39 protein-coding genes and 5 pseudogenes (1 of these 44 cut by a window edge) are annotated in these 42,487 nt (G+C 71.4%); 23 read left to right on the top strand and 21 right to left on the bottom strand.

Annotated features, from left to right (window positions below; all coding sequences use genetic code 11):
* On the top strand, positions 1–152 hold the final stretch of the coding sequence (locus tag MXD57_RS19640) for an oxidoreductase (RefSeq protein ID WP_250402838.1). The gene continues 628 nt to the left of window position 1, outside the view; the window shows 152 of its 780 coding nt (coding positions 629–780); the start codon falls outside the window, past its left edge; its stop codon occupies positions 150–152.
* 47 nt (positions 153–199) lie between these two features.
* On the opposite strand, the gene MXD57_RS19645 is transcribed toward MXD57_RS19640, so the two are convergent.
* Both MXD57_RS19645 and MXD57_RS19650 read right to left on the bottom strand, forming a co-directional pair.
* Positions 200–691: a hemerythrin domain-containing protein gene (locus MXD57_RS19645; RefSeq protein WP_250402839.1), complete on the bottom strand. Its 492-nt coding sequence runs from the start codon at positions 689–691 to the stop codon at positions 200–202.
* A 155-nt stretch (positions 692–846) separates the two neighbouring features.
* Entirely contained in the window at positions 847–1,455 is a 609-nt protein-coding gene (locus tag MXD57_RS19650; protein WP_250402840.1) for a hypothetical protein, read from the bottom strand.
* Between the two features lie 130 nt (positions 1,456–1,585).
* On the opposite strand from MXD57_RS19650, the gene MXD57_RS19655 reads away from it, so the two are divergent.
* A complete protein-coding gene (locus MXD57_RS19655; RefSeq protein ID WP_250402841.1) occupies positions 1,586–3,169 on the top strand; it encodes an FMN-binding glutamate synthase family protein in 1,584 nt (527 codons plus the stop codon).
* 15 nt (positions 3,170–3,184) lie between these two features.
* Positions 3,185–4,948, top strand: a complete 1,764-nt coding sequence (locus tag MXD57_RS19660) for a thiamine pyrophosphate-dependent enzyme (RefSeq protein WP_250402842.1) — start codon at positions 3,185–3,187, stop codon at positions 4,946–4,948.
* 192 nt (positions 4,949–5,140) lie between these two features.
* Here the strand turns inward: MXD57_RS19660 and paaE are convergent, their stop codons facing one another.
* The 5 genes from paaE to paaA are packed head-to-tail and all read right to left on the bottom strand — an operon-like array spanning position 5,141 to position 8,899.
* A complete protein-coding gene (gene paaE, locus MXD57_RS19665; RefSeq protein ID WP_250402843.1) occupies positions 5,141–6,259 on the bottom strand; it encodes a 1,2-phenylacetyl-CoA epoxidase subunit PaaE in 1,119 nt (372 codons plus the stop codon).
* Positions 6,259–6,774 (bottom strand): 1,2-phenylacetyl-CoA epoxidase subunit PaaD, encoded by a 516-nt coding sequence (gene paaD / locus MXD57_RS19670; protein ID WP_250402844.1) that lies wholly within the window; start codon positions 6,772–6,774, stop codon positions 6,259–6,261. The genes paaE and paaD overlap by 1 nt, the downstream gene beginning before the upstream one ends.
* Complete coding sequence (paaC, locus tag MXD57_RS19675; protein ID WP_250402845.1) at positions 6,768–7,601, bottom strand: 1,2-phenylacetyl-CoA epoxidase subunit PaaC; 834 nt, start codon at positions 7,599–7,601, stop codon at positions 6,768–6,770. Before paaC ends, paaD begins: the two co-directional genes overlap by 7 nt.
* A 9-nt stretch (positions 7,602–7,610) precedes the next feature.
* The gene (gene paaB, locus MXD57_RS19680; protein WP_250402846.1) at positions 7,611–7,913 is read right to left on the bottom strand and encodes a 1,2-phenylacetyl-CoA epoxidase subunit PaaB; all 303 of its coding nucleotides are present in this window, start codon (positions 7,911–7,913) and stop codon (positions 7,611–7,613) included.
* Positions 7,910–8,899 carry a 1,2-phenylacetyl-CoA epoxidase subunit PaaA gene (paaA, locus tag MXD57_RS19685; protein WP_250402847.1) on the bottom strand — a complete coding sequence of 330 codons (990 nt, stop codon included), beginning with the start codon at positions 8,897–8,899 and terminating at the stop codon, positions 7,910–7,912. Before paaA ends, paaB begins: the two co-directional genes overlap by 4 nt.
* 268 nt (positions 8,900–9,167) lie before the next feature.
* On the opposite strand from paaA, the gene paaI reads away from it, so the two are divergent.
* Together paaI and paaK are read left to right on the top strand one after the other, a co-directional pair.
* The gene (gene paaI / locus MXD57_RS19690; protein WP_250402848.1) at positions 9,168–9,608 is read left to right on the top strand and encodes a hydroxyphenylacetyl-CoA thioesterase PaaI; all 441 of its coding nucleotides are present in this window, start codon (positions 9,168–9,170) and stop codon (positions 9,606–9,608) included.
* Entirely contained in the window at positions 9,605–10,951 is a 1,347-nt protein-coding gene (gene paaK, locus MXD57_RS19695; RefSeq protein WP_250402849.1) for a phenylacetate--CoA ligase PaaK, read from the top strand. The genes paaI and paaK overlap by 4 nt, the downstream gene beginning before the upstream one ends.
* Before the next feature lie 106 nt (positions 10,952–11,057).
* Here paaK and MXD57_RS19700 read toward each other — a convergent pair whose 3' ends face one another.
* Entirely contained in the window at positions 11,058–14,870 is a 3,813-nt protein-coding gene (locus MXD57_RS19700) for an nSTAND1 domain-containing NTPase (protein ID WP_250402850.1), read from the bottom strand.
* A 362-nt stretch (positions 14,871–15,232) separates the two neighbouring features.
* Between MXD57_RS19700 and MXD57_RS19705 the strand changes: the two genes are divergently transcribed.
* Positions 15,233–15,418, top strand: a complete 186-nt coding sequence (locus MXD57_RS19705) for a hypothetical protein (protein WP_250402851.1) — start codon at positions 15,233–15,235, stop codon at positions 15,416–15,418.
* Positions 15,419–15,517: 99 nt separating this feature from the next.
* Here the strand turns inward: MXD57_RS19705 and MXD57_RS19710 are convergent, their stop codons facing one another.
* The gene (locus MXD57_RS19710) at positions 15,518–16,282 is read right to left on the bottom strand and encodes an alpha/beta hydrolase (protein WP_250402852.1); all 765 of its coding nucleotides are present in this window, start codon (positions 16,280–16,282) and stop codon (positions 15,518–15,520) included.
* A 362-nt stretch (positions 16,283–16,644) separates the two neighbouring features.
* Positions 16,645–17,193, bottom strand: a complete 549-nt coding sequence (locus tag MXD57_RS19715; protein WP_250402853.1) for a putative immunity protein — start codon at positions 17,191–17,193, stop codon at positions 16,645–16,647.
* A 200-nt stretch (positions 17,194–17,393) separates the two neighbouring features.
* Here MXD57_RS19715 and MXD57_RS19720 point away from each other — a divergent pair, with 200 nt between their 5' ends.
* From MXD57_RS19720 to MXD57_RS19730, 3 genes and pseudogenes are all read left to right on the top strand, one after another.
* The gene (locus MXD57_RS19720) at positions 17,394–18,263 is read left to right on the top strand and encodes a class II glutamine amidotransferase (protein ID WP_250402854.1); all 870 of its coding nucleotides are present in this window, start codon (positions 17,394–17,396) and stop codon (positions 18,261–18,263) included.
* A 242-nt stretch (positions 18,264–18,505) separates the two neighbouring features.
* A complete protein-coding gene (locus MXD57_RS19725; protein ID WP_250402855.1) occupies positions 18,506–19,285 on the top strand; it encodes a VOC family protein in 780 nt (259 codons plus the stop codon).
* A 347-nt stretch (positions 19,286–19,632) separates the two neighbouring features.
* A pseudogene (locus MXD57_RS19730) lies at positions 19,633–20,430 on the top strand (IS5 family transposase).
* A 5-nt stretch (positions 20,431–20,435) separates the two neighbouring features.
* Here the strand turns inward: MXD57_RS19730 and MXD57_RS32020 are convergent.
* Entirely contained in the window at positions 20,436–20,993 is a 558-nt protein-coding gene (locus tag MXD57_RS32020) for a DUF6896 domain-containing protein (RefSeq protein ID WP_374114729.1), read from the bottom strand.
* 192 nt (positions 20,994–21,185) lie between these two features.
* On the opposite strand from MXD57_RS32020, the gene MXD57_RS19740 reads away from it, so the two are divergent.
* Positions 21,186–22,271: a tyrosine-type recombinase/integrase gene (locus tag MXD57_RS19740; protein ID WP_284505819.1), complete on the top strand. Its 1,086-nt coding sequence runs from the start codon at positions 21,186–21,188 to the stop codon at positions 22,269–22,271.
* 4 nt (positions 22,272–22,275) lie between these two features.
* Complete coding sequence (locus tag MXD57_RS19745; RefSeq protein WP_250402856.1) at positions 22,276–22,605, top strand: helix-turn-helix domain-containing protein; 330 nt, start codon at positions 22,276–22,278, stop codon at positions 22,603–22,605.
* A gap of 394 nt (positions 22,606–22,999) precedes the next feature.
* On the opposite strand, the gene MXD57_RS19750 is transcribed toward MXD57_RS19745, so the two are convergent.
* Entirely contained in the window at positions 23,000–23,737 is a 738-nt protein-coding gene (locus MXD57_RS19750) for a hypothetical protein (protein ID WP_250402857.1), read from the bottom strand.
* A 476-nt stretch (positions 23,738–24,213) separates the two neighbouring features.
* On the opposite strand from MXD57_RS19750, the gene MXD57_RS19755 reads away from it, so the two are divergent.
* Positions 24,214–25,029, top strand: a complete 816-nt coding sequence (locus MXD57_RS19755) for a site-specific integrase (RefSeq protein WP_250402858.1) — start codon at positions 24,214–24,216, stop codon at positions 25,027–25,029.
* Between the two features lie 114 nt (positions 25,030–25,143).
* Here the strand turns inward: MXD57_RS19755 and MXD57_RS19760 are convergent, their stop codons facing one another.
* The 4 genes from MXD57_RS19760 to MXD57_RS19775 all read right to left on the bottom strand — a co-directional run bounded on the left by MXD57_RS19760 (position 25,144) and on the right by MXD57_RS19775 (position 31,026).
* Complete coding sequence (locus MXD57_RS19760) at positions 25,144–26,112, bottom strand: Vgb family protein (protein ID WP_250402859.1); 969 nt, start codon at positions 26,110–26,112, stop codon at positions 25,144–25,146.
* A 119-nt stretch (positions 26,113–26,231) separates the two neighbouring features.
* A complete protein-coding gene (locus tag MXD57_RS19765; RefSeq protein ID WP_250402860.1) occupies positions 26,232–29,684 on the bottom strand; it encodes a WD40 repeat domain-containing protein in 3,453 nt (1,150 codons plus the stop codon).
* A 146-nt stretch (positions 29,685–29,830) separates the two neighbouring features.
* Positions 29,831–30,463: a hypothetical protein gene (locus MXD57_RS19770; protein WP_250402861.1), complete on the bottom strand. Its 633-nt coding sequence runs from the start codon at positions 30,461–30,463 to the stop codon at positions 29,831–29,833.
* Between the two features lie 98 nt (positions 30,464–30,561).
* Positions 30,562–31,026, bottom strand: coding sequence for a hypothetical protein (locus MXD57_RS19775; protein WP_250402862.1), 465 nt, complete (start codon positions 31,024–31,026; stop codon positions 30,562–30,564).
* Between the two features lie 324 nt (positions 31,027–31,350).
* On the opposite strand from MXD57_RS19775, the pseudogene MXD57_RS19780 reads away from it, so the two are divergent.
* From MXD57_RS19780 to MXD57_RS19805, 6 genes and pseudogenes are all read left to right on the top strand, one after another.
* Positions 31,351–31,602: pseudogene (locus MXD57_RS19780) on the top strand (LexA family protein); the annotation flags it as partial.
* 361 nt (positions 31,603–31,963) lie between these two features.
* Positions 31,964–32,971 (top strand): hypothetical protein, encoded by a 1,008-nt coding sequence (locus MXD57_RS19785; RefSeq protein ID WP_250402863.1) that lies wholly within the window; start codon positions 31,964–31,966, stop codon positions 32,969–32,971.
* A 161-nt stretch (positions 32,972–33,132) separates the two neighbouring features.
* Positions 33,133–33,459, top strand: a complete 327-nt coding sequence (locus MXD57_RS19790; RefSeq protein WP_250402864.1) for a WhiB family transcriptional regulator — start codon at positions 33,133–33,135, stop codon at positions 33,457–33,459.
* Between the two features lie 220 nt (positions 33,460–33,679).
* The gene (locus MXD57_RS19795) at positions 33,680–34,504 is read left to right on the top strand and encodes a hypothetical protein (protein ID WP_250402865.1); all 825 of its coding nucleotides are present in this window, start codon (positions 33,680–33,682) and stop codon (positions 34,502–34,504) included.
* Between the two features lie 38 nt (positions 34,505–34,542).
* The gene (locus MXD57_RS19800) at positions 34,543–35,040 is read left to right on the top strand and encodes a DUF6420 family protein (RefSeq protein ID WP_250402866.1); all 498 of its coding nucleotides are present in this window, start codon (positions 34,543–34,545) and stop codon (positions 35,038–35,040) included.
* Between the two features lie 160 nt (positions 35,041–35,200).
* Positions 35,201–35,545, top strand: coding sequence for a hypothetical protein (locus MXD57_RS19805; protein ID WP_250402867.1), 345 nt, complete (start codon positions 35,201–35,203; stop codon positions 35,543–35,545).
* 30 nt (positions 35,546–35,575) lie between these two features.
* Here MXD57_RS19805 and MXD57_RS19810 read toward each other — a convergent pair whose 3' ends face one another.
* Both MXD57_RS19810 and MXD57_RS19815 read right to left on the bottom strand, forming a co-directional pair.
* A complete protein-coding gene (locus MXD57_RS19810; protein WP_250402868.1) occupies positions 35,576–36,304 on the bottom strand; it encodes a hypothetical protein in 729 nt (242 codons plus the stop codon).
* 9 nt (positions 36,305–36,313) lie between these two features.
* Positions 36,314–36,928, bottom strand: a complete 615-nt coding sequence (locus MXD57_RS19815; RefSeq protein ID WP_250402869.1) for a helix-turn-helix domain-containing protein — start codon at positions 36,926–36,928, stop codon at positions 36,314–36,316.
* A 192-nt stretch (positions 36,929–37,120) separates the two neighbouring features.
* On the opposite strand from MXD57_RS19815, the gene MXD57_RS19820 reads away from it, so the two are divergent.
* The 4 genes from MXD57_RS19820 (at position 37,121) to MXD57_RS19835 (ending at position 40,552) form a co-directional block, all read left to right on the top strand.
* Complete coding sequence (locus tag MXD57_RS19820; RefSeq protein WP_250402870.1) at positions 37,121–37,666, top strand: hypothetical protein; 546 nt, start codon at positions 37,121–37,123, stop codon at positions 37,664–37,666.
* A gap of 84 nt (positions 37,667–37,750) precedes the next feature.
* Positions 37,751–38,590: a hypothetical protein gene (locus MXD57_RS19825; RefSeq protein ID WP_250402871.1), complete on the top strand. Its 840-nt coding sequence runs from the start codon at positions 37,751–37,753 to the stop codon at positions 38,588–38,590.
* Between the two features lie 214 nt (positions 38,591–38,804).
* Positions 38,805–40,058: an IS256 family transposase gene (locus tag MXD57_RS19830; RefSeq protein WP_250402872.1), complete on the top strand. Its 1,254-nt coding sequence runs from the start codon at positions 38,805–38,807 to the stop codon at positions 40,056–40,058.
* On the top strand, positions 40,055–40,552 hold the full coding sequence (locus tag MXD57_RS19835; RefSeq protein WP_250402873.1) for an HAD domain-containing protein: 498 nt from the start codon (positions 40,055–40,057) through the stop codon (positions 40,550–40,552). Before MXD57_RS19830 ends, MXD57_RS19835 begins: the two co-directional genes overlap by 4 nt.
* Before the next feature lie 50 nt (positions 40,553–40,602).
* On the opposite strand, the pseudogene MXD57_RS19840 reads toward MXD57_RS19835, so the two are convergent.
* Positions 40,603–41,051: pseudogene (locus MXD57_RS19840) on the bottom strand (IS5 family transposase); the annotation flags it as partial.
* A 12-nt stretch (positions 41,052–41,063) separates the two neighbouring features.
* On the opposite strand from MXD57_RS19840, the pseudogene MXD57_RS19845 reads away from it, so the two are divergent.
* Positions 41,064–41,348 (top strand): annotated as a pseudogene (locus MXD57_RS19845) (GNAT family N-acetyltransferase); the annotation flags it as partial.
* Here MXD57_RS19845 and MXD57_RS32025 read toward each other — a convergent pair.
* Together MXD57_RS32025 and MXD57_RS19850 are read right to left on the bottom strand one after the other, a co-directional pair.
* The gene (locus tag MXD57_RS32025; protein WP_374114730.1) at positions 41,263–41,733 is read right to left on the bottom strand and encodes a helix-turn-helix domain-containing protein; all 471 of its coding nucleotides are present in this window, start codon (positions 41,731–41,733) and stop codon (positions 41,263–41,265) included. The pseudogene MXD57_RS19845 and the gene MXD57_RS32025 sit on opposite strands and share 86 nt — an antisense overlap.
* 203 nt (positions 41,734–41,936) lie before the next feature.
* Positions 41,937–42,487 (bottom strand): annotated as a pseudogene (locus tag MXD57_RS19850) (hypothetical protein); the annotation flags it as partial.

A 42,487-nucleotide genomic window follows, 5' to 3' on the forward strand; every position in this document is an offset into this window, starting at 1 on the left:
TGGTCGCGCGGGCGGCAGGGTCCACCGCCACCGGCCGCTTCTCCACACCGGAGGAAGTCGCCGACCTCGTTCTGTTTCTGGTCGGCGACCAGGCCGGCAACATCACCGGCAGTGACATGATCATCGACGGAGGCTTCATCCCCACCTGGTGAGAACGGGGGTCCCCGCACCGGTGCGGGGACCCGGTGCCGAGGCGGGGTCAGCCGTTGACGATGCGCCGCACGTTCTCGACCGAGCCGCTGCCTTCCTTCAGCCGGCGCTCGCGCTCCTGCAGGAAGGCCACTCCCAGTTCCTCCCGCCGTTGCGTCGCCACGTTCTCCCGGGCGCCGTTGAGAATGGTGCGCTCCTCCTCGTCGGTGTGGTGGGTGATGGCCTCCACCAGCGCCTCCAGAGCGGAGTCCCACTCCTCGGAGCCGACCTCCGCCACCTCCAGGAGCCTCAGGAGGGCCCGGTTGCCGTCGTCGTGCTCGTGCTCGCCGTGTTCGAGTTCCTCGTCGTCGATGTCCTTGTACCTCTTCAGCGCGGGATAGACCTCGGCCTCCTCGGCCAGCGCGTGGGCGGTCAGCAGGTCAGCGAACTCCCGGAGCGCGGCGGCCCGGTCTGCTTCCACACTGCGCATCAGGCGGAACAGGTCCTCCATGCGCCGGTGGTCCTGAAGGATGAGCTCGACGACGTCCCGTGTCTCGGCCATGGCAGGGCATCACTTTCGTGCGAACGACTGAGGTCACTGACACCTACCCGCACCGTCCGCATTGATGACGCCCCGATCGACGACCTTCCGGGCCGCAGGACCGCGGGCAAGCGGTGAGACCGGTTCCCCCGCCCCACGGCCGGCCCGCGCCGCGGCTACCGAAGGCCGTCCCGCCCGCGCCCGCCGCGCCGCAGGGCGCGACGCCGCTCGCCCGGCAGGGCGCCGGCCAGCTCGCCCACGAGCGAGACGTCGTGGCAGTGGCCGTCCCGGCCGCGGCACCACCACACCGGTGGACCGGCGGCGTCCCCGTCGCCCCGGTGCCAGTCCTCGGCGGTCCCGGCGGGACGAGGATGCAGGCCGAGCCCGTGCTCGAAGCAGATCGGCCAGACCTGCCGGAGCAGCTCCATGACGGTCGACTGCGCCGCCTCCGCGACCACGGCCAGCGCCGTCTCCTCGTCGTCGGGGTCCGCAGGGTCGCCCTCCTCCGGCTCGCAGGTGTTCACCGGCTCGCCGTGCCAGCGGCCGTCGGGCATCGCCACGTAGACCTGCCCCCCGTCGAGCCCGCCCGGGGACGGAGGCCGCCAGGGCGGCTCGACCACCAGGATCAGCCCCTCCTGACCGGGCAGGGTCGCCGTCAGGTCGCGGTTGACCAGAGCGAGGGCCGCCTCCAGCCCGGGCCACCGGCCGTGCTCGGCCCGCCTCGGTTCCGGGGATTGCCGCCGGTCATGACCGGCACCGTCGCTCGCGTGGCAGAAAGGGTTCACGGGGGCATCGTCCCAGCCGGCCCCGCGGCCGCCACCGCCCGGTCCGCCGCGGCACGGACGCTCACCCCGCTTGGCGGGTTCTTGACACTTCCGCAGGACTGGAGAGCGATCACACGGCAAGGAGCAGGTGGTGATACGCATTGCAATCGTCGTACTGACTCTCGTCGCAGGCGTGCCGGCGTCCTTGGCGGCGGTCCTGATCTCCCCCTGGTGGTCGCTCGCCGCCGTGCCCCTGGTTCTGCTGGGCCTGCTGGGCGTGGCGGACCTGGTGCAGCGCCGGCATTCGGTGCTGCGCAACTATCCGGTCCTCGGCCACGCCCGCTTCCTCCTGGAACGCATCCGCCCCGAGCTGCAGCAGTACTTCATCGAGCGGAACTTCGACGGGCGACCGTTCGACCGGGACGTCCGCAGCATCGTCTACGCGCGCGCCAAGGGCGCGGACGCCGAGGAGCCGTTCGGCACCGAGAGGGACGTCTACCGGTCCGGCTACGAGTTCCTGGTGCCGTCGATGGCGCCGCGCCCGGTGCCCAGGACCCCGCCGCGTGTACGGGTCGGCGGTCCGGACTGCGCGCGGCCGTACGACATGGCACTGCTGAACGTGTCGGCGATGAGCTTCGGCTCGCTGTCCGCCAACGCCGTCCTGGCTCTGAACGGCGGCGCCGCGGCGGGGGGATTCGCCCACGACACCGGCGAGGGCGGGCTGTCCGACCACCACCTGCGTCCGGGGGGCGACCTCGTGTGGGAGATCGGCACCGGGTACTTCGGCTGCCGGACCCGGGACGGCGACTTCGACGCGGCCGAGTTCGCCGACAAGGCCGCGCACGACCACGTCAAGTGCGTGTCCCTGAAACTGTCGCAGGGCGCCAAGCCCGGCATCGGCGGTGTGCTCCCCGGGGCCAAGGTGAACGCCGAGATCGCCCGGGTCCGGGACGTGCCCGAGGGGCGAACGGTCGTGTCCCCGCCCGGCCACCGGGTGTTCTCCACCCCTCGTGAACTCGTGCGCTTCATCGCCCGCATGCGCGAGCTGTCCGGCGGCAAACCCGCCGGGTTCAAGCTGTGCGTGGGGTCGCGCCGGCAGTTCCTGGCCGTGTGCAAGGCCATGCTGGAGGAGGGCACGACGCCCGACTTCATCGTGGTGGACGGCGCCGAGGGCGGGACCGGGGCGGCACCGCTGGAGTTCGCCGACCACGTGGGCACCCCGCTCACCGAGGGCCTGCTCACGGTGCACAACGCGCTCGTGGGAGCGGGACTGCGCGACCGGATCAGGATCGGCGCCAGTGGCAAGATCGCCACCGGGACCGACCTCGTCAAACGCATGGTGCAGGGCGCCGACTACGGCAACGCCGCGCGCGCCATGATGTTCGCCGTCGGCTGCATACAGGCGCAGCGGTGCCACACCAACACCTGCCCCACCGGCGTCGCGACCCAGGACCCCCGCCGCGCCCGCGCCCTCGACGTCCGTGACAAGGCGCCGCGCGTCCAGCGCTTCCAGGAGGCGACCGTGGCGAGCGCGCTGCAGATCATGGCGTCCATGGGCGTCACCGACCCCGCGGAGCTGCGCCCGCACATGCTCCGCCGACGCGTCGACCCCCTCACCCAACGCTCCTACGACGAACTGTACGAGTGGCTCGAGCCAGGGCGGTTGCTCGCCGAGCCGCCGGCATCCTGGGCGGCCGACTGGAAGGCCGCCGACCCCGATCGTTTCACCGTGTGACCTGGAGGACTCACCGTGCCCCGTACCGTTGCCCAAGTCATCGTGGACGCGCTGAGCGAACTCGGCGTGCGCCAGGTGTTCGGCGTCGTGGGAGACGCCCTCAACCCCGTGACGGACGCCATCCGCACCACCGACGGCCTGGAGTGGGTGGGCTGCCGGCACGAGGAGGCGGCAGCCTTCGCCGCGAGCGCCCAGTCGCAGCTCACCGACACCCTCGGCGTGTGCATGGGCACCGTCGGACCCGGCTCCGTCCACCTCCTCAACGGGCTCTACGACGCGGCCAAGAGCCACGCGCCGGTGCTGGCCATCGCCGGCCAGGTGCCGCTCGCCGAACTCGGCAGCGACTACTTCCAGGAGGTCGACAACGACGCCCTCTTCAACGACGTGGCCGTCTTCCGCGGGACCGTCACCTCGCCCGACCAGCTACCGCAGATGCTGGAGACCGCGGTGCGCCACGCACGGGGCCGCAAGGGCGTCGCCGTCCTCACCGTGCCCGGTGACCTCGGCGAGCGCGAACTGACCGCCGACCGGCCGGCCCGGTTCTCGCTGAATGCCCCGGTGACCCGGCCGGACGAGGCCGCCGTCCGGCGTGCCGCGGAACTCCTCGACCGCTCCGAGCGCGTCACCCTCCTCGTCGGCGCGGGGGCCCGGGCCGCCCGCCAGGACGTGCTCACCCTCGCCGACCGGCTGGCCGCGCCCATGGTGCTCACCCTGAAGGCCAAGGCCGGCTTCGAGGGCGACGGCAATCCGTTCCAGGTGGGCCAGACGGGCCTGATCGGCAACCCGGCGGCGGCGGCCGCCCTCCAGGACGCGGACACCCTCCTGCTGCTCGGCACGGACTTCCCGTACCGGGACTGGTATCCCGAGGGCCGGACCGTGATCCAGGTGGACACCGAAGCGACCCACATCGGACGCCGCGTACCGGTCGACGTCGGGCTGGTGGGGGACACCGGCGCCACCGTGCGCGACCTCCTGGGGCACCTGACCGTCGCGCCCGCCGGGGCGGACGGGGCACGCGACCGCTCGCACCTGGAGAAGGCGCGTGAACGCTTCGGCCAGTGGCGCACCGGTCAGGCTCGGCTCGCCGACCCCGACCACGACAAGGGGGTCGTGGGCCGCATCCGCTCCGCCCTGGACAACCGTGCGCACGACATCCGCCCGGAGGCCCTGGCGGCGGCCGTCGACCGGGCGGCGGCCGACGACGCCGTCTTCACGTCCGACACGGGCATGGCCACGGTGTGGCTCTCGCGCTTCGTCGAGATGCGCGGCGAGCGACGCCTCATCGGCTCGTACAACCTGGGCTCGATGGCCAACGCCATGCCCCAGGCCCTGGGCGCCCAGTTCCTGGACCGTGACCGGCAGGTCGTCGCCTTCTGCGGTGACGGTGGGCTGAGCATGCTCCTCGGCGACCTCATGACGCTGAAGACGTACCGGCTCCCCGTCAAACTCGTCGTCTTCGACAACCGCCGGCTGGGCATGGTGAAACTGGAGCAGGAGCAGGCCGGTCTGCCCGAGTTCGGCACGGTGCTCGACAACCCCGACTTCGCCGCCGTCGCCGAGGCCATGGGCATCCCCGGAATCCGGGTGACGGATCCCGCCGACGTGGAGAGCGCCGTGCGACGCGCCTTCCGCACTCCGGGCCCGGTACTGCTGGACGTCCTCACCAACCCCGACGAGATCGCCGTTCCGGCCAAGCCGACCGTCGAGCAGGGCTGGGGGTTCGCGCTGGCCAAGGTGAAGGAGGTCGTGCGCAGCCACGGGGAGCCGGGCGGAGACTGACGGCTGAACCCGGACGACCCCGTTCCTCGGCGGGCCGACACGACTCGCCGGGGGCCGGCCGCCGCTGCCACTCGGCCGCCGGCACGCCCCGGGCGACCGCGCGGCAGCGCCGGCCGCACGGCCCCCCGCGACGCACCGTGGGCTCGGACGTCGTTGACGACCCCGGTCCCCAGGACCGGGGCGCGCGGTCCCTCAGCTGTCGTAGTCGACGGTCAGGGTGTCCGAGACCGGGAAGGTCTGGCAGGTCAGCACGTATCCCGCCTCCACCTCGGCCGGCTCCAGCGCGTAGTTGCGGCGCATGTCCGCCTCGCCCTCGGTGATGTGGGCGCGGCACGTGCCGCAGACACCGCCCTTGCAGGCGAAGGGCAGGTCGGGCCGCACCCTGGCCGCGGCGTCGAGAAGGGTGGTCTCGCGGGAGAGCGGCGAGGTGGTGGAGCGGCCGTCCAGGACGACGGTGACCTGGCTGACCGGCCCGTCGGCGCGGGGTTCCTCATGACGGGCCGGCGCCACCGGTTCGTCCCCGGCGAAGAAGAGCTCCTGGTGGATCCGTTCGTCCGGCACGCCGAGCCCGGCCAGCACCCGCTGGGCGTCGAGCACCATCCCGTGCGGGCCGCACAGCCACCAGTGGTCGGCCTCGGAGACGTCGACCAGACCGTCGACGAGAGCGGCCAGCCGGTCGGCGTCCAAGCGGCCGCTCAGCAGTTCCGCCTCGCGAGGCTCGCGGGACAGCACGTGCGCCAACTGGAACCGGGCCGGGTAGAGGTCCTTGAGGTCGGCCAGTTCGTCGGCGAACATCACCGAGTCGGTGCGGCGGTTGCCGTAGAACAGGGTGACCCGGGACGCCTCGTCGGCCGCGAGGACCGATTCCGCGATGGAGACCATGGGCGTGATGCCCGAGCCGGCCGCGATGAGCACGTGGTGCCCGGGTGCCGCCAGGTCGGGGGTGAAGGCGCCCACCGGGCCCATCACCTCGACGGCGTCGCCCGGTTCGACCTCCTTGACCAGCCACGAGGAGAACAGGCCGCCGGGGACCATCCGCACGCCGATCCGGGGCCGGGAACCCACCGGGGAGCAGATCGAGTAGGAGCGCCGCTCGTCGCGCCCGTCCACCTCACGGCGGAGGGTCAGCGACTGGCCGGGCCGGAAGGCGAACTCCTGGGCCAGCTCGTCGGGGATGTCGAAGCTCACGGCGACCGCGTCCTCGCACAGCCGCTCGATCGCCGCGACCCGCACGGTGTGGAACGCCGGGCGGCGACGGGTGCGCCGCACCGGGGCGGGGGCCGCGTCGGCGGGGGCCAACAGGTCCTCCATCAGATCTCCTTGACGTGCTCGAACGGTTCGCGGCAGGCGCGGCAGCGCCACAGCGCCTTGCAGGAGGTGGCGCCGAAACGGGAGGTCTCCTCCGTGTCCGTGCTGCCGCACCGCGGGCAGCACACCGCTTCGCGGCGGGGCGACAGCACCAGCGGTACCGGACCCGGCGCCGGGCGCGGTGCCGGTCCGGGCGGGGCGATCCCGTGTTCGGCGAGCTTGCGGCGCCCCTCGGAGGTGATCCAGTCGGTGGTCCACGGTGGATCGAGGACCGTGCGCACCTCCACGCGCTCGTATCCGGCTCCGGTCAGCCGTGCGAACACCTCGGCTCGCATCTCCGACATGGCGGGGCAGCCGGAGTAGGTGGGCGTGAGGTCGGCGACGACCGTGCCCTCCGGTGTCATCCGCACCTCGCGCAGCACACCGAGGTCGGCGAGGGTGAGCATGGGCAACTCGGGGTCGGGCACCTGCTCGGCGATGCGCCGGGCGCGCCGGACGTCGGCGAGGGCGGTCACCATGTCGCCTCCGGGTGGGCGCGGGCGACGCTCTGCAGGTCCGCCAGCAGTACCGCGAGGTGCTCGGTGTGCTCGCCCTCGCGCCCGGAGCCCGCTGCCGCCTCCGGCACGGCCGGCAGGGACAGGGTGGCGGCCTCGCCGACCTGGCGCAGCACGGCGAGCACCGCCTCCGCGGCGTCGTACGCCGCGAACAACTCGCCCACGTACGGCATCACCCGGTCGAGGCCGGCCTGCATGCGCCGGTGGGACTCCGCGGTCCCGTCACCGAGCCGGACGACCCACTCGGCCGCGTACTGCCGGTGGTAGGTCAGTTCCTTCACGCCCTTGGCGGCGACGGCGGCGAGCACCGGGTCGCGGGAGGCGGCCAGCCGCTCGAAGTGGGCCAGGCGCCAGGCGGAGAGGACCAGCAGCCGTGCCATGGAGAACGCGAAGTCGCCGTTGGGCAGTTCGGCCAGGCGCACACTGCGGAAGTCGTCCGCGTCGCGGAAGTAGGCATAGGCGTCCTCGCCGCGCCCGGTGCCGTCGACCTGGCCGCACCGGGCGTACAGCAGACGGGCCTGGCCGAGGAGGTCGAGACCGATGTTGGCGAGGGCGACCTCCTCCTCCAGTTCCGGGGCGCGCGTGGTCCACTCGGCCAGCCGCTGCGCGGTGACGAGTGCGTCGTCACCGAGGGCGAGGCAGCACGCGGCCAGGTCGGCCGGGTCGACGTCCTCGGGGACGGCCGTGCTCACGCCGTACAGGGGGTCCTCGAAGCCGGTGCCGAAGGCCCAGCGGGCGTCGCCGTCCTCGTGTCCCTCGGCCAGGGACAGGTAGACGTGATCATCGCTCATGACCTGCTCCTAGATGTGCGGGACGTCGTCGGGGATGTCGTAGAAGGTGGGGTGCCGGTAGACCTTGTCGGCGCTCGGGTCGAAGAACGGGTCCTTCTCGTCGCGGGTGGACGCCGCGATGTGCTCCGAGCGCACCACCCAGATGCTCACGCCCTCGTTGCGCCGCGTGTACAGGTCGCGGGCGTGGGTGAGCGCCATGCGGTCGTCGGCGGCGTGCAGGGATCCGACGTGGACATGGTTGAGTCCGCGCTTGCCGCGCACGAAGACCTCGTACAGCGGCCAGCCGCCCTTCTTCGCCTGCGTGTCGCTCATGCCACTGCTCCGTTCTTCTTCCTGTCGGCCTGCTTGGCGGCGTGCGCGGCCGCCGCTTCGCGCACCCAGGCGCCTTCCTCGTGAGCGGTCCGGCGGCGCTCGATCCGCTCGGCGTTGCAGGGCCCGTCGCCCTTGATGACGCGCATCAGCTCGTCCCAGTCGGGCGTGCCGAAGTCATGGCGCCCGAGCTCCTCGTTCCAGCGCAGCTCGGGGTCGGGCAGGGTGACGCCGAGCTTCTCGGCCTGCGGCACGGTCATGTCCACGAATCGCCGGCGCAGCTCGTCGTTGCTGTGCCGCTTGATCTTCCAGGCCATCGACTGCGCCGAGTTGGGCGAGGAGTCGTCGGGCGGGCCGAACATCATCAGTGACGGCCACCACCAGCGGTTCACCGCGTCCTGGACCATCTCGCGCTGCGCGTCCGTGCCGCGCATCATCGTCATCAGCAACTCGTAGCCCTGCCGCTGGTGGAAGGACTCCTCCTTGCAGATGCGGACCATGGCGCGCGCGTACGGCCCGTAGGAGCTGCGACACAGCGGCACCTGGTTGCAGATCGCCGCCCCGTCGACGAACCAGCCGATGACACCGACGTCGGCGAAGCTCACGGTCGGGTAGTTGAAGATCGAGGAGTACTTCTGGCGGCCTTCGATCAGCCGCTCGGTGAGATCGGCGCGGTCGGCACCCAGGGTCTCGGCCGCCGAGTACAGGTACAGCCCGTGGCCGGCCTCGTCCTGCACCTTGGCGAAGAGGATCGCCTTGCGGCGCAGGGACGGCGCACGGGTGATCCACTCGCCCTCCGGCTGCATGCCGATGATCTCCGAGTGCGCGTGCTGGGCCACCTGCCGGATCAGCGTCCTGCGGTAGCCCTCGGGCATCCAGTCCCGCGGCTCGATCCGCTGGTCGCGCGCGATCGTGTCGTCGAAACGCCGAGCGAGGTCCGGTGGTGTGCCGTCCGCGGCCGTCGTCGAGCCGGTCTGCAGTGCGCTCATCTCCGTCACCTATCCCTACCGACCATTCGTTCGGTAGATGGTATGACACGGCGCCGCCGTTTGGGAAGCGATGCCGCGGTGCCCCTCGGCCCCGCCCGGCCGTGTCCCGTACCGGCGCCGGCCCGGAAGCCGTCCGCGGCCTCCGCGGGCGTGGCACCCGAACCGCGGGCGTGGTCCGGGGCCTGTGATCCACCTCTTGACAGGCGTCGGCGTGGCTTGAATTACTGGGCCTTGCCATACGCTTACCGAATGTTCGGTCGGGAACAAGATGGTGAATGCAATGAAACGGACCGTCGACGCGGATGACCCGGTCGAGAGGATGTTCCGCGCGGACGAAGCGTCCCGGCGACTGGGCATCGAGCTCGTGCGACACGGCCCCGGGACCGCGGAGCTGCGCATGACCGTGACTCCCGCCATGGTCAACGGGCACAGGATCGCCCACGGCGGCTATCTGTTCCTGTTCGCCGACACCGCCTTCGCCTGCGCCTGCAACAGCCACGGGCCGACCACGGTGGCGGCCGGGGCGGACATCGACTTCGTGGCCCCGGCGTACGAGGGCGACGTCCTGGTGGCCACCGCCCGGGAGCGCACCCGGTTCGGTCGCAGCGGTATCTACGACGTCACGGTGACGCGCGGTGGAGAGGTGGTCGCGGAGTTCCGCGGCCGCAGCCGCGTCCTCAGGGCCCGCACCTCCAAGGAGTCGCAATGAGCATCGAGCCGAAGACCAGGTCAGTCACAGGCGGGCGCCTGGGGGAGCCCTGTCCGCCGGATCTGCTGGACGGCGCGGAGAACCTCACCCGCGACGAGCTGCACGATCTGCAGTCGCGCCGCCTCAGGTCGACGCTGAGGCACGCCTACGACAACGTCGAGCTGTACCGGAGGAAGTTCGACGCGGCCGGCGTCGGCCCCGCGGACTGCCGGACGCCGGCGGACCTGGCCCGCTTTCCGTTCACCACCAAGGCCGACCTGCGCGACACCTACCCCTTCGGCATGTTCGCCGTCCCCATGTCCGAGGTCCGCCGCATCCACGCGTCCAGCGGCACGACCGGGCGGCCCACCGTCGTCGGCTACACGGAGAACGACATCTCCACCTGGGCCGACCTGGTCGCCCGCTCGATCCGCGCCGCCGGCGGGCGCCCAGGCCACAAGGTGCACATCAGCTACGGGTACGGTCTGTTCACCGGGGGACTGGGAGCCCACTACGGGGCCGAGCGCGCCGGCTGCACCGTCATCCCCGCCTCGGGAGGCATGACGGCCCGCCAGGTGCAGATCATCCAGGACTTCCGGCCGGAGATCATCATGGTCACCCCCTCCTACATGCTCACCCTGCTCGACGAGTTCGAACGGCAGGGCGTCGACCCCCGCTCGACGTCCCTGCGGATCGGCGTGTTCGGCGCCGAGCCGTGGACGGAGGAGATGCGCCGGGAGATCGAGGAGCGCATGGACATCCACGCCGTCGACATCTACGGCCTGTCCGAGGTGATGGGGCCGGGCGTGGCCCAGGAGTGCGTCGAGACCAAGGACGGCCTGCACGTGTGGGAGGACCATTTCCGGCCGGAGGTCGTCGACCCCGTCACGGACGAGGTCCTGCCCGACGGCGAGCCGGGCGAACTCGTCCTCACCTCGCTCACCAAGGAGGCGCTGCCCATCATCCGCTACCGCACGCGCGACCTGACCCGCCTTCTGCCCGGCACCGCCCGCCCGGCCTTCCGCCGCGTCGAGAAGATCACCGGCCGTTGCGACGACATGATCATTCTGCGCGGGGTGAACGTCTTCCCCAGCCAGATCGAGGAGATCGTCCTGCGCACGCCGGGCGTCGCCCCCCACTTCCAGATCCGGCTCACCCGCCGCGGCCGCATGGACCACATGACGGTGCGCGTGGAGGCCCGTCCCGACTGCCCGCGCGAACGGCGCGAGGCCGCCGCGAAGCTCATCGCCAAGGGAGTCAAGGACGGCGTCGGTGTCACCGTGGAGGTGACCGTCGTGGACCCGGACACCCTGGAACGCTCCCTCGGCAAGCTCCGTCGCGTCAAGGACCTCCGGGAGGCCTGACCGTGCACGCCGGAACCGCGCAGCGGGCACGCGATCCGAAGGCCGCCCGCCCCACCGGCCCCGCGCCATGTCCGCGCCCGCTCGGCGCGGCGGGGGCGGCGGCCCGCTATGCCGGCGAGGCCCAGGCCGGACACAGCCGCCGGTAGGGAGTGTCGCCGACGTAGGACCTCCACTCCTGGCGGGTCAGGTTGCGACCCGCCCGTTCACACAGTTCGTGAGCCCACTGCCCGGGCACCGGCGTGATCCGGGCGGTGCGGTCCCAGGACGCGGTGGCCAGCCTCTTCCCGTCGGGACTGAACGCCACCGCCGTGACCCAGCCGGCCGCGTCACTCAGCGTGGCGAGAGGGCGGCCGTCGCCGACCTGGTGGAGGACGGCCGTGCGGTCCCGGCTCGCCGTCGCGACGACCCTTCCGTCCGGGCTGAAGGCCACGGCGGTCACCTCGTCGGTGTGGCCGGCGATGGTCCGGACCACCCTTCGGGCCGTGATGTCCCACAGGCGCGTGGTGCCGTCGCTGACCCCGACGGCCAGCACCCTCCCGTCCGGACTGAACGCCGCCGTGTTCAGCAGGCGCCCGCTGTCGAACCGGCCGGTGCCGCGATGGGTGCGGGTGTCCCAGAGGCGGGCCGTGCCGTCGGTGGAGCCGGTCGCCAGGGTCCTGCCGTCAGGGCTGAACGCCACCGCGTCCACCCAGCCGGTGTGCCCTCGCAGGACCGCGACGCGGCGATGGGTGCGGGTGTCCCAGAGGCGGGCCGTGCCGTCGGTGGAGCCGCTCGCCAGCAGGTCCCCGTCGGGGCTGAACGCCACCGCGTCCACCGCGTCGCCGTGCTCGCGCAGGGTGGTGATGATCCGGTGCGTCCGGGTGTCCCACAGTCGGACGCCCCCCTTCTGGTCGCCCGCCGCGAGCACGTGCGCGCCCGGACTCAGGGCGACGGCCAGCACCGGCGCCCCGCCGCCGTCGAGGACGGCGACCGTACGGTCGGTGCGCAGGTCCCACAGCCGGGCAGTGCCGTCCCGGCTCCCCGTGGCGAGCGTGCGACCGTCGGACCCGAAGGCCACCGAGTCGACGTAGTCCCGGTGGCCGGTCAGCACCGCGGTGCCACTCCGGGCGGTGGTGCCCCACATGCGTACCGTCCCGTCCGACGAAGCGGTGGCCGCCGTCTTCCCGTCGGGCCGGAAGGCCACCGAGTCGACACGGCCCAGATGGCCGTCCAGGACCCCGGCCGTACGGTGCGACCGCAGATCCCACAGCCGGGCGGTGTCGTCCCAACTGCCGGTCAGCAGTGTCCGGTTGTCCGGACTGAACGCCACCGCCGCCACCACGCGCGTGTGTCCCCGCAGCGTCGCCGTGGCACGCAGGGTACGCGCGTCCCACAGTCGTGCGGTGCCGTCGGCGGACCCGGTGGCGAGGGTGCGGCCGTCGGGGCTGAACGCCACCGCGTAGACCTCGCCCCGGTGACCGCGCAGGACCCCGGCCGTACGGTGGGACCGCACGTCCCACAGCCGGGCGGTGTCGTCCCAACTGCCGGTCGCCAGGGTGCGGCCGTCCGGGCTGAACGCCACTCCGCTCACCCTGCCGGTGTGCCCCGAGAAGGTGGCGAGGGAACGGCCCGTCCGCCTGTCCCACAGCTCGGCGGTGCCCTCGGCGGACCCCGTGGCGAGGGTGCGGCCGTCGGGGCTGAACGCCACCGCCGTGACCGCCCCGGTGCGACCGGGGATGCGAAGGGCCGTGGTGCCGGAACGCACGTCCCACAGACGCGCGGTGCCGTCGGCGGACCCCGTGGCGAGGGTGCGGCCGTCGGGGCTGAACGCGACGGAGGCGACCGCACCGGTGTGACCGGCCAGGGTGACCGGCGCCCGATCGCCACCGGCACGCCAGAGCAGGGTGCTCGCGTCCGCACCGCCGGCGGCCAGCGTGCGGCCGTCGGGACTGAACGCGACCGCCGCGATCGCTCCGGCGTGGCCGGTCAGCGGACGCACCGGATACATCGGCACGGCCAGGGCGTCCTGAGCGCTCGCGGTCGTGGCGCTGTTGGCCTCGTACCGCAGCCCCGCGAGGGCGAGCAGACCGGCAAGACCGGGCCGGGAGGAGAGCAGCGCACGGGAGTGCGCGGCGAGGCCGCTGGCGATGGCGGTGCGGCTCTTGTCGTCGGCCGTCCTGCGCTCCGTCTCGGCGGTCCGCCACTGCCAGCCCGCGACCAGGGTGGCAGCCAGCGAGACGACCACCAGCAGGGCGAGGGCCGCGGTCAGAAGCCGTAGCCGCCGATTGCTGCGGCGGGCCGCTTCCGCCTCGGCCGCCGCGGCGTTCAGCTCGGACTCCGCCGCAGCCACGCTCTCCGTCAGGAACGCCGACTCCAGCGGACTGAGGTCGCCGCGCCGCCCCTGCGCCATGTCGGCGGCCCTGAGCAGCCGGTGTCCTCGGTACAGGCTGTCGGGGTCGCGCCCCAGAGCCTGCCAGGACTCCGCGGCGGCCGTGAGATCACGGCGCACCCGCAGCCAGTCGCGGTCCTCGACCAGCCACTCCCGCAGCAGGTCCCAGGCGCGGACGAGCGCTTCGTGGGTGATCTGAACGACCCCGTCGTCGGCGGTGACGAGGCGTTGCTCCACGAGGCGCCGGAGCGCCACCCGCGCGGGACCGCCCTCGTGAGCGAGTTCGTCCTCGTTGACCCGGCGGCGCACTGCCTCACCGCCCTCGTCCACGATGACCAGACGGAGCAGCAGCCGGCGGGCGGCCTGCCGCTGCTCCGGGTCGAGGGCGTCGTACACCCCCTGGGCGGTGTTGGCCACCGCGTCCCGGATCCCCCCGGACGCCTGATAGCCGGCCAGCGTCATGCGCCGTCCGTCGCCCTGGGCCCAGGTGGCCTGCAAGGTGTGCGCCAGGAACGGAAGCGCCCCGGCGTCATGCCGTCCACCCCGCACACCCAGATCGCGCAGGAGGGTCTCGACCAGGCCGGGTTCGAGTTCCAGGCCCGCGGCGCGGGCCGGCCCGGTGATCGCCTGGCGCAGCTCCGGCTCGGTCATCGGCCCGAGCACGAGGCTGCCCCTGCCCATCACCCCGGCCAGCCCGGGTACGGCGATGCAGCGGTGCAGGAAGTCCGCGCGCACCGCCAGCACCACCGGGGTCGGGCGCGGCCCGTGTCCGTCACCGGCGGCCCCGGAGACGAGCCTGGCCACGAAGGCATGGCGTTCTTCCTGGTCGGTGCAGTGCGTGAAGATCTCCTCGAACTGGTCTACGAGCAACACCGCCGGTCCGTGACCGTCCGCCCCGAGGGTCGCCAGCCGTCGCTCCAGGGCTGCCAGCGGATGCGGCCCGGGCGTGGTGCGTACGACGGGGGAGAGGTCCGAGCCGTCCTCGGCCAGCCGCCCCTGACGCAGCGCGGGCAGGAGCCCGGCACTCAGCAACGAGGACTTGCCCGCCCCCGAGGCGCCGGTGAGCAGGACGGGCCCGCCTCCGTCGACGCGCGTCCCGAGCAGCCGGACGAGCTCCTCGACCTGCGCCGTGCGGCCGAAGAACCACTTGGCCGAGTCCTCGGTGAACGCCCTCAGCCCGGGATACGGGCACCTGTCGTCAGGACCCGCCGGCGGTACGACCGACGGGGGAACCTGGTGGACCGGCTGAGCGAGCAGGTTCCCCAACAGCAGGTACTCGCCGAGAAGGGTCTCCCACCGCTTCTGCTTCGCCCGCTGACCCGTCCTCAGATCGGCCAGACAGGCCCTGACGTAGTTGTCGAACAGCGCCCGGGACGGAAGCCTCCTGCCCCGGCCCAGTTCGAGGTCGGAGAGGGTCTGGGACGCCGAGCCGATCCGGCGGGACAGCGCGTCCTGTGTCAGCTCGGCCTCGTCGCGCAGCTCACGCAGCCGTTGCCCCAGCCGCAGCCGTTGCTCCCGCGCCGCGTCGTTCCCCGCGGTGGACGAACTCATCCCCGTCCCCGCGGGTGAGGACTCCGGCGTGATCCGGACCCGCTGCCGGGAGATCGCCCTTGACCTGCGCGTTCCCGCAGTGATTCCGGAGCCGTCCGCTGTCCGGGACCCCGGCCCGCGTCCTGGGGGAGTCTGGTCGGGGCCGGACGCGCCCCACCGATCGGCGCGGCCGGACCCGCACCGACCACCGGGGCCCGATCCACCCGAGTCACCGTCACCCACCGCCTCCCCACCCCGTCGCAACCGGAGCCTAGGGGCCTCCTCGGTGAAGAGGCGTGCGTTCAGGCCGAATCGGCTCCTCGCGCTCTCGAACCGGTGAACCCGGCACAACGACGAACAACGTCATCCATGAAGGGATCACGATGAACGACCAGACGAACAGCCCGGTACGCAACCAGAATCGCGGAGCCCCCGACCGCCGCCACACGGGTGCCGGCACCGTGCGGCGCCTCGGCCGCGTGGCCGTGTTCCACCTGGTCCGCGGCCTGGCCGCCGCGACCGGCTCGGCGCTGGTCGCCGGCATCACGTGGTGGACGCGGGACCACTGAGGCGGTCGGGGCGGGCATCCCGGACCGGGTAGGGGCCGCGGACCCGCCCGCGGACCGCGGTGGCGGCGTCCGGAGCGGGTCCGGACGCCGCCGCTCACCTCAGGCCGCCGGGGTGTGCGTCCGCCCGAGATGCCGGGCGAGGAACCGGGCCGCGCTGTCGGCCTCGAACCTGGGCAGCTCCATGTGCTGGCCCGCGTTGGCGTGCAGCGTCTTCTCCGTGGAGGCGAAGGCGTCGAACAGGGCGAGGCCGGCCTCGCGCGGGACGCGCTCGTCGTCCCACTGCAGGGCGAACTCGATCGGGACGGTGATCTGCTGCGCCGCGTCCATCAGGACATCGGGCCAGGTCGCGACGTAGACCGCGGCCGTGATCCGGGGCTCGATCGCGACCAGCGGTACCCCGATCGCGGTACCCAGACCGACGCCGACGTAGCCCACCGGCCCGTCGGCGCCGATCTCCGGAAGTTCCTGGAGGGCGTCCAGCACGGACCGCCACTCGGGGACGGCCAGTTCCGCCAGACGCGCGTTGTGGCGGACGACGATCGACCCTTCCGGCTCGCCCGCCGCCTGCGCCCTGCGCAGCTCGGCGATGTCCTGCTCGTCGTGCGCGCTGCGCGGCCGGTCGCCGTGGCCCGGAGCGTCGACGACGGCGACATGGAAGCCGCAGCCGGTCACGAGGAGGCGGGCGCGGCCCGCCATCGAGGGATGCCTCTTGTGGCCGCCGCCGCCGTGGCCCATCAGGACCAGGGGCGCGCGATCGACGCCGGAGGCCGGCGACCAGAGGACACCGGGGACGCCGCCGACGGTGAAGTCGCGCTCGACCATGCCGTGCGACGACGACTCGGCGGTGAACTGCGGGGAACGCACAGGTGTTGCCTTTCGGGAGTGCTCTTTTGCGGAAGGCGCTCCCGGCGACGCCTACGTCAGTCGCCGGCCGTGACGGGATGGGGGAGCACCCATGTCGAAACAGCGTTCATGGGTCTCACCTCCTCGGGCGGTGTCACGGACGCCTGAAAGGTACAAGCCCGGGTTTCATCCCGTCCAATCCCTTTCGCGGGCAGTGCCCGCGACCGCAACGGCCCGACATGCGGCTCCCGGTCGAACCAGCGGGACTTGGCAGCCCGGCGGCGCCTGAGCCGCGCCACTCGGGTGAGCCCGAACGCCCGGCAGCTCGCACCTGTGCCCCGTGCACGCGCGTGGGGAGCGCGCACGGACCGCGGGGCTCCGGTTCACCCGGCGGGAGCCGACGAACGGACGGCGCCGTCCAGCAAGCGCATCAGTTCGCCGACCCGGCCACCGCCACTCGGTGCCGGCGGAAAACGTACGAGTACGTCCACGAGGCCCGGTGTCGCACGGCGTGCCACTCGCTCGACGTGTCCGGCGCCCCGCCCCGGATCGTCGCCGGCGACGAGTTCCGCCACCCTGGCCGCGTGCGCGCCCGCTCCGAGAATGTGCTTGACCTGGGTGGGCTCCGGCAGCGGATGCAGGTAGGCGGCGCCCGCCGCGTACATCGCCGCCCAGGCGGCCTCGCGGGCCGCCGCGGTCCTTGCGACCCTGGTCGCCCTGAGGGCCGCCCACGCCGTGTCGCGCAGGGACTTCCCCCGCTCACCGCCCCGGACGAACTCCCACGCGGCACCGATGGCCTCCCGGGGCCGCGAGTCGTCCGGTCGATCGGCCTCGAACACCTCGAGCACGGCCTCCGCGCACGCCGCGGCGAACGCGGCGACCTCACGAAGGTCCTCCTTGCTCAGCGCGATCTCGCGCTCGCCCCCTGCCATGCGCCCATTCTCGCTCCCGCGGGCGGCCCGGCGCGCCGGTGGGCCGCCGTTCCACCGGGGCCCGCTCGCCGTCGCCCCCGTCCTGCCCGATGCTGAGGGGGCCCGCACCGCGGCGCGTGAGCGCATCGGGTGCATGGCGAGTCAGCGAGGGGGAAACCCGGTCGGCATCCCGTCAGGAGCGGGCCACCACGGAGGAAACCATGTGTCGCCTTTTCGGCCTCAGCAGCGCCCCACTCCGTACGCACGCCACCTTCTGGCTGCTGGACGCACCCGACAGCCTCAGCGAGCAGAGCCACCGCGACCCGGACGGCACCGGACTGGGCCGCTTCCGCGCCGACGGCACCCCGTGCGTGGACAAGGCGCCCATCGCCGCGTTCCGTGACCGTGCCTTCGCCGAGGAGGCCCGGCGGGACGAGTCCGTGACCTTCGTCGCCCATGTGCGTTACGCCTCGACCGGCGGCCTCACCATGCGCAACACCCATCCCTTCGAGCAGGACGGGCGGCTCTTCGCGCACAACGGCGTGATCGAGGGCCTCGACGCGCTCGACGACCACCTGGGCGAGGACCGGTCGCCGGTCCGCGGCGACACGGACTCCGAGCGCTTCTTCGCCCTGATCACCCGAGAGACCCGGCGCAACGGCGGTGACGTCACCGGGGGCATCCGGGAGGCCGCCCGGTGGATCGCCGCGAACCTGCCCGTGTTCGCCATGAACCTGATTCTCATCACACCCCGGGAGCTGTGGGCGCTGCGCTATCCGGACACCAACGAGCTGTACGTCCTCGAGCGTCCGGCGGGCGGCCGGCACGGCAGCCGGCATCTCGATCACAGCGGCAGCGGCGGCCGTATGCGCGTCCACTCGGCTTCCCTCGCCGAGCACCCCGCCGTCGTCGTCGCCAGCGAGCGGATGGACGACCATCCCGACTGGCGCCTTCTGGAGTCCGGCGAGCTCCTGCACGTGGGCTCCGACCTGCGGGTGAGCCGTCAGATCCTCCTTCCGGACCTCCCGGCGCGGCAGCTCACCCTCGACGACCTGCATCCCGGTGCGGCCGCCTCGCAGCAGGCCGCGTAGCCGTTCCGGCCCGTACGGTCCCGTCCGGATCGCCGGAAGGAGCGTACGCGCCACCGATGCCCGCCGGAGCTCCGCGGTACGCGCTCGGAGGCGAGTGGCGAGTGGCGAGTGGCGAGTGGCGAGAGGCGGGTGGCGAGGGACGGGGGCGATGCGTGTCCGGCCATACGCGGCGGCGTGTCGGGCCGCGGATCCCCGTTCCCGGCGGAAGGCTGGCGGACACAGTGCACGAGAAAGGGCGAAAAATGGCGGAAGTCACCACTCCGTATCGGACCGGCACGCCGTGCTGGGTCGATCTGATGGCGAAGGACCAGCAGGCCGCGCTGGACTTCTACCGTGACCTGTTCGGCTGGCAGGGCCAACCGGGTCCGGCCGAGTTCGGCGGGTACGCGGTCTGCGAGCTGAACGGCAGGGCCGTGGCCGGGATCGGCCCGGCGATGGCCCCCGAAGGGGCGCCCGAGCCGCCCACCGTCTGGACCAGCTACCTGGCCAGCACCGACGCCCAGGCCACCCAGGACGCGATCGTCGCCGCGGGTGGCACCCTGCTCGCCCCGGTGATGGACGTCGGCGCGCTCGGCCGGATGCTGGTCGCCTCGGACCCGCAGGGCGCGGTGTTCGGGGTCTGGCAGCCCGGCGAGTTCCACGGCGCCCGGGTCGTCAACGAAGCGGGCGCTCTGACCTGGAACGAGCTGCACACCAGCGACGTGCCCGCCGCCACCGCCTTCTACGGCGAGGCGTTCGGCATCGAGATCCAGCCGCTGGACGGTGCGGAGTCCTACTGGGAGTTGCGGGTCGGCGGGCGCGCGGTCGGGGGCGTCACGCGGCTCGCCAACGACCCGCCGGGCACCCCGGCGCACTGGCTGACCTACTTCGCGGTCGACGACGTCGACTCCACCGTGGACGCCCTGGTCAAGCGCAACGGCACGGTGCTCGCCCCGCCGTTCGACATGATGGCCGGCCGCATGACGGTCGTCGCCGACCCGCAGGGCGCGCCGTTCGCGATGATCAAACCCACTCCGCTCTAGGCGCGCCGTCCGGGCAGATCGCGAAAGCCCCATCCTGCGGGCGGACGACAGGACGTTCGCGACAGGCCCAGGAGCGCGGCCGCGCCCTGCGAGCGTCATCCGTGATCACGATCGGCTTCAGCCGGGGCGCCCCGTCCCTGCCCAGGCAGCCACTGTACGGCGGGCGGTACCTGCGGCCCAGCCGTCGCTTCGGGCGGGATCCACCCGAAGCGACGATCCCCTGAACGGCATCAGCAGACCACTCGGCTTGTCATGCGAGAGGCCTGCCCCAGGCATTAACTGATCGTTTCAGAATGAGTTGAGCTGCGGGTCTTGCGCTGGAAGATCTTGGTCGGCCAGGCGTCCGGGTGCGTGCTGATCTTGTTCCGGACGACCTGTGGGAGCGGGGCCCCGCTGCTGCCACCCGCTCCCTAACGACGCCACCGTCATCCCGGGCGGTGGCGTGTTCCTGACCGAACAGCACTCGCCGGCGTCCTGTTCGTGCTGCGGACCGGTGTTGCCTGGCGGGACGTCCCGGCGGAGGCAGTGGGCTGTTCCGGGGTGACGGCCTGGCGCCGGCTGCGGGACTGGACCGAGGCCGGCGTCTGGCCACGCCTGCACGCCGCCCTGCTGACCGAGCTTCGCCGCGACCTGCTGGGCCTGGACGACTGCTCCGTAGACGGCTCCCACGTCCGGGCCCTGAAAGGGGGGACCACGTCGGCCCCTCACCCGTCGACCGCGCCCGCTTCGGCTCCAAGCACCACCTGATCGTCGACCGGCACGGAACCCCACCTGCCGTCACCCTCACCGGCGGCAACCGACACGACGTCACACGGCTCCTGCCCCTGTTCGACGCCGTTGTGCCGCTTCGGCAAGCTCGGGGACGCTCCCGCCGCAAGCCCCGGCGTCTGTATGCGGACCGGGGCTACGACTTCGACAAGTACCGCCGACTGCTGTGGAAACGCGGCATCAAGCCGTTGATCGCCCGACGCAGCGTCGCCCACGCTTCCGGACTGGGCAAGGTGCGCTGGGTCGTCGAGCGCGCCTGGCTGCACCAGTTCAGACGGCTCCGCACCCGCTAGGAGCGAGGCGCCGATCTCCATCAGGGCCTGCTTGAACTGGCCTGCAGCCTCATATGCCTCCGCCATCCGCGGACATCATCCTGAAGCGATCAGCTAACTACGCGGAACCACCCCGGCCGTACCTCGGCCAGAAGCGGTTGCAGCGATCGCACTGCGGACCGAAGGTCCTCATCCGTGACGTCAACAGGCCCCGAAAGGCTCAGTCCATACCAGCGCAGCCGCCAGATGTCGAAGACTTCGCTCCCGTCGGCTGCGAAGTCCACATCGACCTCAATGCCGTTGCCGCTGACGAATCGACATCCCGCCCCATGAACCGTGTAGGAGTAGGTACCGATGTACCCACTTCGGCTGATCCGGCGCGAACGGGCCAGGACAAGGACATCTGCCAGTCGCTCAAGCGAGGGGATCGCCACCCTCATGGCCTCGCTCTGCGAGAGAGTACGAGGGGCCGGAGAGCGAGCCCGCGGCGGCTGAGGTCCCTCTGGTCGGCCGGATCGCGGCCGGCACACCGATCCTGGCCGAGGAGACGGTCGAAGACACCTATGTCCTGCCCCGCCAGCTGGTCGGTGAAGGCGAGCTCTTCGCCCTGAAACTGGAGCGCCGACGGGTTCGTTCCGCTGGCCCGTGCGGGAGTTGCGGCTGTTCATGCAGGTGGGGGTCGCGGGCAGGCGCTTCACTCGATCGTGTGGGTATCTGACGATTGCTCGCAGATTCCACGAGTTCCCTCCGTAATTTGCTTCCTTGTGAAGGATTCCGGGACTCGTCGCCTCTCGCTCGTCACGGGCGGCGACGTTGCTGTGAAGGACCGGCCTGGCGAAGAAGCGCGGCCGGAGCCGGGCTTGGCTAACGTCCTGACGCTCCAGCGACAGGCCGCGGCGTCCGTATCCGTGGAAGCCGAGCGGGCGCTCTTTCAGGACTCCCTTGCCGAGTACGTATGGGCCCGGGACGTCGCGGGCCTGTCACCGCGAACGCTGGAGTCGTTGGTCCAGCCGGTGCTGGAGATCTGCTCGTACTACGACGTCATGCCGTGGCAGCTGAGCTCGCGGCAGCTGGACCAGTACTTCGCGGGCCCGGGCAAGCGGCCGCGGCACACGACGGTCCGGTCGAAGATCAACCGGATCGACCTCTACTACGCCTTCCTGGAACAGCGGTACGCCGGCGAGATTCACCGCCGGTTCGGCGCGGTGGTCGAGTCACCCGTCGACGCGTTCAACCGGCCGGTCCACCGGGGGGACTTCGGGCTCCGGATCCCGCCGTCGGCCCGGGCGACGAAGGAGTTCTTCGCCGCGTGGCGGGAGGCGCTGCCGCGGGCGCGGAAGTACCCGGTGGCGGTCCGCAACTACGTGATGTCGAAGCTGACGTACATCTCCGGGGTCCGGGCGGCGGAGCTCTGCCAGGTGCAGCTCGGAGACGTGCACTGGGAGAACGGACAGTGGGGACGGTTCCTGGTACATGGCAAGGGCGCCGGTGGTTCCGGCCCCCGTGACCGCGAAGCCTTCCTCTTCGAAGAGGGCCGCGCACTCCTGTGGTGGTACATCGAGGAGGTGCGGGGCGAGTTTCCCGATGACCCCACTGACCCGCGGGCGCCGCTGTTTCCCTCTGAGCGGCTGGCGAAGTCGCTGGCCGGCATGGACGGACTGCTCGCCCCGCCAGTGGTGCCCGACACCTTCCGGCGCGCGCTGAAGATGGCCTCGCACGAGCATCTGCGGGGCCCGGTCGGCGAGCTCTTTCCGCATCTCCTGCGTCACGCCTGCGCGACCCACAACTATGAGGCGGGGATGCCGTTGTGGGACGTGCAGGTTTTGCTCGGCCATGTCTGGGCTTCCACCACGGTCGGCTATCTCGCGACCGCGAAGGGCGACCCGGAGCGGGCGAGCCTGGAGTCTTCCCGGCGAGCGGTTCGCCGGCTGAGCACGGAGGCGTGATCCCTTGAAGTGGAATCTGCGCTGGGCCGCGGCCAAGCGCGACATCTGGCGCCCGACCCAGCTGCAGGCGGCCTTTCGGGAGGTGGGGTTCACCCCGTCCCTGAGCAAGGTGGCCGCGCTGTGGTCGGGCACCCCGGTCACGGTCCGGCTGGAGGACCTGGACAAGATCTGCGCCGCCCTCCAGTGCACGGTTGCGGACCTGATGGAAGCCGAGCCGGTGGCGGCCGAGGGATGCCTGGAATCCGGGCAGCGCGCCGTCGGCGAGAGCGGACCCGCACGCCCGATTCCCAGGCCGGGCAGCGGCGGAGCCCGGCGCTCGCTGCCGCCGAACTGATTGGGGTTGGCTGGTGATCAGGGGGTTTGGGCTGCTCGGCTCGTGCGAAAAGTGCGCGACCTGGGGAGCGGTGAACGGGAAGGCCATGTGCCCGCGGTGCGCGTGGGCGTGGACCCGCGTGTCCTCTGGCAGGGACGGCTGGAGCGAGGCTCAGTGTCGGCGCTGCGGGTGGACTGTGCCGGTGCCGCGGACCGGGGTGTGCGCGCCCTGCCTGTTGGCCGTCCGTCTCGGGGAGGACGACCCCTGGGCGTGGGGTGAGCTGCACGACGAAGTCCTCGCGCCTGGCCGGCCGCGGCAGCTCACCGTGGATATCGAAGGGATCTCCCTGCCCGAGACGAGGCCCGTGCGGATGCCCCAGGCCAAGTCCGGGCGGCGAGCGGCCATCCCCGCATGGTTACGGGCCCGGCTTCCCGACCCGGTCCAGGACGATCCCCGGATCTGTCCTGTCCAGATCGCTGGGCAGCTGGGGCTCTTTCCGACTCCGGCCCGCCAGTTCGTCCGCACCCACGCGGCCCGCATCGCGGACCGGAGCATCCCCGGATTCGATGCCGTCGCCGAGCAACTGCAGCAGCTGGCGGACGAGCGCCGGGTACGCGCCCGGACCATGTGGATCTGGCGGCTCGAAGGCTTCGCCCGCCTGGCCTTGGCTGCCCGCGACCCCGACCAGCACCAGGTCGCCACCGCGGCCCTGAAAGACCTCCTCTACAACGGTCCCATCCTGGGACAGGCCCTGGACCGTGCCGGTCTCCTCGCACCGCCCCCATCGCGCCGGGTGATCCCGCCGCGCGGAACCGGGCCCACCCGCCAGGGCGGCCAGCGGGATCCGGAGCTGCGCGGACAGTGCACGCACTGCCTGGCCTGGGCGAACGACCGCCGGGTCATGTGCGCGGCGTGCACCAGTTGGTGCCACGAGATCCGCAAACGCGGCGGCACCGACGCCGAGTGCGGCCGTTGCCACCGCACCCTGATGCTCAGCGACGGGATGTGCCGCATGTGCCGGATCGTCATCGCCGAAACCGAGGTCGACACCGCCCGGATCGCGATGAAGAACGGCGACCAGCTGTGGTTCGCCCGCCCCCACGCCGCCGGACTGGCCGTCGGACGCCTGGAGCCCGGCACCGCGGCGCTCCAAGGCCGCTTCGCCCTCAAACGCCGCCGCGCCAGGGCCCGAGCCGCGTCCGCACCGAGACCGTCCGAGCATCTCCTTGACCCTGCTCAGCTGGAACTCTTCTCGGCTCCGCCACGGGACTGGTCCCGTCTGGACACCTCCAGGCCACCCGCTCTCACCCCAGCCGCAGCCGCCCTCGTCGCGGACTTCACCTCGTACATGCGCGGCCGCGGATGGAGCACCCACTCCTTCAACGGCAGCACCCGAACCCTGCGCATCGTGACCGGCCACCTCGGCGCCGATGTTCCCATCCAGGAGGGCGACATCCGGGCCCTGGTCTCCGCATACCCAAACCTCCACGGCGCCCGAGTCATCAACTATCTCCGCCTGCGCGGCCTGCTCGACGCCCGCCCAGCGATCCGTGCACCGCGCGCGCCCGGCACCACGCCACCGCCGTCACACACCCGGCCTTCTCCACCGCCGCGCACACCTTCATCGACGTGCTCCTCGGCCAGGGCGGCACCGCCAGCCGGGCCCGCAGCCCCAAGACGATCGAGAACTACGTGGCCGCCATCCTGGACACGCTCGAAGCCTGGATCGCCGACGGGCTCACCGACCCTCGCGAGGTCACAAAGAAGCACATCGAGGACGCCCTGGACCCGCTCCGCGGCGACCCGGCCCGCCGCCTGCACACCGCCCTGCGCTCATTCTTCAGGGCCCTCAAGCGCGAACGCCTCGTCTTCCGCGATCCCGCCCGCACCATCTCCCTCACCAGCACTCGATCCGTGCCGACCGCGCTGCCCTCCGACCGCATCGCCGGCCTCCTCGACCGGCTCAGCGAGCCCCGCGACCGTCTCATGGTCGCCCTCGTCGCCATCTACGCCCTCCTCCCCGGACAACTGGTCCACCTCCGGCGAACCGACCTCGACCGCAGCAAGGGCCGACTGCGCCTGCGCCGGGCGGGGCGTATAGACCACGTCATCTACCTCGACGCCTTCACCTTGCGCCTGGCCACCGAGTGGGAACTCCAGCGCCACCGGCGCTGGCCTGACAGCTCCAACCCTCACCTCTTCGTCAACCGCAACACCGCCGTCGACGATTCCGGCCCGCCCGTCAGCGCCAGCATGATCCAGCAGCTCTTCAAACGCCTTGGCCTGCCGGCCGGACGCCTACGCGTGGACCGCATTGTCGACGAGGCACGCCACAGCGCCGACCCCGTCCGGCTGATGGAGCTCTTCGGCCTGTCCAACCTCTCCGCCACCCGCTACGTCCTCTCGGCACACCCGGACAAGCAGAAAGGCCCCATCGCGCCGTGACCCGCCGGGTCTGATCGGTCAGTTGAGATTCTCGGCGGGCAGCCTGTGGCACGAGTGCCCCTGGGCACATGCTGGCCGGGGCAGGAGCAAGCCGCGACCGGGCGCTCGGTGGTTTCAACGCGGTGGCGAGAAACGACGGACCACGTCCGCCTTGCTGTCCGCGAGCCAGAACCCTCCGCCCGGAACAGCGACGAGAGCACTCAGCTGCACCGCGCCCGGCACGGACCACAGGGTGACCTTGCCCGACGGCGCGAGCCGCCCGACCTTGGTGGCCGTGGTGAACCAGACCGCGCCCTCTGGGCCCGCGGCGACGCAGTTCGGGCGCTCGGCCTGCGGTACGGGGAAGGATGAGACCTCGCCGCGGACGGTGATGCGCCCGATGCCGCCGCGCTGAGTGAACCACAGCGCCCCGTCGGGCCCGGCGGTGATGTTGTGCGGTGCTGTGCCTGGCGGTAGCGGCCAGCTCGTATACCTCCCTTTGATGCTCACGCGTCCGATGCCGTCAGAGCCGCCCGGCTCCTTGGCGACCTGCGAGAACCACACGGCCTGGTCCGGTCCGGTCGTGATGCTGTCGGCGGGAAGGTCGATCGTGCTGGGCATAATGGATGGCTGCCCCGTCGTCGCGTCGGCGCGGCCGATCGCAGGATGCAAGGTGGTGGTGAACCAGGCCGCTCCGTCGGGACCCACGGTGATCCCTTCCGGGTCCTCCACGTAGTCGAAGTCTGCGCGGGTGATTCTTCCGTCTGGGTGCAGACGCCCGATTTGCCCCAATGCGGTGAACCAGACCGTTCCATCCCCGGCCCGTGCGATGCCGGAGACCTGTGCCTGCCCTTCGGAGAGCCGGTACTGGGTGATGGTCCCCGAAGGGTCGATCCTGGCGACACCGCCGACATCCCTCTCTGCGACCCAGAGTGTCCCGTCGGGCGCGAGGGCCAGTGATGCGGCGGCGGAGTTGCCGGGCAGTGGGATGACGCTGTCTGCGCCCTGCTGCAGGGCTCCGGCAGACATGCCGGGGACCGGGCTGTCGGCGGGGCCGTTCTTCGCGTTCCGGCCGTCCGCCGCGGTCGATGCCAGTACCAGCAAGGCGGCGCAGGCGACGGCCCAGTGCCGGGGGCGGGCCGCAGTCCCTGCCGGGCCGCGACGGGGGGCGGAGCGTGGGCTCATGTTCCTCATCGGTCCTCCGTTCCGCCGACCGGCGGGCCTCATGGTGCGCAGCTCAGACTCGACGGCACGTCGGATCCCAGGTACTGCTTCCAGAGGGCTGGGGTCAGCTCCCGTCCGGCCGAGCTGCAGGCGGCGCTGATCCACGAGTTCGGGTCGAGTCGCCAGCTGATCAGAGTGCCCATACCTTCGACGGTGTCAGGGTCGCCCTCCGCCCTGCGGAACTCGGTCGCCGCGACCAGACGGGTGCCGTCCACGGAGAAGGCCAGACCGGTGGATATGGACTTCGGGCCCGCAGGGATGGGCAGAGTGCCGAGCACGTCGCCCGATGGCCGGTCGAGGAGCTGGACGGTGTTCTCGTTGCCCGGGATCGCGGCGATGAACCCTTTGCCGACGACAGGCCCGACGGCCGTTCCGGGCGTGCCCTTGAGCGTCCCCAGCGGCCGGGCCCCATCCGGGGACCAGACTTCCAGGTCCCCGGACGTTCGTTGGACGAGCAGCTGGTCATCCGCGTACGCGAGGCCCTGGAAACCCGTTGCGTCGATCACGCGGTAGCTGCCCGTGGCGGCATCGACGACCCGGATCTCGTGGTGGTCGCTCTCGAAGTCGTACTTGATCAAGGCGGCGTGGGCGGCCAGCCGGTCCAGGGCCGCCGTCCCCTGGTGGAATGCGTGGGTCCCGTACACGGTCGGGGCCATGTCGCGCGGTCCGGCTGTCTGGCGCAGTACGCGGCCGGTGGCCGGTTCTCTGATGCGGATCGTGCCGGAGGCGTCCAGCTGGGCCACTTCCCGGCCGCCCGGAAGGAACTGGAGCAGGGCCGGTGCGTCGTCGAGCCGGAGCGGGTTGGGCAGAGCCCGCCATCTGCCCGTCACGCGCATCTCGTTGCTGGGGTCGATGATCAGGGCGCTCCCGTCCTCCGACACCGTGATGACCCGCGATCCGTCGGCATTCCAAACCACCGCCCCGTACCTCTTGTCCAGTCGCGGTCGGCCCGCAGACGGCCGGCCGGCGTCCGCCGGATCGAGGCTCCGTACATCGAGGGTGACAGTGACCCCTCTGTCGCTCAGAACCGCCGCCCTACGGCCGTCAGGGGTCAGGGCGACGCGCGGCATCAAACATGATTTGCAGGAAAGCTCGATGACAGCAGTCGTCTGTGTTGCGATCCTCGACAGCCGGTCGAGGTCCCACAGGGTCAGCAGGTCCCCGGCGGCGGAGACGAGCTTGTGGCCGCTCGGGCCGAGGAAGGCGAGCCCGCCGGCGGGGACCGTGCCGGCTCCGGGCAGGACGAGAGGCTCGGACGGCGCCTGGTCCGGCGTGCTGGTCCGTGACACGTAGAGGGTGGTGCCGAGGGCTGCGGCTGCCCGAGTGCCGCCACGGCTGAGCACCAGGGCTGTGGGGACGCCTTCCGGGAACCGGGCCCGCAGCGGCGGTTTTTCGATATCGGGGGAGCCCTCTGCCACCCAGACTGGCGAGAAGCCGGCCCCGGTGCTGTAGGTGAGGTGGCTGCCGTCCGGGGCGAGCGCGGAGAGGTAGTTTTGGTTGCCGAAGTTCATCGCGCTCCCGCGGGTGCGCACCAGGCCCGGCACGGTGAGTTCCTCCCACGTGCCGCCACCGTCGAACAGCATCAGGTGCGAGTCATCGGAGAAGGCGATGGCATGCGGTGCCCCGTAGGCCATGTCCGCGAGGTCGAGGTGGCTGGTAGCTCCCGTGGACCTGTCCAGCACCCACGCCGTGGGCGGGGGGTCGAGGGACCCGGTGGTAGTCGTCACGACGACGAAGCGTCCCGATGGGGAGACCCCCACGGCGGTGGGCTGCTGTCCTGTGGGGAGGACCGGGGTTGGGGCCAGGGCGTCGCCCTTCCAGACACCGACCGAGTCGTGGCCGATCGCCGCGACGACGTTCCCAGAGGCATCCGACGCCACTGCGGTGACCTGCTCGGATATGCGGCCGACGTGCTGCCTGCCGGCCGCTGTCGTTGCGGTGACCGTCCACCGCTCGACTTCACCGCCCTGTGTCCCCGCGAGCAGGGCATCGCCGTTCGGCGTAGTCGCCAGCGCAGAGACCGGCCCGCTGGCCCGAACACTGCCGACCATGTGCGGGCTGGCGGTGACCGCCTGGAAGAGTGCATGGCGGGTGAGCGCGTCGGCGTGCTGACGGTAGGCCTGCGCTGCGAACAGCTCGGCGAGCCCGACATCGCTGGAGATCAGCCTCTGAGACACGTCCGCGAGTCGGTGGGCGTTCTCCAGCCGGGTCTTCGCCTCGGCGTAGTGGTAATAGACAGCCAACCCCGCCAGCGAGGCCGCGGAGACCAACACCAGGGCTGTCACCAGCCAGCCGGTGCGGAACTGCCGGGCGTACCGGTCGGCCTGCTTCAAGGTCGCCGCGAACCGCACGTCGCCCGGCTTGGGCGCGTGGGCGACGTCCGCCCGGTTCGCCTCGGGCGCCACCAGGCGCAGTCCCTTGCGGCGCGCTGTCAGCAGCTTGACCTCCATGCCGCTGATCTTGAGCAGCTTGACCTCCATGCCGCTGATCTTGAGCAGATGTTTGCCGTCATCCAGGGCCCCCGTCACCGCGGTTCGTGGCCTCAGCCCGTAGAAAACGCCTCGGATCCAGGCACCGCTGAGCCGCCGGGACCGGGGGTGGCGCAGTATCTCGCGCAGGCCCAGGGCGAAGGCCACGCCCAGAGAGGGGCCCTCGATCCGTGGCGGCGGCAGCGGATCATCGGACAGGACGATGCGCCACAGCACGCAGCGGCCCTCGCGCCCGGCGCCCGCCGCCCCCCACGCACGGCCCACAGCTGTGGCGAACTGCCCGTTCGGGCTGTGCGTCCCGGCCATCGCTCGTGGATCGGGGTACAGCCCGGCCGGGCCTGCGGGGAACTCGCGCAGCTCCAGAACACCGGTGACCCCCAGCTCCGGCGCAGCCCGGTCGGGACCGTCCGCAGACTGTCCGAACACCACCGGCACCCGTACGACGGGCCGCTTGCGCACCTCGGCGCCCGCCATCAGCAGCGCGGCGATCACCAGCACGTTCCCGGGCCCGCTCGGCTCCGGCCCCCCGCCTTCGGTGTGCGGGCGCAGCCGCGCAATCCGTTCACGGACGTCGTCCAGCCGGGCCGTGATCTCCGGCGGCAGGCCGCCGCTCTGACCGCCGGACGGCTGCCCGAGCCGGGGCAGTGCGTCGGGGGAGAGTAGTCCGCTCGACCGCCAGGTCTCCCGCAGCCGGGCCAGGTCCTTCGCCTGGTCCTCCGCCTGGTCCTCCGCCTGGTCCTCCGCCTGGTCCTCCGCCTGGTCCTCCGGCGGGCTCAGAGCCCGGCCCAGCAGATAGGTCTGACGGGCGGACGACACCGGGCCGCCCGCCCGGTCCGGCGCCGTCGCATCGAGCCAGGCGGCCAGTTCTCCGGCACGTTCGCCTGCGAACCATGCAGGGTCGGCGCGTACCGCCTCTGCGCAGCACTTCCACCACAGCTGCCGCTCGCCGAGCAGCTCTTTCACGGCGGCCTGTGAACTCGTCGCCCCCTCCAGCACGGCTTCGAGCGCGGCCCGCTCCGGGACGTGTCCGGCCCGGGCCCCCGCTGGGCCCCGGGGCGACCGTTCACCGTCGACTGCCTCCCCGGTAGACCCGGGCACGTCGGTGGCCGTCACCGCAGCGCACCGTCAATGACGCCGGGCAGGTCGTCGCCAACGTGTTCGCGCACTCGCCGCCAGGCCTCGCGGGTCGCTTCATTGAGGGCCGCCCCGATCGAGGTGGTCACCGTATCGGTGTCCCAGTCGGACTCCGACCCCACCGGAATGGAAACCGAAGCCGTCCAGGCTGCTCCGACGGAGAATTCCGGGAGCTGGACGTATGACGCCGCGGGCCCGACCGTCCCCCGCACGACCGGTACGAGCAGCTCCCGCATGCGGCCGTCGGGCCGGGCGTAGCGGATCAGGCACATCAGCGGCCGGGCGCCGTCGTCGCTGCGCAGGACCAACTCCAGGCTGTACGAGGGCTCGCCATCGCCGGTGCTCCGCACCAGGAAAGCGACCCGGCCGTCGGGCGAGGCGGCCTCCAGCACCACCGCGTCACCGCCCGCGGCGGTCAGGGCGCCGCCTGGCGACAGCGCGGGCAGCTCGAACCACCCCAGGGCGGGGCGGACGTCTGGCTGCCGGTTGCGGGATCCCCCCGCGGTGGACTGCCGAGGCACGGTGCCCGGGGTTCGGGGCGTCGCAGTCGGGGCGGGCCGTACCGGCAGGTCGAAGCCGAGGAACGATGCCCGGACTCGCTGCCACAAGGTGTGTCCTGCGCGGCCGCGGCCCACCGTTCGGGGCGTGCCAGGTGGCCGTGCGCCGATGAAAGACCGCCAGGAGCGCCGAGCGAGCGGGCTCGCGTTCACGGGGTTGCCTCCTCGGACACCGGCGGAAGACTCTGTTCCGGCAAGGCTGGGGAAGCGCCCGGATCCTGGCCACCGGGGGCGCTGTGGAGAGCGCCGTCGGCTGTGGTGGACCGGCCCAGTTGGGCGAGCAGCGCCGGCGCGGACGCGCCCACGGCCGCGGCCGCGTACACGCCGGTCACCTCCGTGTGGAGCAGCCAGCCCGCCATGCCGCCCAGCAGGACTCGGAACAGGGCGGCAAGTCCATCCGCCGGCGGGTCGATGAACACCCCGATCGGTGGGAGGTCACCCGCCACCGCCCGCTGTGCGTGCCGTGCTTGCTGCCAGGAGCGTAAGCGCCCGAAGGTGACGACCGCCTCGGCGATCAGACCACCGCCCGCACCGCACGCCATGGCCTCGGCCCACGTCATCATCGTCCCCGTGCCCTCCGCTATCCTGGCCGGTACCCACTGACCGTCGTACACCCCCAGAGGGCGTGGCGTCCCATCATGCACACGGCCGCTGCGGTCTGTTCAGGTATCAGCTGAATTGATCGGTGATCACTGCCCCACATCCGGCGAGCGACCGGTGCATAGATAGGGGCGCCGGTATACCCCTTTCCCCAGCCGCGGTTGTGATCTTGCAGGGTGCTCCGGAGCACAGACGGACGGGCGTGCGGGAGGCGGCCGAGGGGCCAGCCGTTCACGCAGTCGTTGCGATCGAACCCACGTGAGACGCAAGCCCATAGAGGGCGAATCGCCACCGGTTCCCAGTCAAAGTCCACCGAGATTCAGCGAACTCGTCGGTTTCAGGTGTCCGGCGAAAGCATGATCGAGGCAGCCATCTGCGACGGCGACGTGGTCACCGTCCGGCGGCAGCAGGTCGCCGAGCCAGGCGACATCGTCGCCGCCATGCTCGACGGCGAAGCGACGGTGAAGAGGTTCCAGCGCGACGCGGCCGGCCACGCCTGGCTCGTCGCGCACAACCCCGGGTTCCAGCCGCTCGCGGCCGACGAGGCGGTCATCCTGGGCAAGGTCGTCGCCGTGATGCGCGCCCTCTGACGATCCTCGCGGCGGCACACGAACAGCCGTCGCACGCACCAGCCGGACTCGGCCTCCACAGCCGGGAGAGGAAGGGGCACTGCCTCCTGCGGCCCTCGGCACACGGCGCTCCTCTCTCCCGGGGCTTCGGTCAGATCAGGGAGTGTGCGGCGCGGCGCCCCGTTGGAGTTGAGGTCGATGGATATGGTGGCGCCCTGCGGCATCGGTCTGCTGCTCCTCACGCGAACTCGGCCCATTGGTTCAAGGCGGAGGCGAAGAAGCTCGGCTTCGATCAGCGCCATTTCACTGACCGCACCACCGCACACCAGTGCCTGTTCCTCACGCTCCGCGGGCCGACGGAGCTGAGCGAAAGGTACCCGCCATGCCGGCGAACCAGATCAGCAGCCGCGCCCGGACCTACGCCCTCTACACCGGCGCCCCCTACCAGGCCGCATGTGAGGCCGTCGCTGCCTTGGAGCCCGACGCTCCCCTCATCCCGGCACCGGCCCAGCACGAACAACTCCTGCTGGAATCGGAGGTGTTCTACTGGATCCTCAACACACAGCGGCATTTCTTCGAGTACCCCTTCGGCATCCGGTACGTACAGCCCACCTCGCGCGGCATCCGGCTCCACCTGGAGAGCAACTCAAGTCTCGACAGCCTGCTGAGCGGTCTGCTGCCCTGCCGCTCGCCGATGCGCGCCGGGCGAGACGAGATCTACGGGCTCAACGGGGTGAGGATCTGCGCACGCACCGATCGCGGCATCGAGCTCCGCCGTCTCGGGCAGCCGACCAGCATCCGGCTCACCGGCCCCTCGCGCCGCGCCTTCCAGAAGGCCGAGGCAGCCCTTGCGCAGCAGATCCAGAGCAACGGGGGAGAGGCCTGCTGGCTGGCCGGCGACACCTGGACTCCCTACGAGAAGCAGTGGGACACCGAACGGCAGCCGCTCATCTACGAGAAGATCTGGCGGGACGCCGCCTGGCTCCCCAGCGGGCTGCTGCGCCGCCTCGGACTCCTCCACACCGTCGCCGTCCCCCAGGTCGTCACTGGACACGAGGCGCGCCTGGGGGAGTGGTGGATCCTTCAGCTCGAGCACGACTCCGAGACAGCCCTGCGCCGCGCCGAGCTGGTCCAGGCCCTGACCGACCCGCACCACGGTCTGCCGCTGGAACTCTGCGGTCACCGCGACCTGACGCCCGGGGGCAGTCTCGGTCTGGTCCTCCTCAAGTCTCCGGATCGCAGCGCCGCTCTCCAACTGCGCTATGACCGGATCGACTACCCGATCAGGAAGCACCGCGCCGACATGTTCGCGGCGATCCGCCGGCGCACCAGTGCCCTGACGGGCGAGGCATCGCTGCCCGCCATGCCCGGTTGCCCGGGAACCGGCTGAAGGGGTCACGAGGCGTTGGGGCCTTGGTCAAGGCCCCTTCACCCGAAGGGATTGCCGCAATGCGGCGATGTCCCATGCTGTAGGCGTTTGCCGTACCGTTCTCGGACTGCGCCTGCCCAGGGGAGTGCGGCGGGCCGCACCGGGGAGAGGACGGCGTCGGGGTGAACGGGGAAGACCAGGAGAACTGGGGTAAGCGAGCGGTCTGCCGAACCGCTGATCCGGACGAGCTCTTCGTGGACGGCGCGGCCCAGAACAGGGCCAAGGCCCTCTGCACCGGCTGCCCGGTGCGCACCGAGTGCCTGGCCTATGCCCTCGGCCATCGCATCGAGCACGGAATCTGGGGCGGCATGACCGAGCGTGAGCGGCGGGCTCTTCTGCGACGGCGCCCCCTGGTCACGTCATGGAGACGCCTGCTCGAAGCCGCCCGATCGGAACACCAACGACTTGCCAGCCCGGACGAAGGACAGGCCTGGGACGTCGCAGGATGACAGCACGCCGGCCCCCGGACCCCCGCTCCCCGCGGTACCGCCCGGCGCGGACAGGAGGTGTTGGGCCCGGGCCGGGCGCGCCGGACGGCACCGCGGCCTGAGTAGCTGGAGCCGGGCCCGTCAGGGTCTGCGGGCTGGAGCCCGCGGCCGGGGGAAATTGGCGGTGAAGCGGCCGCCCGCCCGGCAGAATCGGGTGATCGACACGCCCTTTGGGGGAGCTATGCAGGAACTCCGCTTCGACGACGACATCCGGTTCACCGTGGAAGTCAGCAGCGACCAGACGTGGCTGCACCGCGCACTGGGAGCCCACGAGCTGAGCGTCCAGCTCGCTGTCGGGGTGTCGCCCTTCACCGAGGCCGGGAAGATCCTCGCCCTGGAGGCGGACCTGTTCGGCTTCGAGGCGACGGGGCAGCGCTCCCGGCTCGCCCGGACTACGGCGAACCTGGCGTACACCCCGAAGGTGACCGTCCACCGCGTGAACCTGTCGTTCCCGCTGACCTCGTTGCAGGTCCACGCCATCGAGGAGGGCCGCACCGGCGACGTCCGCTTCGAGATCGACCTCAACGCGACCCTGCCGCAGGCGCCCGGGTATCCGGGGAGCACCCAGGACACGGCGCACATCACCATCGCCAAGAGCCGATGGGAACAGCAGCTGGCGCAGCTGGGGCCGTCCGCGGCGTTCGAGATGGCCGTGCCGTACCCGCTCGGCGATCCGGAGCGGGACGAGGTCGGACGGACGCTGCGGGAGGCGCAGCGGCTGCTGACCGCGAACGAGGTGCGGGCGTCGATCCTGGAGGTCAGGCGGGCGCTGGAGTGGGTCCGGGAGAACGTCACCTGGGACAACCCCGGATCGAGGAAGCAGGCCAACCAGTGCAACCAGACCGAGCGGTGGTGGCGGATCCAGGACGCCTTGTACAGCCAGACCTGCGGCGCCCTGCACAACGACGCGGTCACCAAGACCTTCAAGTACGACCGGGCCGAGGCGGAGACGCTCCTGGCGATGACCGCCGCACTGCTGCGGAACGTGCCCGTCACCAGCGCGTGACGGCCCGGCGCCCGCCCCGCGACCGAAACGAGGACCGCATGGCAATCGAGCACAACGGCATTGCAGGCCCCTACTTCGAGTACGACGGACTGCCCGCCCAGCACGTGGTGGACAAGGATCTGCCGCTGATCCATCCGTACGGCCCGGTGACGCCCGGCCGCTATCTCACGCCCGGCGGCGGACGGCTCACCATCCGCCCGGCCGAGAAGCGCGCCCACACCCGGATCACGCTGGACCACCTGGGCTGTCCCGCCCAGGTCACCGACGAGAAGGACGCCGCCTTCAAGCGGCTCGCCCTGGCCGCCGAGGGGTACTGCGTGCAGGCCGGGTGCCGACACCGCGCCGCGTACTCGGGCGGGGTGCTGCGCATCTTCGAGGTGCGCAAGGGGAGCATCGAGCTCACCGCATTCGTGCGCGCCGCGCTCGCGGTCGAGCTGGGGGACTTCACCCCCGCGGACCGGCTCTCGCAGGAGAGTGAAGCACTGGCCGGGCCTGTCCGCCGGGACGGCGAGGGAGACCGGGCCAGCGCCAGCTAGACGCCCGATGTGCGCCTGCCGCAGCGGTACCGGCGGGCCCATGAAAGCGGGGAGGTGCGGCGCCACGGGGGGAGCGCCGCACCTGCGACCAGCGTAGCGATCCACCGCCCGGCCCGGGCTCATTTGTGCGACCGGCCGGTGCTTCATGGAGGCGATCGGCATGACCGTCGTCGACGAGCTCGACGAGCACGGTGCGCGCCAGTGTCTCTACACCCACGCCGGCGACAAGGACGGCAGCGACCTGCGCTGGTTGCGCCTGCTCGCAGCGCGCCGGGACGCCGTCGAGCGTCGCCGTGGCGCCCAGGCACGCGCGACCGCGGCCGGCCAGGCTGTTCCCGATGACCTCTCGGCGCTCACCCCCGAGGAACTGGCCCGGCTGTGCCCCGCCCGCCATGGCGCCTACGGCCGGATCTGCGCCCGCATGGCCGATCACACGCCGGACCTTCACCTGGGCCGGGCACAGGACGGCGCGTGGATCGCCTGGCTGACGACGGCTGACGCCTGACCACCCGACCCGGCGCGAGCACGTCGGCGCTCAGAGCTCGTCGGCGCGCATCGGGACGAGCTCGGCGACCTCGAACTGGCTCGTGTCCGGGTGCAGTTCGGGGAAACGGTCGATGACCTGGGCGTGCGCTTGGCCGGTGAACAGGTCCAGCGCCACGCGGTCGAGGGGACCGTCGTCCAACTGGAGGTAGGTCATGGCCAGATGGGCGCCGTGGTGCAGAGCGTCCTTCTCGGTGGGGTAGGTCCAGGTGCTCAGCCCGCGTTCCGGCTCGCTGCGGTGCAGCAGAACCCACGGGCCGCCGGCCGCCCCCTTGGGCGCGTCGACCAGGGCCCGGCAGGTACGGCACCACGACGCGTTCGCGGCAAGCCGCTCCGCCGAACCGGCACCCCACACCGGCTCCGGCACAACGACGCGCGCGACATCCGGCCGTTCGGGCAGGGTCTGCGGCTCCCGGGTGAGCAGTTCGGGGACCCGGTAGGCGGTGCGGGCGCGGCCCTTCCTGCCGACCGGAGGCTGCCACAGTGCCCGCGGCCACGGCTCGTCGAGCGATACCGAAGGGCTGTGGCTGAGGGGATGGCCGAGGTCGACCAGGTCCCCGTCGGACGGTGTCGGCTCCTCACCCGGAGGCAGTGGCAGCAGCCACCCGGCCGCGTCCTTCACCCATGCCTGCCCGCAGCCGCACCAGTGCACGGCGGCATCCTGCTCCGCGGGGCTGTCGTACCAGTCCGGCTCCTCCCGGCCCAGCCCGAGGCGCGCCATGGCGGTCGGCTACTCGCACGGGCAGGACGCGAACCGGTACAGCTGCACATCGGGCTGCTCGTCGCGCGAAGCGTGCAGCCACGCAGGATGGACACCCAGAGCGCCCGCCAGCGCCTCCCGCTCACGCTCACCAGGCCGGGACCGGCCCGCCGCCCAGTGCCCGATCTGGTGCGCGCCGACGCCGACGTCGCTCCCCAGGCCGACCGCGGTCTTCGCGGCCGCCTCATGCCATAGCCGCAGGCGCCGCGCGAAGGGGGACAGCTCCAGCAGGGCCCACACCGGGTGCTCCCCCTGGGGATCGACGTGGTCCGGATCGTCCTCCTCCCACACCTCATGGAGCTCGTTGTAGGACAAGGCGTGCTCGGCCAGCGTCTCGGTCACCCAACGACGCACCGCGGCGTCGTCCGCCCACTGCTCGTCGGTAGCCTCCCGAGCCGCGGCGTCCGCGTTTTCCGCCAGCACCAGCTCCTCATGCAGCGGGAACACCAACTCCTCGAGGGCCAGCAGAGCCCGGGAGGCGACGACACGGCGGGCCGGCTCCGGCGCCGCGCCGCTCAGCACGCCCGACAGCACGTCGACGGCCCGAACCACCAGCCGGTCCTGCTGCTTTCCCCACCTGCTCACCCTGACCCCACTCCCGCGGCCGCGGCGGCCCCGCACGTGCCACATCATCCCGGCCACGACACGGAAGCGGGCGACAACGCCCGAAGTTCACCCCCCACCAGAACAGACCCGCCTCGTCTCCCCGGACAGCCAGCAGCGCCCGCCATCAGACCCAGCACAACCGCCAGCTACGCGGCCACATACGCTGTCCCGATGCCCGTCGTACCCCCGCTCTTCAGCGATGCCGAGACCGACCACCCCGCCATCGCCCAGTGGTGCTCCACCATCCTGGCCGGCGACACCGCCCGCCTCCTCCTCCTGGGACCGCACTGGTCCGGCAAGTCCCACGCCGCCTACGCCGGGCTGCGCCGTCTACTCGCCGCCGGCTACCGCGAGGAGAACATCACCGTCCACCAGGCCCACGATCTCGGGCGCAACTACGAGCCCAGCATGATCGAGAACACCACCGCCGTCACGGTCATCGACGACCTGACCCTCTCCGTCGACCTGGTGCGCGAGGCGAAGGTGCCGCTGAAGCCGGACCCCGCCGACGTCCAGGCCATGATGGCCCTGGAGGCGGGAGCACTCGCGGATGCCGTCGCCCGTCTGAGCCTGCTGCCGCGGCGTTCCTGGCTCCTGATCGCCTCGAACCTTAACTGCCTCGTCGAGGCGGTTGGCCAAGAGACCGCCGAGCGCCTCGTCGCCGTCGCCGAGCAGGCCGAACTCGCCCCCCGCCCCCGCCCGACCCTGCGCTGGTAGCAGCCGGACAACCAGCACGCCCGCCCCACCTCAACCAGCTGGACTACGCTGCGCGTTGTCGTCAGGTCGAAGGAAGGGCGGGCTGTGGCCAAGCGGACGAACGGCTCCGAGACGAACCGCAAGGAGCTGCTGTCCGGCGTCGCACGCCGGCTGTGGGCGTTCTCCGGCAACGAATGCGCCTGGGGCGACCCGCACTGCTCAACCCGGCTGGTCACGGAGGAAGGCGCCTGGGTCGGCAAGATCGCCCACATCATCGGCGCCGAGCCCGGCAGCGCCCGGCACGAGGCGTGGGACGGCACGGACGTCGAACAGCTACGGGACTTCGACAACCTGATGCTGCTGTGCGGCGTGCACCACGACCTGATCGACAGCAGCGTCACCCGGCACGACTACACCGTCGAGTACCTGCGGGCAGTCAAACAGAAGCACGAGGCCACGTACCGGTACACGGTCGACGACATCGAGGCCGAGTTCCGCGACACGGTCAACGGGTCCCTGGTCCGGCCCGCCACCACCATGCGCCGCTTCTTCGCCTGGGAGGACGCCAACCAGGACCCGTCGGACGAACAGGACTTCCTCGAGCTGGTCAACCGCTTCGCGGGGCGGGTCGGCGGTCTAACGCGGATGGCCCGACAGGTGCTCGCCCTCGTGGTGCACGAGGAGACCACCGACTTCGAACTGGTGCTGAGGCGCTTCTCGGCGGACCGTACGACGCTGCTCAGCGTCGTACGCGAACTCCAGAAGGCGGAGATGGTCTACCTCCACGCCGAGGAGTACGACGAGGAACGCGGACAGCTGTCCCTGCTCAGTGGCGCTCTGGAGGGCGTCCCCGAAATGTGGGACGAGCTTCGGGGCTTCTGCCGCGACGAGAAGGTGGACCTCAAGGAGATCCTGGTGGATCTCGACTTCTCCCGCTTGGACTGAGGCGCCGGCGGGCGTACGACCTACGCCCGGGGAGTGGCGGCCCCGGGGGACTGCCGCAAGGCATCACGCCGTCGGCTTCCGAGCAATGCTCAAGACCTGTGGATTGGACTCGGGAGGGGTGCCTCGCGGAACGCGGAGGGCGTACCTTCCCGAGTGATCGATTTCTGGTCATCGAGTAGGCCCGCGTTGCAGCGCGGGTCGGGAAGGCACGCCCGTGCTGAGCGTAGTCAACGAGGACGGCACCACTCAGAGCGGCTCCCTGATGGACGACATCGTCCGTGAGGGAGCCCGTCGGATGCTCGCCGCGGCTCTGGAGGCCGAGGTCAACCAGTACATAGCTGAGTTGGCGGGCGAGCGGGACGAGGCCGGTCGCCGTCTGGTGGTCCGCAACGGCCACCACCGCGAGCGGACGGTGACCACCGCCGCCGGGCCGATTGTGGTGAAAGTACCGCGGGTGAACGACAAGCGGGTCGATGGCGAGACGGGCGAGCGCAAGCGGTTTTCGTCCAAGATCCTCGCCCCCTGGTGCCGGAAGTCCCCGAAGATCAGCGAGGTCCTGCCCCTGCTCTACCTGCACGGGCTGTCCTCCGGCGACTTCGTGCCCGCGATGGAGCAGTTCCTCGGCACGGCCGCTGCGCTCTCGTCGGCAACGGTGACCCGGCTGGCCAAGCAGTGGAGCGACGACCACTCCGCCTTCCAGGACCGGGACCTGTCCGGATCCGACTACGTCTACGTGTGGGCCGACGGCGTCCACCCCAAGGTCCGCCTCGGCCAGGCCCGCTCCTGCGTCCTGGTCCTCATGGGCGTGCGCACCGACGGCAGCAAGGAGCTGATCGCGCTCGCCGAGGGCCTGCGAGAGTCGACCGAGTCCTGGGCCGACCTCCTGCGGGACTGCCGCCGGCGCGGCATGCGCGACCCCGAGCTCGTCGTCGGCGACGGAGCCATGGGGCTGTGGCGGGCCCTGGCCGAGGTGTTTCCGCAGGCCAGACATCAAAGGTGCTGGGTTCACAAGACCCGGAACGTGGTCAATGCCCTGCCGAGATCGGCCCAGCCCGGCGCGAAGAAGGCACTGCAGGAGATCTACAACGCCGAGGACCGCGATCACGCCGAGAAGGCGGTGAAGGACTTCGGGCGCGCCTACGGCGCGAAGTGGCCCAAGGCCGTCAAGAAGATCACCGACGACGTCGATGAACTCCTGGCTTTCTACGACTTCCCGGCCGAGCACTGGGTCCACCTGCGCACGACGAATCCGATCGAGTCGACCTTCAGCACAGTGAAGCTGCGGACCAAGGTCACCCGCGGCGCCGGCAGCCCGGCCGCGGCCCTGGCGATGGTGTTCAAGCTCGCCGAGTCCGCCCAGGCCCGCTGGCGAGCGATCACCGCACCCCACCTCGTCGCCCTCGTCCGCAACGGCGCCCGCTTCGAACGCGGCGTCCTGGTCGAGCGTGAGCGGGAGGCTGCGGCATGAGTGAGCCCAAGGAACTCCCGCTGCTGTTCCTGGACATCGACGGGCCTCTCCTGCCGTTCGGCGACGGCCCGCAGTGCGAGCCGTCAGGCACCGCGACGGATTCGCACCTGACGCGGCTCGACCCGCACCTCGGGCCTCGCCTCGCGGCACTGCCGTGCGAGCTGGTTTGGGCCACCACCTGGGAGGAGGCGGCGAACACCGACATCGCACCGCTGCTCGGTCTGCCGCCCCTGCCGGTCGTGCACTGGCCAGAACCCTCCGACGCGCAAAAACGCGAGGACCAGTGGTTCGGGCTCCACTGGAAGACCCGGACCCTGGCAGCATGGGCGGACGAACGCCCGTTCATCTGGGTCGACGACGAGATCACCGACGCCGATCAGGACTGGGTGTCCACCCGCCACCCCACCCCGGCCCTCCTCCACCGCATCGCGTCTTCCCGCGGCCTCACCGACAAAGACTTCGCAGTCCTCGACCAATGGCTACGGGCCACTTGAGGCTTCCGGCAGTGATCCACAGGAATTGACAATTGCTCCACCCAGCGGGCAAGCCAGGCCACCGTCCGCTCCACGGTCCAACGGTGACGGCCCAGCCGCTGAGAGGACTCGACGCCTTTGCGGGCGATGCGCGGGGTGATGTTCCGGGAGCGTAGCCACCGACGGAGGTGGTTGTAGTCGTACCCCTTGTCGCCATGCAGCTTGGCGGGCCGCCGTCGCCGCGGTCCGCGACGGGAGCGGATCGGCGGGATACCGCGCACGAGGGGTTCGAGTCCCTGGCTGTCGTGGGTGTTCGCGGCGGAGATCCCGATCGAGAGGGGCAGACCGGACCGCTCGGTGATCAAGTGGATCTTCGTTCCCTTCTTGCCGCGATCTACGGGATTCGGACCTGTCAGATCCCCCCTTTCAGGGCCCGCATGTTCACTGAGTCGATCGCGCACCGGGACCAGTCCAGAGCGCCACTCGCGCCGAGCTCGTCCAGGACCAGGTGGTGGAGCTTGCGGGGTCAGGCCCCGATTACCGCCACGCCGGTATTGATCTTTTTCTCAACCCCGCAGCGCATGGCAGCGGACTGGGCACCGACGCAGTGCGCACACTGGCCCGCCACCTCATCGACGAGTGCGGCTACCACCGGCTGGTCATTGACCCCGCGGCCGACAACATCGCGGCGATCCGCTGCTACGAGAAGGTCGGCTTCCGGCCGGTCGGCATCATGCGGCAGTACGAGCGCGGTCCGGACGACACCTGGCACGACGGACTCTTGATGGACCTGCTGGCCGCTGAACTGACGTGCTGACCCCTCCCGTTGCCGTGGGGTGAGGGAGAGCAGCCGCCGTCGGCTCCCCAGCACGAGCTGAGCGGGAGACAGTGCTTCGCACGCCGGGGCGGCGAGCGCATCGGCGTGGGCTTCGATGCGGTGTGCCGTCACCGCGGTGCTCGAACAGCATGGTCGCGCGATGCCACAGCCGGGCTGCCGGGTTGCTCGGCACCGCAAGGCTGCGCATCCCGGCGTATATCACGCGCCCTTCCGTGGGCGCGCTCGTCGCGGCCTCGCGGGTCGGATCTGCCGGTCCGCACCAAGCCCGGAAAGCCTGGCGGGCGGTACCTGGGCGACACCGTCTACTCTCCGCTCTGGGACGTGCTCGACCGGCGAGAGGCGGTCGAGCACGTCCATCCGACATCGCCCCAGGGGCTGGTGGATCTTCCCGGCCTCCAGGGAGCAGGTCGCACAGCGGGCGATGCGCCCGGCATCTGATCGGCTGGAGCGGAAGGCCCGCCGGGGAGTCCGGTTGGTAGAGACGGGCTGCGCGTCTTCCGGCCAGAGAGCACAGCGCTGGCCGAGGGGAGCCGGCTTGTCGGATCGATCGCGTCCCACTGTGCGATGTCAGTCGATTTCTGAACGTTCCAGGCCTGGTTCGGTGACGAGGATGAGTTGGCTGACGGTGTGTCCGTCTCGAGTGTGGAAGGCGACACGGTAGAGGCCTGGCGCTTCGCAAGTGACCGTGGCTGCCGGAGACCCGTCTTGCATGGCGACTCGCACTCGCCTGCTCTGGTTGTCGGTGGTGTCAGTGATGGTGCAGGTGAGTCCGTGGACCGAGTCGACATGTTCGGCGACGGCCTGCCAGGTCTGGCCGGCTTCGACAAGATCGGGTGTGGAGATGCCGCAGCCGGGCTCGCCGAGGGGCGGTCCTTGTGGTTCGTCTTCGAGCAGGATGTCGATCACCGCGTCAAGACTGGCTTCGGCTCGTGCCAGGTCGCCGTGCTGGATCGGCACGGTGGACAGGTGCGTGCTGCGCGCTGCGGAGTCACGGTAGACGGTGCCGTCACCATGGGTAGAGAAATAGGTGATTCGGCCGGCTCTATCGCGGATGAGAGATCCGTCGCTGTTGTGCCGGGCACCATCGCAATGGGCTTCGACTTTCCCGTTGGTCAGGG

The sequence above is a fragment of the Streptomyces cellostaticus genome (assembly GCF_023630175.1).
Taxonomy (GTDB): Bacteria; Actinomycetota; Actinomycetes; order Streptomycetales; family Streptomycetaceae; genus Streptomyces; species Streptomyces cellostaticus_A.

Bases quoted from the DNA above. Each gene is read 5' to 3' on its own strand.
- MXD57_RS19645 (WP_250402839.1), bottom strand. From the start codon at position 691: ATGGCCGAGACACGGGACGTCGTCGAGCTCATCCTTCAGGACCACCGG.
- paaE (WP_250402843.1), bottom strand. From the start codon at position 6,259: ATGGAGGACCTGTTGGCCCCCGCCGACGCGGCCCCCGCCCCGGTGCGG.
- paaD (WP_250402844.1), bottom strand. From the start codon at position 6,774: ATGGTGACCGCCCTCGCCGACGTCCGGCGCGCCCGGCGCATCGCCGAG.
- paaC (WP_250402845.1), bottom strand. From the start codon at position 7,601: ATGAGCGATGATCACGTCTACCTGTCCCTGGCCGAGGGACACGAGGAC.
- paaB (WP_250402846.1), bottom strand. From the start codon at position 7,913: ATGAGCGACACGCAGGCGAAGAAGGGCGGCTGGCCGCTGTACGAGGTC.
- paaA (WP_250402847.1), bottom strand. From the start codon at position 8,899: ATGAGCGCACTGCAGACCGGCTCGACGACGGCCGCGGACGGCACACCA.
- paaI (WP_250402848.1), top strand. From the start codon at position 9,168: ATGGTGAATGCAATGAAACGGACCGTCGACGCGGATGACCCGGTCGAG.
- paaK (WP_250402849.1), top strand. From the start codon at position 9,605: ATGAGCATCGAGCCGAAGACCAGGTCAGTCACAGGCGGGCGCCTGGGG.
- MXD57_RS19700 (WP_250402850.1), bottom strand. From the start codon at position 14,870: ATGAGTTCGTCCACCGCGGGGAACGACGCGGCGCGGGAGCAACGGCTG.
- MXD57_RS19705 (WP_250402851.1), top strand. From the start codon at position 15,233: ATGAACGACCAGACGAACAGCCCGGTACGCAACCAGAATCGCGGAGCC.
- MXD57_RS19715 (WP_250402853.1), bottom strand. From the start codon at position 17,193: ATGGCAGGGGGCGAGCGCGAGATCGCGCTGAGCAAGGAGGACCTTCGT.
- MXD57_RS19720 (WP_250402854.1), top strand. From the start codon at position 17,394: ATGTGTCGCCTTTTCGGCCTCAGCAGCGCCCCACTCCGTACGCACGCC.
- MXD57_RS19725 (WP_250402855.1), top strand. From the start codon at position 18,506: ATGGCGGAAGTCACCACTCCGTATCGGACCGGCACGCCGTGCTGGGTC.
- MXD57_RS32020 (WP_374114729.1), bottom strand. From the start codon at position 20,993: ATGAACAGCCGCAACTCCCGCACGGGCCAGCGGAACGAACCCGTCGGC.
- MXD57_RS19785 (WP_250402863.1), top strand. From the start codon at position 31,964: ATGCCGGCGAACCAGATCAGCAGCCGCGCCCGGACCTACGCCCTCTAC.
- MXD57_RS19795 (WP_250402865.1), top strand. From the start codon at position 33,680: ATGCAGGAACTCCGCTTCGACGACGACATCCGGTTCACCGTGGAAGTC.
- MXD57_RS19800 (WP_250402866.1), top strand. From the start codon at position 34,543: ATGGCAATCGAGCACAACGGCATTGCAGGCCCCTACTTCGAGTACGAC.
- MXD57_RS19805 (WP_250402867.1), top strand. From the start codon at position 35,201: ATGACCGTCGTCGACGAGCTCGACGAGCACGGTGCGCGCCAGTGTCTC.
- MXD57_RS19810 (WP_250402868.1), bottom strand. From the start codon at position 36,304: ATGGCGCGCCTCGGGCTGGGCCGGGAGGAGCCGGACTGGTACGACAGC.
- MXD57_RS19820 (WP_250402870.1), top strand. From the start codon at position 37,121: ATGCCCGTCGTACCCCCGCTCTTCAGCGATGCCGAGACCGACCACCCC.
- MXD57_RS19835 (WP_250402873.1), top strand. From the start codon at position 40,055: ATGAGTGAGCCCAAGGAACTCCCGCTGCTGTTCCTGGACATCGACGGG.
- MXD57_RS32025 (WP_374114730.1), bottom strand. From the start codon at position 41,733: ATGTCGGATGGACGTGCTCGACCGCCTCTCGCCGGTCGAGCACGTCCC.